Raw genomic sequence first — 42969 nt, 5'->3', positions numbered from 1 at the left:
CAGACGCAACCGTCCCTCCCCAATTTCGACGTGCTCTCCGTCGCAATTGGGGAGGCTAGGAGGGGACAAAATGCCGCGCCCACCCAGAAGCAATCCAAAAACCAGAACCCATGCTATTGAACTCCGCAAAGAACCTACACCCGCCGAACGCAAACTATGGGCGCTCATCCGCAACGACCAGTTGGGAGTCAACTTTAGAAGGCAGCATGCCATTGGCAAATACATTCCCGATTTTGTCTGCATCGAAAAGAAACTCATCATCGAACTGGATGGAAGTCAACATTTGGAACAGGAAGAGTATGACGAAGAAAGAACGAAATATTTGGAATCACTGGGTTACAAAGTTGTCCGCTTTTGGAACAACGAAGTGACGAATAATATTGATGGCGTTATACTCGCCATTATCCACGCGATGGAAGATGAAGCCAGTACAGAATAACTTCCACCTTGATTTTCCTGTGAATCCACAAGAAGAGTTTGCGGGGGTGGTAGCACGGGGCGAGTCGTTGCGGGGCGGATGGGTGCTCCGCAATCCACGCGGCAGATGGAGGGGCTGTTTGAGAGTCTGCTGGCGGAGGCGTTTTGAATGAAGACCGTCCACGAATTTTTCACGAATACTCGAATGGGTGGCGCGATATTCGTGCATTCGTGGTTTTATTCGAGGATGGTTGTCTTTGCACGGACGCATGGGTCATATGAGAGTTTACTGGTGCAACTTTTTGACAGCAGACGATAGTAAAGCCGCCGTCCATCTCCCCAAACATTAATAAAACTCAAATCCCCCATACCCTCTCCAAATGCTATAATCCCTTCCCTGAAAGGGATACTATGCTTAAGAACTTCGTAAAACTATTCAGTGGCGACCCCACGAAGAAGACGGCTGATAAATTTGGCGATCTTGTGGCTCAGGTGAATGCGCTCGAGGCGCAATTCGAGGCATTGAGCGATGAGGCGTTGCGTGCAAAAACGGATGAATTCAAGGCGCGGGTTGCGAAGGCAACCGAGGGATTGAATCCCCCATCCATCGGGGGGCAGGGGGAAGACGAAGATGAGGATTACCGCAAATTCGAACAGGATGCGCTGGATGAACTGATGCCCGAGGCATTCGCCACGGTGCGCGAAGCCTCCAAGCGGACCATTGGCCTGCGTCATTACGATGTGCAGGTCATCGGTGGTGGAATTTTGCACGGCGGCTCCATTGCTGAAATGAAAACGGGTGAAGGCAAGACGCTTGTGGCGACCCTGCCCGTGTACCTCAATGCATTGACGGGACGCGGCGTACACATCATCACGGTCAATGATTATCTGGCGCGGCGCGATGCGCGCTGGATGGCCCCGATCTATAACATGCTCGGTTTGAGCGTGGGTGTTTTGCAAATGGCCGCGGTCACCGAGAACGGCAAGAAAGCCTTCATCGTGGATTTCGAACGCGAGTCTCCGCATGAGGATCAGGAACATCTCCGCATGGTGGATCGTGTCGAAGCCTATCGGGCAGATGTCACTTTTGGGACGAACTCCGAATTTGGTTTCGATTATCTGCGCGACAACATGGCGATGCGTGTCGATGCACGTGTGCAGCGCGGTCATTACTTTGCAATTGTCGATGAAGTGGATAATGTGCTCATCGATGAAGCGCGTACGCCGTTGATCATCTCTGGCCCCGCTTCAGGCGACCTCGAATGGTACGGACGCATGGCGCAGGTGGTGAAGCAATTGCGCCCCGAAGATTATGAAGTGGATGAAAAGAACCGCAACGTTTCTTTAACAGAAGTAGGCGTCAGCCATGTGGAATCCATTTTGGGCACCCCGCTTCTCGATCCAGATCGACCCGAAGACCTTACTCCCGAGCAGGCGCGTTTGACGGGATATCTCCAACAGGCATTGCGTGCGCAATATCTATTCCAGCGCAACAAGGATTATCTTGTGCAGGGCGGCAAGGTCGTCATCGTGGATGAATTCACGGGGCGGCAGATGCCCGGGCGCCGTTGGAGCGATGGTTTGCATCAGGCGGTGGAAGCCAAGGAAGGCGTAAAGGTCGAGCCTGAGAACGTCACCTACGCCACCATTACGTTACAAAATTATTTCCGCATGTATGAAAAACTGGCGGGCATGACCGGTACCGCGTTGACGGAAGCCGAGGAATTCAACAAGATCTACAAGATCGAAGTGATGCCCGTGCCTACCAACCTTGAATATCAATCCCTGCGTTCCGATGCCACCCTGGTGGAGCAGAAGGCGAAGGATGATGAAGGCTATCAATATTCCTTTTATACCGCCAAGGGCGGCGATTCCGATGGCCGGGTTTTCTACCGCAGAAAAGATTATCCCGATGTGATCTATCGCACCGTCGAAGCCAAACTGCGCGCCATTGCGACGGAGATCATCCGCTATCATGCGCTCGGACGCCCGATGCTGGTGGGGACCACTTCGGTTGAATCTTCGGATCGACTCTCGAATCGACTCAAGGCCGAGCCTGTTCGCCGTTTACTGCAGGTGACTCTTGTCCGCGAGATTTATCTGCGCGCGAATAATTTGGAAGAGGATGGCCGACTCATCGAAGCCCTTGTCCCCTTCAATGAACCGATCGATAAGATCACACCCGATGCGCTGCGTAAATTTATCGCGCCGCATGGAACCAACAACATCAGCCTCGACGATGCCAATAACCTGAAGACTTTGCTCGATATCCTGCGGCTGCCCGAAGAGGTTGCTCCGCGTTTGAAGACCATCGTTCAGGGCGGCGTTTCTCATCAGGTTTTGAATGCGCGCAAGCATACCGAAGAATCACAGATCATCGCGGGCGCGGGTGCCTTCGGTGCAGTGACCATCGCCACCAACATGGCAGGCCGTGGTGTGGATATCAAACTCGGCGGTGACCTCGCGGAAGAAGTGATCTCCGCGGTGAACCGTGTTCTGCGAAAAGCAGGACATCTTGACCCGTTTGACATGACTCTCGAAGAGCGCCGTCAGGCTTTGCTCAAGGTGGATGTCTCGAATTACGGTATTTACGAAGCGGAAGTGAAACTCTTCCTGCAATATTTTGTTGATATGGAAAGCGTCAAGAAACTGGGTGGTTTGCATGTCATCGGCTCGGAACGCCACGAAGCGCGCCGCATCGACAACCAGTTGCGCGGTCGTGCCGCCCGTCAGGGTGACCCCGGTTCTTCGCGTTTTTATCTCTCGCTTCAAGATGATTTGATGCGCCTGTTCGGCGGCGACCAGGTCAGCGGGTTAATGACACGACTCAAAGTGGATGAAGCCCTTCCATTGGAAGTCCGCCTCGTCAGCAACATTATCGAAGGTTCGCAGACCCGTGTGGAAGGCGCAAACTTCGATGTCCGCAAGCATTTGCTGGAATATGACGATGTGCTCAATGAACAGCGTTCGCAGATCTACAGCCAGCGTGACCGCATCTTCATGAAGGAAGACCTGAGCGAAGATGTCGCGGACATGCTTCAAAACGAAGTGGCCAAGCGTGTGGATATCGGCCTTGCAGATGAAGAAGGCCCGTGGAAACTGCTCGCCTGGTTGGAACAGGTCCAGCCTCCGTTTGACTCGCAGGATGGTTTGTTCCCATCCTATGGCTTCAAACTGATCCTCGATCAAATCAAGGATGACAATATTCAGCAGTCCACGCTGGACATTATCTCCCGCGCCATTCAAGCTGAGAGCGAACATCACCTGCGTGCGATCGAATCGCTGGTGGAAAAAACGCATGAAGCATTTGAAACACAGACCTCCGAGCGCGATGATGCGATTGATGCCTATTTTGAAGGCCTGCGCGACCGTGAAGATGCTCCCCGCGCCCCGAAGATCGTGGAAGAACTCAGTGCCCTGGTCCATTTGCCGCTGAAACTTAATAATGAAACGATGCGTGCCTTGGGTGAGGATGCCGATTCGGTGAAGGAAGATATTCAGGAAATGGTCGCGAATCAGTTGACCGGACTCAACGCCCTGCGTCTGATCGGTGCGATCCAAAACCGCGTGGGTGAGCAACTGCCGTGGCCGAATCCGCTGCCTTCGGATTGGGATGAACTCGAAGATGTGATCATTCGGACCGCGCGCGAAGGCCTCGATCACAAGCGTGAACGTTTGAACAGCCAGATCGCGCGCGATATTGAGGTGCTGCTCCAGCGCGAATCCACAGATACGGATGCGGGAAAGTTGCGTCTGTTATTGACCCTTGCACAGGGTACACGTTCTGCATTTGATCAGAAGACACACAAACAGGTCAGACAGTTGTTCCTGCGTTTCTCGTATGTTTTCCTTGCTGCGCAATTGTTGGGCGACCGTGAAGCGGTGGATATTGTTGAAGATATCATGGCGCATCTTGAAACAGCGGAAGAGATGCTGCGTGCCACGTGGGGTCAGAGCGAATTCAATCGTTTGAAGCAGAATGCCTCACGCCTCGCCGATTTCGGGCCCGCAGCGCGGATCGCTTTCGGGGAGAGTCGGCTCAATGAAGCGGCAGCAGGTATCAGTGAGTCAGACCGCGAGTCCCTCATCGATGCAATTGGAAAATACGTTCTTAATGAAGTCCATCGCCAGTTATTACTGAGTGCGTTCAGTGAGTTGTGGGTGGAATATCTCACAAAGGTCGAGGCCTTGCGCATTTCCATCGGTCTCGAGGCTTACGGACAGCGTGACCCGCTGGTACAATATAAAGGTCGTGCTTCGGAAATGTTCCAGCAGTTGCTTGAAGATGTGCGCGGATTGGTGATCGGTCGTGCATTTGCGGCAAGACCGCGGCGCGTGGAGATCAATCCCATCGAAACTGCGGAAAACGAAGTGACTGCGCCGGGTGCCGTTCAGGCCGAGGTGCAGGTTACCGGTAATAAGAAGAAACGGAAACGTCATTAGGTTTTTGAGGCGAATTGTTATCCCACGAAACCGTTCCGCTGAATCAATATTTTTCCCTTCCAAAGGTGGAGCTGCATCGTCATCTTGAAGGGTCTCTGCGTTTGACGACCATGCTTGACATTGCGCGTCAGCATGGTGTGACGGTTCCTGCGAGCATGTTCAACTTAAGCGGCCTTGTGCAGGTGCAGGACAAGGACCCGATGACGTTTACGAATTTTCTCGAAAAATTCAAGACGTTGCGGCTTTTCTATAAATCTCCCGATGTAATTCATCGAGTCACACGCGAAGCTGTGGAGGATGCGGCGAAGGACAATATCCGCTACCTTGAGCTTCGTTTTACGCCCGTGGCGCTCAGCCGCGCGGAGGGTTTTCCCCTGCACGATGTGATGGATTGGGTGTTGACCAGCGCGCAGGAAACTGCGCGGAAGAATAACATCAAGGTCGGTTTGATCGCTTCGGTGAACCGCCACGAAAGCCCGGAGCTTGCCGAGCAGGTGATCTGGCTGGCGACGGAACATATAAAGGACGGATTGGTGGGCATTGACCTGGCTGGAAATGAGGCCGAGTTCAAGTCTGCGCCGTTCCGTGAAATTTTCAAGGAAGCGAAACAATCGGGCCTGCATGTGACCATTCATGCCGGGGAGTGGGGACCTGCTGAAAATGTGCGCGACGCGATCCTGAATTTTGATGCGGAGCGGGTCGGCCACGGTGTGCGCGTGATGGAAGATGAGAGTATTGCGGCGCTCGCAAAGGAACGCGGCGTTACTTTTGAAGTGTGTGTGACCAGCAATTATCAGTCCGGTGTGGTGAAGTCTCTGCCCGAACATCCATTGCCGCGTATGATAGCGGCTGGCTTGAATGTGACCGTCAATACCGATGACCCAAGCGTTTCGCGGATCACGCTTTCACATGAATATCAGCATGTGTGCGAAGATATGAAGGTTTCCTTCGAGATACTGAAGCAAAGCGTGCTCAATGCGGCTCAGGCTTCATTTATGAAGGATGATGAAAAGCCGAAGCTGATCGCAGCGTTGAAAAAAGAAATGAAGATGTAGATTTTCCCTCGCCGCCCCCCCCGAGAGTTTGAAAATTTATTGTCGTGACGTCCAGTGGAGCGAGGGAAAACCCTGTAAATCCCACCACATAGCAAAAAGGATATCAAAGGCGCTCCTTTGAGTTCTTCCAGGTTGTGGTGTGAGCTTGGTAACGGCTTGAGTCGTTACCACAAAAAACTCATGCCAAAGGAGTATCCTATGCAAGATCTATTTAAGTCCCGCGACGTATTGAAAGTGGGAAAGAAGGAATACGTCATTTTCCGCCTCGATGCTTTGGAGAAGGCCGGGCTGGTAAAACTCAGCAAACTGCCTTATTCCATTCGTATCGTGCTCGAAGCCGCCCTCCGTCAATGTAACGACAAGGAGATCACACAGGACGATGTGAAGAACATCGCCGCGTGGACCCCGAAAGGCGCACGCCCCGGCATTCCGTTTTTACCCGGTCGTGTGGTCATGCAGGATTTTACTGGTGTGCCTGCCGTTGTTGACCTCGCTGCGATGCGCGCCGCAGTCGCCCGTTTGGGCGGCGACCCGAAGAAGATCAATCCGCTTGTGCCCGTTGACCTCGTCATTGACCACTCGGTGCAGATCGATTTCTTTGCCACAGCCGATGCGCTCAACCGCAATACCGAAATGGAATTTCTCCGCAACAAGGAACGCTATGAATTCCTCAAGTGGGGACAGAAGGCGTTCACCAACTTCCGCGTTGTGCCTCCGATGACCGGTATTGTGCATCAGGTCAATTTGGAAAACCTCGCCGAAGTTGTAATGACCAAGGTGGATGGTAATGATCTGCTTGCCTTCCCCGATACGCTCGTCGGCACCGACTCGCACACCACCATGATCAATGGTCTCGGCGTGGTGGGTTGGGGCGTGGGCGGCATTGAAGCCGAAGCCGTGATGCTCGGTCAGCCGATGGACATGCTGCTCCCCGATGTCATCGGTTTCAAACTTACCGGCAAACTTAATGAAGGTGTCACTGCCACTGACCTCGTGCTCACCGTCACACAAATGCTGCGCAAGAAAGGCGTCGTTGATAAATTCGTCGAGTTCTATGGCGAAGGCCTCAACAACATGTCGCTCACCGATCGCGCCACCATTGCAAACATGGCTCCTGAATACGGCGCAACGATGGGCTACTTCCCTGTGGATGAAGAAACGCTTCGCTACATGCGTTTGACTGGCCGCTCCGAAGAAACAGTTGCCCGCACCGAAGCCTACCTGCGCGCGCAGGGACTCTTCCACGATGCGACCAGCCCCGAACCTGAATTTACCGATACCCTTGAATTGGATTTGGGAACTGTCGTCCCTTCATTGGCTGGACCCAAGCGACCACAAGACCGCGTCGCGCTGACCGATATGAAGGATACATTCCAAAAGGCATTGACCGCCCCGATCAAGGATCGCGGCTACGAACTCTCCGGCGAAGCATTGACCCGTGAAGCCACCTTCGGCACCAACGGCGGTTCACAACAGATGAAGCATGGCGCGGTTGTGATCGCTGCCATCACCTCCTGCACGAACACCAGCAATCCATCCGTGCTCGTCGCGGCGGGACTTGTGGCAAAGAAAGCCGTTGAAAAAGGCTTGAACGTCAAGCCGTATGTGAAGACCTCCCTCGCCCCCGGCTCACGCGTAGTGACTGAATATCTCAACAAGGCTGGTCTGATCGATCCGCTTTCCAAACTTGGTTTCAACGTCATTGCGTATGGCTGTACCACTTGTATCGGTAATTCCGGTCCATTGCCCGGTGAAGTAGCCAAAGCCGTTACAGGCGGTGATCTGGTTGCGGCGGCGGTCATCTCTGGCAACCGCAACTTCGAAGGCCGCGTGCATCCGCTGGTGAAAGCCAACTTCCTTGCGTCACCTCCGCTGGTCGTTGCCTATGCCCTCGCAGGCACAGTGGATATTGATTTGAACAACGAACCTCTCGGCACCGACCAAAACGGTCAGCCTGTATATCTCAAGGATCTCTGGCCCACTCAAAAGGAAGTCAGCGACACGATCGCTTCCAGCGTGAAGGCTGAGATGTTCAAGGATAAATACGCCGATGTGTTCAGCGGCTCTGAGATGTGGCAGGAGATCAAGGTCTCCGGCGGCGACTTGTACGAATGGGATGCAAATTCCACCTATATTCATCACCCACCTTACTTCCAGACCGTCTCATTGAATGTCGACTCGATCCAGGGAATCAAATCGGCGCGTGTGCTTGGCATGTTCGGCGATTCCATTACCACCGACCATATTTCGCCTGCGGGCAACATCGCTACAGACAGCCCTGCCGGTAAATTCCTACAGGAAAAAGATGTGGCTCCCACTTATTTCAATTCCTACGGCGCACGCCGCGGCAATGACCAGGTGATGGCGCGCGGCACGTTTGCAAATATCCGCTTGAAGAATCAATTGGTCGCGCCAAAAGAAGGCAACTGGACCAAACACCACACATCCGGTGAGGTCATGTCCATTTTCGATGCGGCGATGAAATATCAAGCCGAAGGTGTGCCGAGCATTGTCCTCGCGGGCAAGGAATACGGCACCGGCTCCAGCCGTGACTGGGCCGCGAAAGGACCGATGCTGCAGGGTGTGAAGGCCGTCATCGCTGAATCCTTCGAACGCATCCACCGCTCGAATTTGGTCGGCATGGGCGTGCTTCCGCTGAGATTCGCTGAAGGTCAAAACGCCGAGTCTCTCGGTCTCGATGGAAGCGAAGTGTTCGACATCGAAGGCCTCGATAACGACATCCAGCCCAAGAGCGAACTCACCGTCAAGGCGAAGAAATCCGATGGCAAGGTGATCGAATTCAAAGCCACCGCGCTGTTGAACACCGATGTGGAAGTGAATTACTACCGCAACGGCGGCATCCTGCACACGGTGCTGAGGAATTTGGTGAGGTAGAAACATGCAAGGAGGCTGTCGCCATAAGCGACAGCCTCCTTTTTATTTAATCAATGAGCAGAAGCCGTATTAGTTTGTCTTTTGCAAACTGGCTTCCTTTAGCCTCTGACACAAGGTGCGCATTAATGCCATCCCGATCTCGGGGCGTTCGCGCAGGATGCCTTCAAACTGTTTTCGATCCACGCACAAGGCCCGCACTTGACCGGATGCGACCAGGGTGGCAATGCGCGGTTCGCGGCTGATGATAGACATTTCCCCAACGTAATCTCCCACTGACCTTTTTGCAATCTGGCGGGCTTCCTTTTGATCTTCTGAAGCGATCAATACATTCACTTCTCCTGAAACGACAATGAACATTTCATCGCCGAACTCCCCTTGATGTGCAAGGACATCCCCGTCGGCAAAGACGGCCTCGGTTGTGATTACCGCCACCTGTTTCAAGTCGGCAGGAGAAAGGTCGGCGAAGATGGGTACGCGCCGCAGGAAGAGAATGCGTTCCATAAGCGGGATTGTGGCAAGTGTATCCATGGATCGATCTCCTGAAAATACTTTATCGGCAATATCGCGAACAATTGAATCGGGGTCTGATTTAGAAAGGTATTTAAGAGCAGAAATAATTTTCTCGTCCCCAGATCCGGCAGCGACCAAAACAGCGCAGGCGCGCAGCCACGAGTAGGGATCATGAAGTAATTCTAAAAGCCATTGATCGGGAAGAGACACAGAAGACGACTCTCCAGATTCCCATAACGCCAACAGCGGGCGGATAATTTCCACCTCGCCAATTGATTCAAGGACTTCGAGCGCGTTCGCCCTTTGAGCGGATTCACGACTGCGCAGGTTTTCAATGGCAATGCCGACAGCCTGACGGCCCTTTAGCAAACCGACCGCCCGTAGGGAATTAAGTCCGCTGCGATGGGCTTTATCGTGCAATGACTCGATCAATAACTGATTACGGCCATCACCTGAAAGGGTTCGCCCAAATTTTTGGGCGAGTCCCAATGCCAGTTGATGATAATGCAACGCGGACCTGGCTGTGTTCAGGGCATGTGTGCGGATTTGCTGACTGGCTTTCTGTGCGGGCAGAAATTCAAGCGCCATCAAGGCACTGTCTTCATAACTGGGGTTGGTTAAGGCGGCGAGCAATGAATCCAACGCGGGGAGACCAATGTTCCCAAGAGCTTCTGCGAGCGCCTTGCGGACATGGCTATCGTCATCGTTGAGATGATGGATGATGGGCTCCAGCGCGCGCTGTGGGTCGATGCTCACCAATAAACGAGGCGCGGTCTTTCGTATCACAGGGTTTGCATCATCAAGGGCGGATAACCCCAACTCAAATGCTGATTCATCCCTGCATTCGGCCAATGCATTCAATGCATGCGTGCGGGAGATGAGGTCTGTGCTTGCAGCCATTTCGTGCAGGATGTTTTTTGCTTTAGGGTGCCCGCCGAAACCCAATAAGGTTTGAGCAGAGCGGGCGCGAACGAGCGGGTCTTGATCGACAAGCAGGGGTTCGATATGTGCAGAAACCCCGCGTGGATAGCGAGCCAATTGCCGAAGGGAGTCAACTGCCTGTAGTCGCACATCAGGCTCGGGGTCGGAAAGACTCGCGGCAATATCTAGAAGGGCCGAGGAGGCCCGAGCGTGGGTCAGTCCTCGCAATGCAGCAGAACGGATCAATGCGTCGTCATCTGCAAGCGCAGTGACCAGATTATTTGTTACTTCAGGAATAGACAAGCTGCCTAGTATCTCAATTGAAACGAGGCGGGTTGTTTTATCCAGATCATTCATGCCCTTAATGGCGGCGGAGACAGTCGCGGCGTCGGTATGAAATCCTCCAAAGGGTTCCTCTTCGCTTACAAACATTTGCGGCTGACCTGCACGTAATGCTTCGACTAAAGCATTTGCATAAGCCCTGCTGGCGCGCCAAAGGATATAAACCAGAAGCGCGGCGGCGGCGAGTCCAATTAAATACAGTTGCTGCGGATTCAAAGCCTGCTCACCTACAACCAGAATCAAACCTGCAATAAAAGTGCCTGCCTGCTCTGGCACGCCGCTGATAAATGTGCGCACCTGATCGCGCTGTTCAAATGGGACTACATTGAACAACGCCTGCCAGGCTGTGCCCGCGATGCCCTGCATCCACATCATTTGCATAAAGCGGACGGACACTAAAATTGTGAATGGTGCAGATAAAGAAAGTATGCCGAAACCAACAAAATAAATGATCGGAAAAAGCAGGAGCATGGGCATGATGCCAAAGCGGGCGAACAGCCGATTGGCAAAAAACAGGGAAGCGATCAAGGCAACAATGGTGGTGATACTTTGAAACAAGCCGAGAAATCCAGCGAGTTGATCTGCGTCTGGAAATTGAGTTGTTGCGCCGCGCGAAAATGGCAAAGCCAGGGAAAAATAGCAGACCGAAAACAAAATGGCGCTGTACGAGACCCACTGCATGATCGAGGATTGGCGTACAAATTTATAGCCGCGCTGCATTTCAACAAAGATACTGGGTTGTTTTGTTCGCGATGAAGACCCAATGGCAATTACTGATCTTCCAATAATTGCGCGGCTAAGGAGAAATGCGATAAACAAAGTGCCTGCCCAGACCAGCAACAGGTTTTCTGAATGCAGCCAGCGCGCCAACGGCTGAGTCAATAAGCCGCCGAGAACCGTACCCAAAATGCCGCCCGCGCTAAAAAGAGGGAACAACCGTTTGGACTGACGCGTATCGCAGGCCGCGCTCGCCAACCCCCAGGTGAACAAACCTTGCAAGCCGTTGACCACATTCATCCCCAGCCACATCGCAGCAAAGAACCATTTGACATTGAGCAGGAGGATCACCCGCTCCGCGATCAGCGCAAAGCCAATGATCAGGGGCAGGGCAATAAATAATTTCTGTTTCGAAAAACGCCCCATGATGACCGTGATCGCCATGGATGTGACAAAGGTGAACAGGCCTAATATCACATACATATTCGGCAGGAATTCAACGCCGAAGCGCGCAAAAAACAAAGCTTCGGTGGCAATCCCTCCGATGGTTCCGCCTGCTGCGGTGATCAGCATCAGTCCCACTAGGAGTGCAGATATGCGCTCTTCGCCAGATTTGATCTTAAAGGTTTCCAGAATATGATTCATGAGGGCGTCACTAATTCCCATAATTTTAGTCTCAATTTGGTATTTATGCTTTCGCAAATTGGATTAAAATTGTCCGATATATTTCCAAATCATTTTGAATTCAATTCACATGTCCCATTAAGCAGACTGGATAAATAATGAGCGAACTTCGATCAAGCCTTGTAACATTTCTTTTTACCGACATCGAGGGGTTTATGAATCCTTATCATAATCAGTTTGAAATTATGTTCGTTTCCCCATATACAGATGGTCAAATACTGAAAGGTTAACATAATGATTGGCACAACCATTCTCAATCGCTACAATATCGAAACGGAACTGGGCAGAGGAGGAATGGGTGTCGTGTTTACAGCACACGATACACTACTCAATCGCGTTGTCGCTATCAAGTTTCTGAATGCCTCTGGAGTGGGCACTGAGGGCAAAGCGCGACTGTTACAGGAGGCACGTGCTGCGGCGCGATTGAACCATCCAAACATTGTTTCGGTTTATGATGCGGCAGAGACAAACGGTTTGCCTTTTATCGTAATGGAACTTGTAAAGGGGGTTACGCTCCGAAACTCGGAAAAACTCGATTTGCTTGATGTGCTTCACATGACCCAACAGATCTGCCTTGCGTTGGAGCACGCTCACGCAAACGGGATCATTCATCGTGACCTGAAACTCGAGAATATTGTCATCACCAACACGCAAAACTTGAAACTAATGGATTTCGGTTTGGCACACTCTATAGATGACGCCCACATAACCGAAGAAGGTACGCTTACGGGCACTCTGGCATATCTCGCCCCCGAGCTTATCCAAGGCCAGCCTGCTAGTGTGAAGTCTGATTTATACGCTTTTGGTATCATTCTTTATGAACTGCTTGTTGGTCGTGCGCCATTTCAAGGAACAGTTAGCGCAGTTCTTGCACAACACATGCAAGGGAAAGTTATACCGCCAAGTGAACACAATGCTGGTATTCCCATCTGGGTGGATGATCTTGTTCTTCGTTTGCTGAGCAAACATCCCGAAGACAGACCCGTATCGGCAAGGGATGTTCTGCTGATTCTGGAACAAAAATCATCTTCGCCAGCAACAACTTCTTTATTTTCTATCTCCTCCAAATCAAAAAACAACCTTCCTATACAACTAACAGCCTTTATTGGACGTGAAAAGGAAATCGAGGAAGTTATAGAATCGATAAAAAATCATCGTTTAGTCACGCTTACAGGTTCAGGCGGCACAGGCAAAACGAGACTCTCTCTGCAAGTTGCTGAAAATCTTCTCGATCAATTTGAATATTTCTGGTTCGTTGAGCTCGCGCCAATCTCCGACCCTGCCAACATTCCGCAAGCCATTCTGTCTGCTATGGGTATCAGCGAACAGCAAGGCAAGAGCGCACAGGAATTAATCAACGAATATCTTCAAGATAAAAATACATTGATCGTTCTGGATAACTGCGAACATCTGATTGAAGCCAGCGCAAAGATTTCGTATGCATTGCTCAACCATGCGCCCGCGCTCAAGATTCTCGCTTCGAGCCGCGAGGCATTGGGCGTCAAAGGTGAAATGGCTTGGCATGTCCCCTCCTTATCCGTGCCTGATATCAATCATCTACCTGAGTTTGATGAACTCTCTCAATACGAATCGATTCGACTCTTCGTTGAACGCGCAACACTTGCCAAACCGAATTTCACTGCGACAAAAGAAAACGCGGCTTTCATCGCCCAGGTCTGTTCCCGTTTAGATGGCATTCCCCTGGCGATTGAATTAGCCGCTTCGCGCGTCAAAGCCTTGAGTGTGGATCAAATTGCCGCGCGCCTCGATGATCGCTTCCGTTTGTTGACAGGCGGCTCGCGCACTTCCCTGCCGCGTCAACAAACATTACGCGCCACCATTGACTGGAGTTATAACCTGCTCACCGAGGAGGAGAAGACCCTGCTTCGCGGTCTCACTGTCTTCTCAGGCGGCTGGACTCTCGAAGCCGCCGAATCAGTTTGCATTCAAGAGGGAAGTGAATTCGATATCCTGAATTTGTTATCCCGACTCGTGGATAAATCCCTCGTCAACTTGAAAGACTCGCGTTATCGTATCCTTGAAACCGTGCGGCAATATGCTTTAGAGAAATTAGCTGAGAGTGGTGAGGTGGATGCAGTCCGCGACCGTCATCTTGATTACTATCTCAAATTGACAGAGAGAGCAGAACCAAAATTACGTTCCGCACAACAGTTGATTTGGTTGAATCGCCTGGAGGCAGAACACGATAACTTGAGAACAGCATTGGAGTGGTCGCTTGGCAGGGATGATGCTGAAATTTCCTTGCGATTTACTGGCGCAGGCTGGTTTTTCTGGGGAATGCGCGGTTATTCTAAGGATGGGTCAAGGTGGCTTAAGGCTGCCCTCGAGAAACCCGGAGCAGAAAAGCGCGGCGCGGCGCGGGCGAAAGCGTTAACAGGACTGGCTTACATGGCTCGTTATCAAAGCGATCTCCTTGCGTCGCAGGGTGCCGCGCAAGAGGCTGTGGACATTTGGCGCGAGGTCGGAGATAAATGGTGGCTGGCTTTCACGCTCGGGCGGGTGGGTGGGAATTTACTTATCCAAGGCGACCTGATTGGGGCAAGGAGGATTCAGGAGGAAGCTGTCAAGCTGGCGCGCGAGGCTGAGGATAAGTGGGCGCTCGGTGATGTGCTCGGAAATTTGGGTAGAGTACTTAAGAATAGCGGCGACTATCAGACGGCGCGCTCCGTTCAGGAAGAAGGTTTGGCGGTTTACCGAAGCGTTGGCGACAAGTCGTGTATCGCGGAGGCATTGGAAGCATTGGGCACTCTGGCTCACATTCAGGGTGACGATGAACAAGCGGTCGTACTTTATAAAGAGAGCCTTGAGATATATCGAGAACTGCATTATGTGGGCGGTTTACTGTCATTGCTCTTCGAATCGGGTTGCATTATACAAAGTCAGGGGGATAACGAACAAGCGGCGACACTTTTCACCGAAGCCCTGGTTTTGGCTCAGGAAGCAGATGACAAAAATATACTTGCACAGGCTCTGGCAGGCTTGGGAGGTGTGGCTGGAGCCAAAGGCAGGCCCGAGCAAGCCGCCTTGCTGTTGGGCGCAAGCGAGGCAATTTTCAATGCGCTTGGTGTAGAAATATTTTCGTTATCCCACCATCGCCTCGTTGACTATAAGGGCTGGGTGGCGAATGTCCGCTCACAATTGGACGAGGCTACATTCAAGGCGGTCTGGATAGAAGGTCGCGCCATGACTCTCGAACAGTCAATTGAATACGCTTTGGAGGTAGATTATGAATGAACTCCCATCTGGAACCGTCACTTTTTTATTCACCGATATCGAAGGCTCGACCAAGCATTGGGAGCAACATCCCGAAGCGATGAAGTCCGCGCTCGCAAAGCATGATTCGATTTTGAGGGAAGCCATCGAATCAAATCATGGACATGTCATCAAGACCACGGGCGATGGAATCCATGCTGTGTTTGGGACTGCAATTGATGGGGTCAATGCCGCCATTGATGCGCAACGCGAACTAGCAAGGATGAAGGATGAAGGCGGAAGGATGAATGAAGACCTGGATTCGCTCTTCATAATTCATCCTTCATCCTTATCACTAAAAGTCCGCATGGGGTTGCACACAGGCGAAGCTGAATTACGCGATGGCGATTATTACGGGGGGACTCTAAACCGCGCCGCGCGCATCATGTCCGCGGGGCATGGCGGGCAAATTTTAATTTCAGAAACCACTGCGCAAGTAGCGCGCGAACATTTTGCAAGCGATGTATCTTTACTTGATCTGGGTGAGCATCATCTCAAAGGGCTTACACGCGCGGAGAGAATCTTTCAACTCGTTGTGCCTGACCTGCAAAAAGATTTTCCTGCGTTGATGTCGATTGCCACGGCAACGAACAACCTCCCCACTCAACTTACCTCTTTCATCGGGCGTGAAAAAGAAATTCGTGAAGCAAAAGAAAAACTTTCATCAGCAAAATTATTGACTCTCATCGGACCTGGCGGAACGGGAAAGACTCGTTTATCCATTCAACTCGGCATGGAAGTGCTCCCTAATTTTACAGATGGTGTTTGGTTCATCGAACTCGCTCCGCTTGCCGACCCTGCGCTCATTTTGCAAACCATCGCATCCGTGTTGAATGTCCGCGCGCAAATGGGGGGTTCGTTGAAGGATATTGTGATCGATTATTTGCGGGCGAAAAATCTTTTGCTCATTTTTGATAACTGTGAACACCTTGTCGAAGCCAGTGCACAACTTGCGGATGAATTCCTGCACCACGCACTCAATCTCAAGATCATCGCCAGCAGTCGCGAGGCGCTTGGCATTGGCGGAGAAACCGTCTATCGCGTGCCGTCGCTCTCGTTGCCGAATCAGGCACAGGCGTCGCGTGAAGCGTTGGCGGGCTTCGAGTCGATTCAACTTTTTGTGGATCGGGCACGGGCGGCGAATCCAAAATTTGATCTGACCGAAAAGAACGCCTCTGCCGTCGCCCAGATCTGCCGCCGTCTCGATGGCATTCCCCTCGCTTTGGAATTAGCCGCGGCGCGTGTTACCGTTTTCTCAGCGGAGCAAATTGCCACACGACTTGATGATAGATTTAAATTATTGACAGGTGGCTCGCGCACCGCATTGCCGCGCCAACAAACCCTGCGTGCCTTGATAGATTGGAGTTATGACCTACTCAGCGAAGACGAGCGTGCGTTACTGCGACGACTCTCCGTCTTCGCGGGCGGATGGGTTTTTGAAGCCGCCGAATCAATTTGCCCTGACCTTGATGTATTAGACTTACTTACACAACTTGTCAATAAATCTTTGGTGACGATGGATGATGAAGGCGACGAGCCGCGCTATCGTTTGCTGGAAACCGTGCGCCAATATGCGCGCGATAAATTAATGGAAGCGGGCGAAGCGGAACAAATGCGAAATCGTCATCTCGATTATTTTGTTCAACTGACAGAGAGCGCCGAACAGGCGCTTATTGGATACGCGGCATTGAGCTGGATTAACAGGCTTGAAACAGAATCTGATAACCTGCGCGCTGCATTCGAATGGGGCATGGAAACGAATGTGGTTACTGTTTTGACAATGGCTCACGCGTTGCAATATTTTTGGTACAGGCGCGGGTACGAAACCGAAGGGCGCAGGTGGGCGGGACAAGCGCTTGAGAAAATTCAGAATTTACCAGCCGTGGAAGGCGATCTTTCGACAAGCGCGGGAGCGCGCCAGCGAATGCTGGTTACAGCAAAAGCCTGGCAGGCGATATCATTTCTGGCAACGAGTCAGGGTGATTTTTTGGTTGCAAATGCAGCCTCCCAAAAATGCCAGGAGTTGGCGCGTCAGCTTGGGGATAAACGCCTGCTGGCAACTGAGCTTGCATTTTTAGTGGCTACAAAGATGATGTCTGGCGATACCACTTATGAAGATTCGGTGATAGAGGAAATTGTCAACATTGCGCGCGAATCTAACGATCCCTTTGCGCTAAGCGTATCTCATGGCGTGGTCGGCTTAAATATGTTGTGGAAGAGTCAAGATGCCAGGATTGCCAACGAGCATGTTTCGAAAGGACTCGCTTTACTAAAAAATACCCCACATCATTTTTGGCAGACGATGATGCTTTTTGGGTTGGGAATGGAGGCAAGATTTCAGGGCAGATTCGATGAGGCTCGCGAACGTTTCGTCCCCTTGCTTGCAGCTTTTCACGAAATGGGAGATCAGCACCGCGCGAACATGATCCATAGTGAGTGCGCCCACATGCAACGGCTGGAGGGACATCACGACAAAGCCGAATCCATGTATCGCGAGACCATCCTGGAGTGGCAGCGGCTCGGTCACCGCGCCGCGGTTGCCAATCAGCTGGAATGTTTTGCGTTCATTGCCAAAGTCAACGAACAGCCTGAACGCGCCATCAAATTGCTCGGCGCGGCGGAAAGGTTACGTGAAATCATCCAGATAGATATGTCGCCGATGGAGCGCGTGGAATATGAGCGCGAAGCCGGGGAGCTGCGCGCCAGGATGAGTGAAAAAGAATTTAACATACAGTGGTTAGAGGGTCGCGCAATGACGATGGAGCAGGCCATCGCCTACGCGCTGGAGATATTTGTATGATCGGCACAACCCTGCTCAATCGGTACAAAATCGAATCCGAACTTGGCAAAGGCGGCATGGGCATCGTGTACAAAGCCCAGGATACATTGCTTAATCGTGTTGTAGCTATTAAATTCCTAAACACGTCTGGCGTGGGCACGGAGGGAAAGTTGCGCTTGTTACGGGAAGCGCGCGCCGTGGCGCAGTTGAACCACCCAAACATTGTGTCAATTTATGATGCAGGCGAAGCGGATGATACAGCCTTCATCGTGATGGAACTGGTCAACGGACATACCTTACGAAGGATGGAAAAAACAAATTTGCTTGATACGCTGCATATGGCTCAGCAGATTTGCCTTGCGCTGGATCATGCTCATTCAAACGGCATTATTCACCGCGACTTGAAACTGGAAAACATAGTCATCACCAACTCACAAACCCTGAAATTAATGGACTTCGGTCTGGCGCACACCGCGGATGATAACCGCCTTTCTGAAGAAGGTACGCTTACAGGAACTCTGGCATATCTTGCGCCTGAACTCATTCAAGGTCAGCCTGCCACTGTGCAGTCTGATCTATATGCATTCGGTGTAATCCTGTATGAATTGCTAATTGGGCGTGCACCATTTGAAGGCACGATCAGTTCCATGCTGGCACAACACATGCACGGAAAGGTAACACCGCCCAGTGAAGTCGACTCGCAAATCCCTGCCTGGGCGGACGAGCTTGTTCTTCGATTGCTGAGCAAACACCCCGAGGAAAGACCCGCATCGGCAAAAGACCTACTTCTGATTCTGGAACAAGAATCATCTTCGCCTCCGACGACAACTTTATTTTCAATTTTCTCCAAAACAAAAAATAACCTACCAACGCAATTAACTAGTTTTATCGGGCGTGAGAAAGAGATTGCCGAGATCAAAGTGTCGCTCGTTTCATCCCGTCTCGTTACGCTGACAGGTTCGGGCGGCACAGGCAAGACGCGGCTTTCCATCGAAGTCGGCGCGCAATTGCTTTCAACCTTTTCCAACGGCGTGTGGCTGATCGAACTCGCGCCGCTCAGTGACGAGTCGCAGATCGTCCCCGCGCTGGCGCAGGCGTTTGGTTTGCAGGAACTGCCTTTCAATCCGCTGAAAAATCTGGTTATGGATTACTTGCGCGATAAAAAGCTGCTGCTCATTCTCGACAACTGCGAGCATCTCATCGCAGCTTGCGCGCGCCTTGCCGATGAACTCCTGCATCAATGCGCGGGACTTAAAATACTTGCCAGCAGTCGTGAGGCATTGGGCATTGCAGGTGAAGTAGCATATCGCACTCCTTCGCTTGCGGATTCCGAATCGACCAGCCTCTTCGTGGATCGCGCTCGCGCCGCCAATTCGAAATTTTCTCTGACCGATTCAAACGCTTCCTCCGTCGCCCAAATCTGCTCCCGTCTCAACGGCATTCCACTGGCGATAGAACTCGCCGCCGCGAGGACAAAGTTACTCTCGGCAGACCAAATCGCCTCCCGCCTCGACGACCTCTTCCGTCTGCTCGTAGGCGGAAGCCGTACCGCGTTGCCGCGTCAACAGACTCTGCGAGCGTTGATCGATTGGAGTTATGATTTACTCTCAGAGGAGGAAAAGAATCTGCTACGAATCGCATCGGTCTTCGTCGGCGGCTGGACGTTGGAGGCGCTCGAAGCCGTGTCCGAAGACTCGCATGCACTGGAACATCTCGAAGGATTAGTCAATAAATCGTTAGTGGTGACGGAAGAACACAAAGGCGAGATGCGCTATTTCCTGTTAGAGACGATCAGGCAATACGCGAGAGAAAAGTTATTCGAAGCGAAGCAATCATCGGCGGCGCGTGATCGGCACTTCATCCATTTCAACAAATTAGCTGACGGCTTATGGAATGTTTATCTCTTCCAGGGTGAAAGCGAAATTAAAAAGCTTAAAGCCATGCAGATTGAGACGGATAACCTGCGCGCTGCATTTGAATGGGGTATGCAGAATAATTTGGGAGACATGTTGAATCTTGCGGCGAACATAGCCATGAGCCTGAGTGTATCAGGCGGTCAACTGGAAGGAATTGCCATACTAAAAGTGGCACTGGAGAAGTTTCGCGGGCTGCCACCTGCAGAAAATGACCTCAAGCATAAGCAGGAAGAATTATTGATGCGCGCTTGCTTTAGTTTGGGGACAATTACCGTTGGCTCGGGCGAGATTATGTTGTCGCGCAGCGCCTTGCAGGAAGCGATTGCGATTGCACGCAAGCTCGGCGACAAGTTTATGTTGGGCTATGGCCTTGAAATGTTCTCCAACGCATCCATCTTTATTAAAGCCGAAGATTCGCTCCCTGCCGCGTTGGAAGGGCTGGAAATCTTTAAGGAATTAAACAACATTAGCGGGCTCGCCATAGCTTATGGTAATTTATCTCGTTGGGCGGGAATCAACGGTAATTTTGAAGAAAGCCGAAAGTATTTAGAGTTGCTTCAAGGAATAGCCAAAGATATCCCCTTGTCATTTCAATCAGGAATTCTATTTTTAGGCTTGGGTTACAACACACGTAACCTTGGGCAACTCGAGACGGCTAAAAAACATTTTGAAGCTGGGCTCAAGATGTTCGAGTACATAGGACACAAAGGTTTTGAGGCTGTGATGACTACTGAGATCGCACATGTTGAACGTGTCATGGGTAATTACGCAAAAGCCAAAAACACTTATAAAAAAACAATTAAAGAATTTCAAGATGTGGGCAATCGTCCAGCCGTGGCGCATCAACTGGAATGTTTTGCGATGATCGCAATTGTGGAGGAAGAACCGCAACGCGCCGCAAAATTATTTGCCGCAGCAGAGGCAATCCGTGAGGTAACGGGTCACAAAAGATCAGACGAAGAAGAAGCGGAAGAAGCGCAATTCATGAGTCGACTCCGCGCCATGCTGACCGAAGCGGAGTTCAATGCGCTCTGGGCAGATGGCAAATCCACGACGACGGAACAGGCGATCCAGTTGGCGTTAAGTAAATAAAGATCATAACCATTCACGTTACAAAAGGAGTTTTTATGGGCAACCCAAAATTCACACTACGAGAATTGCAGCCATCTGACAGCCTTGCGCTGACCAACCTATTGACCGAATTTGACGGCGACATGACCACGCGCTTTCAGGACGATCCATACACAGCCATCATTTCTGGAACGGAATATCGCACGAAAGGAGTGGTTGTAGAAACCGAAGGCATTGATGGATTTGTCGGGATGGGAACGGTTCGGTTCGGCAGGGTTCAATTCAACGGCAGTGTTTTGCCATTCGCCTTTCTGGATGGACTCAAAGTCCGCAAGGAGTTTCGCGGCAATGGGCTTGGTTTTCAAATTGCAAGTTGGCGGATTCAACAGGTAAGGAACGAGTTCGGAGATGATTGCGTGATCGGGACAGGCATGGCGCATGACAATCACGCTTCACATGCCGTTGCCAGCAAATGGTGCAGGGAATTTGCCGAATCTGCTTTTGACGCTCGTTTAGTTCCCATGCTGACCCGCAAGCCCAAGCCACTGGCAGGGATTACCGTTCGTGAAATTGAATCGCGCGAATATGAGGAATTTGCTGCCAAGCAGAACGCCTTTTATAAAAACCACAACCTGTATGCGCCCAGCGATCCCACTTCCATCGTACATACGCTTGGCGTTTCCGCTGGTGGAAAAAAGCCTTACCGCTTCTTTGTTGCTGTAGACTCTCAGGACAATTTACTGGCGGGGGCACAAACCTGGGCGCGCGGTATCCTGAAATCAGACACCATCAACAATCCACCGCCGCCACTTCGCATTTTGAATAAGGTAGTCCATCTTCTTCCTCCAGACTTCACTGTTCGCGATGTCGCGGTCAACGGATTTTGGCATGAAGCGGGTCAACTAAAGGTCGCTCAATATTTATGGGAAATGCTTCGCTGGGAATACAGAGATCAGGGTACAACGCTTGTCGTGAGTTTCGACTCGCGTGACCCTGTCATGAATATTGTCACCCTCAAGCCATGGCACCAGCCGCGCTTCAAAATAACCATCGCGATTCACGCTCCTGCAGCGATCAATCGCGACCAATTACTATTTTCCAGTGGGCGTGTTTAATCATAGCAATTCTGTATGGAGTACACCGCGCTGTGGGCGGAGGACAAGTCCATGACGATGGAGCAGGCGATCCAGTTGGCGTTGGGGTAGTCCTACCATTCTTGTTTTCAAAAGGAGAAATAATATGCTTGTCCGTTGGCTTGTGTTTATCCATGTTTTATCGGCACTCACGTTCTTTCTTGCCCATGGCGCTGCTGCAGCAATGGTCTTCAAAGTCCGCTCTGAAACAGATTTTGTTCGCATCCGCGCCATGCTCGACTTGGCTGTCTCAACCTTCAAAGCTTATATGCTTTCATTCCTGATCATGGGGCTTACCGGGCTGACCATGCCCTTCCTCATCCATATTTGGAACAAAGCATGGATCTGGCTATCCATTGTTTTGATTTTGTTCGTTGTGGTTTGGATGGGTCTGGTCAACGAAAAACAGATCAAACAATTGCGCCGATTAGTAGGGTTGCCCTACATGCAGGGGAGTAAGAAATATCCTGCTGAACCGCCTGCCAGTCCTGAAGAAGTGGCTGCCTTGCTCAAGAAGATCAATCCGTATCAATGGGCGCTGGTTGGGTATGGCATTCCTGCCGTTGTACTTTGGTTGATGGTCTTCAAACCGTTTTGATCGCCATGACGATGGAACAGGCGATCCAATTGGCATTGGGTGAATAAAAAGGAGAACTGCATTTATGGATATCATCATCCGCAGGTTGGAGCCTTCTGATTACGAAGCCATGCAAAAAGTATTTGCTGGCCCCAAAGTGACCTGGGGTACGCTTCAACAGCCATACCCATCCGTTGAGAGTTGGCGCAAGCGTTTGACGGAAATACCGGAGTCTCAATTCTGGCTGGCGGCGATGGTCGGCGATGAAATGGCGGGGCAGCTGGAGATCCAGACCACTCCGAACCATCCGCGCCGCAAACATGTGGGGCAGCTTGGTATGGCGGTGCGCGATGACTTTCAGGGGAAGGGTGTTGGGACGGCGCTCATGCGGGCTGCTGTGGATATGGCGGATCACTGGCTCGATCTGCTGCGCCTCGAGCTGGGAGTCTTTGTCGATAACGAACCCGCTGTCCGCTTGTATCAGAGATTCGGTTTCGTCATCGAAGGCACGCTGACGCGCTATGCCTTCCGCGCGGGAACATACGCGGATGTGTATGCCATGGCGCGGTTCAGGCAGGAATGAACATCGGTATTACAGGTTTTATGCAAAGCCTGTCGGGTGACTGGAATCGCTTTTACGCGGGTATAATTTTCATGCACGCTCTTTATTGTTATGCAGGAGTACCATGAATAAAAATATCTTTATCAGTTATTCGCGCCGCGAGATCGGATTTGTGGACAGCCTTGTGGATAAACTTGAGGATGACGGCCATCAGGTCTGGCTGGATTATCGCAGTTTGATCCCCGGCACGCCCTGGCGGGACCAAATACACAAGGGGATCGATGAAGCGGATGTGATCCTGCTGGTGGTATCTAAAGCCTCCCTCTCCTCACAGAATGTGGAAGTGGAATGGAAGGGCGTGATCCAACAGAAGAAGCGGATCATCCTGCTGGTGTTCGAGGCGGTCGATCTTCCAGATGAACTTGAGAAATATGAATGGGTGGATTTTCGCGGCAACTTCAATACAGGCTTGCGGGAACTGTCCTCTCAAATAGACAAGCCCATCGCAGAAGAACACCCCGTGCCTCAAACTGGATTCAAAATTCCCGGCATCGTCTGGCTTGCCATTTTGTTGAGTGTGGGGGTTGCCTTCTTTTCCCTGCCGACCCTGTGGACTCTGCTCATCCCGTGGGTGTTGATCCCCTTGCCCTATCGAATTTTCAAACGCGACTATCACTTCTCGCAGGTTCAGGCGGCGCTGTTGTTCCTGCCGATTGCTTTTATCATCAGTATATTAATTGCCGATTTCACTGCTGAAGAGTTCAATGTGATCATGACCGGCACCGTTTTGGGCATACCGCTGGCGCTGATCCTGCTGTTCGTGCTGCGTTCTCCAGGGATGCAGCGCTGGGGCAAGGAGCAGGCCACCCTGCCTCGTTTCGCCAACCCATACAAGCCCAATAATCCGCACCCGACTCCCACCTCTTTTTACATTGACCATGCACCGCAGGATGCGAAGATCGCCGAAATGCTGACGGGTATGCTGGATCGATACGGCCATCCAAATGCGGAAAGATTGCAGGATGCCAAAGCGGTCTTTGTGATACTCTCACGCTTCAAAAAAGACAGTGACGCGGACCCTGAAAAACAGGTTGTGTTTCCGGTCATCGTTCAGACCACGGAGGACATCTCGCCCGAACTCTCCAAGGTGCAGTGGATCGACATGCGCAGCGGCGTGAGAAGGTTGGATGCGATCGCGCAGCTGCTGCCCGAACCCGAAAAATTGCTGAAGGCGCTGGGCAACCGCCCCAGAGGCAGCATGTTGGTGCTGCCCGCCCCGGTGGCAGCCATGCAGTTCTTTCTGACCCTGCTGGGTGTCTTTGCCCTGGGATGTTTTTTCAAGCTGCTCATTGAGTTGTTTAGTTTCGATGTGTTCAGCCTGCCTAATGGAGGTTCCTTCATTACCCTGCTGGTCTTTTTCGTCATTGACCTCGTGTTGACCGGCCTGTTGCTGGTCAACATGGTGCGGACCCTGGTCCAAAGGGTGGGCAGGCTGGCAAATTTTAGGGCGTTTACACGGGCGCTTGGCGGGGTGGGGTTTCTGGCTTTCCTGCAAACGTTTTTGGGATTCCAGTTCGATAGCCGCATCGTCGATGTGCTTGGGATGGATGCGCCCACCATCGGGTTCATCACGATATTTCCTGCTTTGACCTTTCTGGTCGGCGGGATCATCATGGCGGTGTTTCTTGTGATCCGATACCGGGATGTGCGTTTTTGGTTTCCTTCGTTGAAATGATGAGAAGTATGTATAATGAAGTACAGTAAATTTTAGGAAAGTGGGCGGGTCTTTCAGACCGCCCTCTTTTTGTCTGTTATGAATACGATCCTGTACTTGTCTGACATAGTACCAATGGACCAGTGATTCCTTTACCCTTTTGTAAGTGAATTATAAGGCAAACGGGGGTTTAAGACGCTAAAATTGAAATATCCTGAAAATAAACCCGCCTCAAGGCGGGTGGTAACGTTTTTGTTGATAACAAAGGAAGTGCAATATGAAAAACCCCTCCATAAAATACATAGTAATGGCGGTGCTGCTGGTAATTTTTATCGTGGCATCCTTGGTGATGAACCAGGGCACCGGCAACCCCGCAGTTTCATCTGAACCTCAAACTGATGAAACCTCCTCTTATGTTCCGAAATCGGAACCGCTGAAACTCGATGCGCCTTCCCAGCCTGTTCCGCAACAGGTTGTGATTCAGTTTGCGCCCGAGGCCACCGAGGCCGAACGCGCGGCCTACATTGAATCGATCGGCGGCACGGTGGTGCAGTCGATCACTTCATTGGATACCATCGTGGTCAACGTTTCAGAGGAAGTGGCGCAGGCTCCCCTGCCCGCATCGGATGCGGTGACGGCCAGTGAAGCGGATTACTATGTCTCGGCTTTGGATGATGTTGCGCCTGTGAATGACCCGCACTATGCAGATCAGTGGGCGTTACCGGCCATCGCCGCGCCGGAGGCCTGGGCTTCCATGTCTGTGGATGCGGCTGCGGTGACGATCGCGGTGATCGACAGCGGTATCTGCGTTTCGCACCCCGACCTGGCAGGCCGCATCGTAAGCGGCTGGGACTTCGTTGAAAGCGACACCATGCCGCAGGATGATTTCGGTCACGGTTGTTCCGTCAGCGGTGTGATCGCCGCGAATATGAACGACGGCATCGGCATTGCCGGTGTTGCGCCTAATGCAAATATTATGCCGCTGCGCGTATTGAACGGCAGCGGTTTTGGTTCCTATTCTGATGTGGCCGCGGCGGTGGTGTATGCCGTGGACAATGGCGCGCAGGTGATCAACCTGAGCCTCGGCGGTTCGAGCCCATCCAGCACTTTGGAGAATGCCATCAACTATGCGGCTGCCAACGGCGTGATCGTCGTGGCCGCTGCCGGTAATAATGGAACAGAGGGAGCCTTGTATCCCGCCGCGTATCCTTCCGTGATCGCGGTCGGTTCCATTGACCCGAATTTACTGCACAGCACGTTCAGCAATTACGGTTCACAGGTGGATGTGTGGGCGCCTGGCCGTGACATCATGAGCACCAATCGCAGCGGCGACTATAGCCTGGTGAGCGGTACTTCGTTTGCCGCGCCGTATGTGGCCGGTGCCGAAGCCGTGTATATGGCATTGAGCCGCACGCCTGTTTTCGCTGGCGGCCTGCTTACTTTTGCAACCCAGGTCGAGGTCCCGGTGGACCCGACTGCCACCAGTGTAGTCCCCACCGATGTCCCCGTCGTCGAGATCAGCGATGCGGCGGTGTTGGATCAACTCAGGCAGTTGTACGATGTACCTTCAGGGGTTGATGCTTCCATTCGAACCATCGAACAGGCCGGGGGAGTCATGTTCGGTTTATTCATCGTGCCCGCTCCAGATGGCGTGGATGCCGGTCCGTCGGCTCATTATTTCACAGCCACACAGAATGGCGATGCGCTGACGATCTCACAGGAATATACCCCGCAGTTCTCCGAGGCCTTGGATGCGCTGGGCGCATCCGGCGCGGTGAGCCAGGGATTGGTGACCGCCTTCAACAGCGTGGCTGCGCAGGGTGATGGCACGGCGCAATTGGGCCTGCCGTGGACCAGCGGCGTGAATGCGACCCTGGTTGCCGGCCCGCATGGTGACGGTTTCCAGCCGACCCCCACGGGCGTTTCGAGCGCGCTCGATTTTGCCCCCGCCGATAACAAAGTGCTCGCCTCCCGCGAAGGGTATGCGCAGCAGATCGTCTGCCCTGGGGAGACCCTGAGCAGTTGGGTGATCATTACCCACCCCGATGGCTGGCGTACCAGCTACTATCAATTGGTCAATATTCAAGTGGACCCCGACGGTCAGCAGGTGGGACGCGGCGCGTATCTTGGCGATATTGCCCCGAACGGCGCTGCGGCGTTCTTATGCGGCGGTTCCACGTTTACTACGCCGCTGGTTCACTTCTCGGTGTTACGCGATGGCAAGCAGGTTAAGATCAATGGCTTTGACATCGGCGGTTGGACGGTTGGCGCAAGTTCACTGACTCGTGTCAGCGATTCGGCTGTGGTGAATGTGGGCGGCTCTGTTTTGAATAACGGAACCTTCGGCACGGATTTGACTTGTGACGCGACTTCCGTTCCTGCAGGCTACATCAAATGCGCCGATGAAGGCGGGACCTGTAGTTTCCCCGGCCTCGAAACGGTTTATTTCGGCTCCAACAACGGTTGTTTCGCCACCGAAACCGCCACCACCAGTATCTCCTGTGATGACCCGGCCTTCGGCATGCCTGCCGGTGATTCCCGTTCCTGTTATGTCGATACGAAATCCATCACGCTGGCACCGGCCTGCCCGCAATCGGGCGGTGTGATCCTGTATTGGACCAAGGATTATGCCTGTACCGGTGCCGGGGCAGATGCGGGTTACCGCCTGCAAGCGGCCAGCGGTTCACAGGATTACGGTGTGGATACCGCCTTCAATGACAAGGCTTCTGCTTTGCGCGTTCCTGCGGGCTGGTCTGTCATGTTGTACGGCGGCGGCGGAAATACCGGCGAAATGCTTTGTGTGAACAAGGATGTAAGTGACCTTTCCTTGTTGGGTACCTTCCCATTAACCAGCAGTGTGATCGACAACGGCGTTTCATCCATGCAGGTGTTCACGAACAGCACCAACTGTAATGGTGATTTGCTTGCCAACCCGCCAAAGGCTCTTTTGCCCGCCAACGGTTCAAGTAAACCCAATGGGTTTAGCCCCATTCTCCAATGGGCTGCTGCGCTTAATGCGATCGAGTATCAAGCCGAGTGGTGGGATACCGATACCCCCAATACAAAGAACGCCTGCTTGGTCAGCGCACTTTAATTGTGATACTGCACGTCACCTGCTGCGGGAGACTATGCCTGGCATGTAAAAGGACGCGATGGTGTGGGTGAGACCGGCTGGAGCCCGGCGTTTACGTTCACGGTTCGCACGAGCGCTGACGCGGTCTTCCTTGATACACTTGCCATCACCGATGATTTAGGCCCATCGGGACTCGGCGAGAACACCCCAGCCCCTGCTGAGGATGTTGCGGCAAATGCCTATAAGGATACTTTTCTTCCGGGTGACCCCATTCAATTGTATATTTACTATACCAACGAATACCCGACCAATAAGCAAATTGATTTCGAATGGCTGGTTACAGACCCAGCCGGGCGTGTTGTGCCGGAGATGTCTGAAACCGCTGTGGATACTTCCAATAATGCCAATAACAGTTTTTATTGGCATCGCGCCTATGCCATTCCAGATGACAGCATTCGCGGCACGTATACTTTTACTGGAAAGATTACCTTCGAAGGCATGACGACCACCCAATCGCAGACATTTACTGTGACCGGCTCCACGGCGGTTGAAGTGCATGATGCCTTCTCCACCACCAGCCTTGGCGTCGCCTCGGTGGATGGTGGGCCCGGTGTCCCCGAAGCTTCCACGCCTTCGGATGTGATCAGCAAGACCACTCCCACCTATAACGCGGGCGATAACATCCGCCTGTATATCGATGCCTACAACGATGTTTCGGCCAACACAGCCGCCACTTTCAATTGGGAAGTGCTCGATCCGGAAGGACGTCATGTTCCGCAGCTTGAATGGGGCGGTATCTTGAGCACGGCTGTGGGGCATACCTGGTGGTCCCTGCCTGCCACCATTCCGTCAAATATGGGCACGGGAGATTACATCTTCACAGGTTCCATTACCTATGGCGGTAATACCACCAGCCAAACCCAGACCTTCCACGTCAACGGCGTGGCGGCTCCTGCCAACGATAACTGGGCCAACCGCATCACGATCGGCGCCGTTCCTTATTCCAACACACAGGATACCTGGACCGCCACTTCTGAAGTTGATGACCCCGGTTCATCCTGCGGCGGCACCAACTCGAACAGCGTCTGGTATCGCTACACCCCGGCCAGCAACGGTTTGCTGGAAGTCGATGCGAGCGGCAGCAACTTCCCGGTCGAGATCGGCATCTGGACTGGTGGCAGCCTTGCAGGCCTTACTCAGGTCGCTTGTAACAACGAGCAGGATCTGGCCTCCGGCAAAGTGATGGTGGAAAACATCCCGGTCACCTCCGGAACCACCTACTACATTGAACTGACCGATGTCGGCACCCCGGGCGGCGGCAAGTTGAACCTGAACGTTAATTTCGTCAGCTCAACCTCCCTCACCAACGACACCATCTTCAATGCCGCCACCATTACCAACAACATCACCATCAACAATGCGGGCGCAAATACCTCGCAGGATGTCCGCGCGGCTTCGGCAAGCGCCGAAGACCTTCCGCTGGATGCCTGTAGCCGCAGTGCCGGACGGAATACCGTCTGGTACAAGTACACGACCACCCTGCCGGGCGAACTTTTGCTCGATACAAGCGGCAGCGATTACGACACGATGATCTCGGTTTGGAGCGGTACCCCCGGCGGCAGTCTCACAGCCATCGGTTGTAACGATGATATCGGCGGTAACCCGTGGGATGTCGACTCAAGCCTGACCGTATATCTGGATGCCTCCATAACCTACTATATTCAGATTGCCCAGTTCAACGGCGTGGATCAAAATACCAACAGCTTGTCCACCGATGGTGTGGGCAGCAAGCCTCCAGTCTCCGCGGAATTCAACGGCGGCACGCTGGATCTGTTCTCGAAGTTCAACCCCGCGCCCTTGCTGGACCTGCCCGTGGATGGTTTATATACATCTGATACCACACCGGATCTGAGCGTGAAGAGTTCACCCGTCCCCGGCGGCGCAGTCACGTATCACTTCCAGGTGGATGACAGCTCCGATTTTTCATCCACCCTGGTGGAAGCTCCCAATGTCGCCACCACCAGTTACACCCTGACAGCCGGTGAGGCGCTTCAATCAGGCGTCTACTATTGGCGCGCCAGCGCAAAAGATGGCAGCGCGAATTACTCTGCCTGGAGCGCTCCCCGCGCCCTATACATCACGTCCTTGATCAGCCCGGTCAATAACTTTGTGACCAGCAACACCAAACCGACCTTTACCTGGGGAGCCACCCCGGGTGCGTTGGAATACAACCTGCAAGTCGATGAAACACCCGATTTCAGCAGTGCTTTGGAAATAGATCGGTACCAGACCAGCGGCACATCCTTCGCGCCCACCACAGCGTTGGTGCCCGGCGACCATTACTGGCGTCTGCGCGTGCGAACCGGTGGTGCCTGGACGAATGTTCCCTTCACTCCCGCATGGAAGTTCACGATCCTGCAGGCGCTCGTTGCGCCCGTGTTGGATACCCCGGCCAATGCCGCTTCCATGATCGATCGAACCCCCTCCTTCGCGTGGTTCAGCGTCCCTGCCGGCAACACCTACAACATCCAGATCGATACCGATGCCACGTTTGGCACCCCGGATGTGAATTTCAACACCCTCACAGGGAATCCGATCAGCTATCAACAACCCACCGACCTTTCCGATGGAACGTATTCCTGGCGTGTGAGAGCGATCAATCTTCTCGGTGAGTTGGGCCCCTGGAGTTTGACGCGCACGTTTACGATCGATAACGTTCCTTCGGATGCGCCGCTTTTGAACCTGCCGGTTAATAATGGCTTTACTTCCCTCGCCAAGCCGACCTTTAGTGTGTTTGCTGTCACTGGGCCGTTGCCTACCGCTTCTAGTGGATACGGAACCATTTACCAACCCGGCCAAGATCCCGTACGTATTTCAATCTGGTATCACAACCACCAGCTATACGTTGAGTGATGCGCAGAAACTTCCCTATGGAGTTTACTACTGGCGTATGCGTGCGAAGGATGCGGCTGGAAATAATTCCTCCTGGAGCGAGATCCGCACCATTAATGTCACACCCATGACCGCTCCAGCAAATAACGCTGCTGTCACCACAGCCACCCCGGCCTTTACCTGGGTGGCCGTCACGGGCGCGCTTGAATATCACCTTCAGGTCGCAAAGACAACCGCATTCACTACCATTGAAATGGAACGCTACCAGACCAGCGGCACCTCCTACACCAGCCCGGCGCTGGACTATGGTTCGCACTACTGGCGGTTGCAGATCCGCACTGCCACCGGCTGGGAACCGTGGGCGCCTACGTCGAAGTTCACGGTCACACCGGCGCTGACAGCTGCTCCTGTCCTCACCAGCCCGGCCGCCTCTGCATTACTTTCGGATAACACCCCGACCATGACCTGGAACAAGGTGATGGATGACGACCGTTATCAGGTCCAGATCGATAACCTCAGCACCTTCGCCTCACCGGAAATGGATGTCACCACCGGCTTCAACATTTTGAACCATACACCCATTGCTACTTTGCCCGATGGCATCTACTACTGGCGTGTGCGCAACACCAACTACCTCGATGTGGGCGGCACATGGAGCGCCTCGCGTTCCTTCACGATCGATACCACTGCACCCCTTGCGCCGAACCTGACCGCTCCGGCGAATGCAGCTTCGAACATCGGCACCCCGGCCTTCTCCTGGGTGGCTCCAGCCACGGCTACCAAGTATCAATTCGAATACGACAACAATGCAGACCTGCTCAGCCCCACCTACACCTCGATCGAGTTGGCCACCACCAGCCACACCCCGCCGGTCATGGCACTGGGCACCTTCTACTGGCACGTCCGTGCAAAGGATGCGGCCGGTAACTGGAGCCCATGGAGCACGGCGCGTACCATCACGATCAATCCGCCGCTGCCGATTGCGCCCACCTTGCTCACCCCTGCAGCTTCGGCTGTTACCAATGACAACACCACCCTGCTTACCTGGAACGCGCTCGGAGGCGGAACTCCGTACACATACACGTACGAGGTTCAATTATCGACCACCTCGGCCTTTACAATCGTTGAGCAGTCTTCGTCCACAGGCGCTGTCACCAATTACACGACCACAGCCCTGTCGGAAGGAATCCATTACTGGCGCGTCCGCGGCTTGAATGTCAACAGTGTTGCAGGCCCGTGGACCGCTGCGCGCTCCTTCACGGTGGATACGGTCGCGCCTCTCGCCCCGAACCTGACCGCCCCGGCCGATGCAGCTGCAGTGACCACTTCACCCGCATTCACGTGGGCCGCTGCCGCCACGGCGAGCAAGTATCAGTTCGAATACGATACCGTATCAAGCTTCGACTCCACGAGCGGGCATGCTTTATATATTTCCGCCGAGTTGACGACCACCAGCCATACTCCGCCCTCCATGCTGACCCCGCCGCTGCCAAAGGTTTACTACTGGCACGTCCGCGCGAAGGATGCGGCTGGCAACTGGGGCTCATGGAGCCTGACCCGTTCCCTGAACATTAACCCGGCCACGCCGGTGGCACCCGCATTGACTGCTCCTATAGCTTCGGCAGTCACCAATGACACCACGCCAGATTTCACATGGGGCACGGTTGTCAACGGATCCACCTATGAGATCCAGTTTGCGTTGGCCTCCACATTTGCATCACCGCTGCCGCAATCTGCCGCGGGTCTTGCAGTGACGAATTACACGCCTGTTGTTGCGTTTGCAGATGGCATTACTTACTGGCGCGTGCGCGCGGTGAATGTCGCGGCTGTCGCCGGGGCATGGAGCGCAGCCCGCTCCTTCACGGTGGATACGACTCCGCCCGTTGCACCGAACCTGACCGCCCCGGCCGATGCAGCTGCAACGGTTACCTCACCCGCCTTCACATGGGCGGCTGCCGCCACGGCGAGCAAGTATCAGTTCGAGTACGATACTGTGTCGAGCTTCGACTCCACAAGCGGACATGCTTTATATATTTCCGCTGACCTGACGACCACCAGCCATACCCCACCCTCCATGCTGACCCCGCCGCTGCCAAAGACCTACTACTGGCATGTGCGCGCGAAGGATGCGGCTGGCAACTGGAGTCCATGGAGCCTGACCCGTTCTTTGATTATTAACCCGTCCACCCCGGTTGCACCAGTATTGACTGCTCCTGCGGCTTCGGCGGTAACCAATGACACCACACCAGATTTCACATGGGGTACGGTTGTCAACGGATCCACCTATGAGATCCAGTTCGCGTTGGCTTCCACCTTTGCGTCGCCGTTGGCACAATCTGCCACGGGTCTTGCAGGACGAATTACACGCCTGTGACCCCGTTTGCAGATGGTATTACTTACTGGCGCGTGCGCGCAGTGAATGTCGCGGCTGTCGCCGGGGCATGGAGCGCAGCCCGCTCCTTCACGGTGGATACAACTCCGCCAGCTGCACCGAACCTGAGCGCCCCGTCTGATACCGCGATCGTGGTCGGTACTCCCGTCTTCTCATGGGCGGCTCCTGCCACGGCGAGCAAGTATCAATTCGAATATGACCTTGAGGCTGACTTCGCTTCCCCAAGCGTTGCCGATTACACCTCTGCCGAATTGACGACCACCAGCCACACCCCGCCTACGATGCCGGTACCGAACACCTACTACTGGCATGTGCGCGCGAAGGATGTGGCTGGCAACTGGAGTCCGTGGAGCGCCGCCCGCACGGTGACGGTCAACCCGGCTACCCCGCTCGCGCCAGCATTGACGGCTCCTGCGGCTTCGGCAGTGCTTGGCGATAGTACGCCAGACTTCACCTGGGGTTCGGTTGCCAACGGGTCTACCTATGAGATCCAGTTCGCATTGGCTTCTACCTTTGCGTCGCCGTTGGCACAATCTGCCACGGGTCTTGCAGGAACGAATTTCACGCCCGCTGCCCCGTTTGCAGATGGCATTACTTACTGGCGCGTACGCGCAGTGAATGTCGCGGCTGTCGCCGGGGCATGGAGCGCATCTCGCTCCTTTACTGTGGATACGACTCCGCCCGCCGCTCCAACCCTGAGCGCCCCGGCGGATGCGGCGATCGTAGTCGGTACTCCCGCCTTCTCGTGGGCAGCGCCTGCCACGGCGAGCAAGTATCAGTTCGAATATGACCTTGAGGCTGACTTCGCTTCACCAAGCGTTGCCGATTACACCTCTGGAGAATTGACGACCACCAGTCACACTCCGCCTGCGATGCCGGTACCCAACACCTACTACTGGCACGTCCGCGCGAAGGATGTGGCTGGCAACTGGAGCCCGTGGAGCACCGCCCGCACGGTGACGGTCAACCCTGCTACCCCGCTTGCACCTGCATTGACGGCTCCTGCAGCTTCGGCAGTGCTTGGCGATAATACGCCAGACTTCACATGGGGTACGGTTGCCAACGGGTCTACCTATGAGATCCAGTTCGCATTGGCTTCTACCTTTGCGTCGCCGTTGGCACAATCTGCCGCGGGTCTTGCTGGAACAAACTACACGCCCGCTGCCCCGTTTGCAGATGGCATTACTTACTGGCGCGTCCGCGCAGTGAATGTCGCGGCTGTTGCCGGGGCATGGAGCGCATCGCGTTCCTTCACGGTGGATACGACTCCGCCCGCTGCACCGAACTTGAGCGCGCCAGCCGATGCCTTGGTTGTCACCACCACACCTGCCTTCTCATGGGCAGCTCCCGCCACGGCAAGCAAGTATCAATTTGAGTACGACACCAATTCGAACTTCAATTCCACCAGCGGACATGCCTTCTATATCTCCGCTGACTTGACAACCACCAGTCACACCCCGCCAGCCATGGCTCTTGGCAACTTCTTCTGGCACGTCCGCGCGAAGGATGCGGCTGGCAATTGGAGCCCGTGGAGTCTCACGCGCACTCTGACAGTCAATGCGGCGACTCCGGTGGCTCCCACGTTGACCGCCCCTGCGGCTTCAGCGGTGACGAATGACACCACTCCGCTCTTCACCTGGAATGCGGTTGCAGGCACGAGCATCACCTATGAGATCCAGTTTGCGACCGCCTCCACCTTTGCGTCGCCGTTGGCACAATCTGCCACGGGTCTTGCGGTGACGAACTACACGCCCGCGTCCGGGTTTACACCAGACGGCATCTACTACTGGCGTGCGCGTGCTTTGAACATCAACCTCACCCCCGGTGCATGGAGCGCTTCCCGTTCCTTCACCGTGGATACGATCGTACCTGCCACCCCCGCCTTGAGCACCCCGGCGGATGGCGCAGGTGTGATCGGTACCCCGGCCTTTACGTGGACGGCAGCCACCGGCGCAAGCAAGTATCAGTTCCAATATGATGACAATGCGGATATGCTCTCCCCGGTCTACACTTCTGCCGAATTGACCACCACCAGCCACACCCCGCCGACCATCACGCCTCCGTCGCTGCCTTACACCTATTACTGGCAGGTGCGCGCCAAAGATGCCGCCGGAAACTGGAGCCCATGGGCAACGGCACGTTCGGTGCAGATCAACCCGGCCACGCCGCTTGCACCCGTACTGACCGCTCCTGTTGCGGGTCTGGCTACGAACGACACCACTCCAACCTTTACCTGGGGTACGGTGGCGAATGGCAATACCTACCAGATCCAGATCGCAAATGCTTCAACATTTGCTCTTGCCAACATCTTACAGGATGTAACCGGCGCCGTGGGTATTACAAACTACACCGCCACTACACTTGGCGAAGGTATTTATTACTGGCGCGTCCGTGCGATCAATACCGGGCTTGTCGCCGGAGCATGGTCCGCTTCACGTACCTTCACAGTGGATACCATTGCGCCGCTTGCGCCGAACCTGAGTGCGCCCGCCAATGCCGCATCTGTGACAGGCACTCCGGCCTTCTCGTGGACAAGTGTTACCGGCGCAAGCAAGTATCAGTTCGAGTATGACAACAATGCGGACTTCTTAAGCCCGACCTATACCTCCATCGAACTGACCACCACCAGCCACACGCCGCCGACCATTTCCCTTGGCTCTTACTCCTGGCACGTTCGCGTGAAGGATGCCGCCGGGAACTGGAGTCCGTGGAGCGCAGCCCGCACGGTCACAGTAACGCCGGTTGCGCCGACGGGTACGGTTACCCTGTCTGGCCCGACCAACAGCGCCATTGTTCTTGACCCGACTCCGACTTTCACCTGGAATACGGTCACCGGTACAGCCACCTATCAGATTCAGGTCGACAAGAACTCGACCTTCAGCAGCCCGGATGTCGACACGAACGTTGTGCCAACCACTTACACCCCGGCGGGTAACCTTCCTGATGGTACCTACTACTGGCGCGTTCGCAAGGTCGATATTTATGGCGGCGTGGCTCCGTGGAGCACGGTCTGGCGTTTCAGCGTCAACCAGCCCATTCCGCTGGCGATCAAGATGTCGCTGTCTGCGCTCTCGAATGAGTTCAACACCGGCACCCCGACCTTTATATGGGATGCCGTGGAATTCGGCGCCCAATACCAGATCCAGGTGGATGATGGCAATGAATTCAGCAGCCCGTCCTTCGACAACACTGCCGAGACCACCAGCCGCACACTGTCTGATGCCATGACGAACGGTGACTACTTCTGGCGGGTCCGTGCCATCAATGAATATGGCACGCCCGGTCCGTGGAGCGAAGCCTGGCCGTTCCGCATCAACATCCCGGCTCAAGCGCCTGCCCTGTTGCTGCCTGCCGATGCAGACGAGCAAAACACCGGCACCCCGGCCTTCAGTTGGAAGAGCGTCACTGCCGCCGAGGAATATCAATTCCAGTTGGATGACAGTGCCAGCTTCGATGATCCTGAGATCGAACAGACTCTGTCTGCCACCAGCTACACCCCGTCCAAGCCGTTGAGCGATGGCGAGTACTACTGGCGCGTCCGCTCGGTGAACGACCTTGGCTCAGCAGGCGAATGGAGCGATGCGCGCACTGTTGTGGTCAGCATCCCGCCGCTGGCTCCGTTGCCGCTCACTCCCGCAGACGATGAAACCCTCGACGCAGCAACCAGCCCAACGTTTAGTTGGGAAGCGGTGAGCAACGGCGATACCTATCAAGTCCAGGTGGATGACACCGAAGACTTCAGCACTCCTGCCTTCGACGACACTGCGGAAACCACCACCCGTGAACTGCCCGAACCGCTGACAGATGGTACGTACTTCTGGCGTGTCCGCGCAATGAACGTCTACGGCGTTGAAGGCGCGTGGAGCGAGGTTCAGACCTTCACGGTCACCTCCACACCCGCCGCACCGACCCTGCTCACGCCCGAAACGGATTCGGAGAACGCTCAAGTCACAGCTACAACCACTTTCAGCTGGGAAGCCGTGGTCAACGGCGTGACGTATCAGCTTCAAGTGGATAACAACGAAGACTTCAGCAGTCCCGAAGTCGAAGACGTTGCCGCCTCCACCACCCGCGAACTGACCGCACTTGGAAACGGCCTGTACTATTGGCGCGTCCGTGCCATCAATATGAACGGCATCCCCGGCGAGTGGAGCCTCGTGTGGAGCTTTACAGTAAACATACCGTAAGATAAAGCAATTAAAAAGTCCCCGTGCCGAAAATGCACGGGGACTTTTACTTTCAAGTTGCTTGAATTTTATTCACCCAGTTTTGTCACGATGTAATCGTCGAACGTTACATTCGTGCCTGAGTCCTGGTCATCGGTGGCGGCGAAGAGGCCGATCGAACCCTGAGTGTAGGTAGAGTCGGAAACGCTGTCGATCTGCTGGCCATTCACGTATAGGGCCAGTGTGCCATTCCCGCAATCCAGTCCGAGGCGGACAGAACCCCCTGCGGCGGAGATCACATCGGAAGTGCCTTCCTTGAGGAAAACATCATCCTGTGCAACAGCAGATTTGATGAAGGCATAATAGCCATCCGGGGAGATGCCTACATAATAAAATGATTCAGTGGAGCCCAATTCGTTGCAAACAATGCCGTAAAGGGCTTCGGGATCGGTGCTTTCATTTTTCACGCTGACTTCGATGTGAACGTTTTCGAAAGTCTCAAGGCTCTGGGTAGACCAGGTGACGTAGAAGGGCGTGTATACGATCATCTGCAACCCGTCATTGGCGTACTCGACCGAGCTTGAACTGTCTGTGCCAGTGCCCCAGCCGCTGCTGTCGCTTGAAAAATCATCGCTGGGCATGGGGTTGAGGAGTGAACTTACATTCGGGGCGGCGTAGGCCAGTGCAGTTAGCGCCAGGATAATAATAAAGCCAAGTACTCTTTAAATTAGATTTCATTTCATTCTCCTTTGATTATGTGGGCGGTATTTTAGCATCCCACCCGCATAATCAAAGGGTACTTTGTTCCTATGGAGCTGCGATGATTTCACCGCGTTCCACATCCACACGCATGGTGTCGCCATCGGTGGTCACGGTAATCCACCCGTTGCGGTCTGTTCGCAGCAGAGAGTAGCCATCCAGGGCTTCCAACACTTCTTGCGAGGGCAGTCCGTCCGGTCGCCTGCGGAAACGCTCAGCACCACCACCATGGCTTAAGGGTCTCAATGAGCCCAGGTGGGTTGGAGGGCGCGTACCCGGAATCGGCCAGCAGTAGCACATCCACTTTTGTTTCGAGTGCATCGCCAAAGTTGATCGTACCCATATTATCTTCCCCAGCGCCAATGGGAAGCAGGGCACGGAAGTTCTTATATTCGATGAGAATCACGCTTCCCTTCGGACCTGCGGCCTGGATCTCGATAAATGCGCCGCCACCCAGCTCAAGCCTTTGTCCTGATCCCGCCCGGGTGATGGGAATCTCGTGATCCGCGAAGAATTTATCCAACTCCTGGCGGCGAATGAAGCCTGCATATTGCCGCCCACAAAACATTATCGGGCGGATATCTTTCCATGATGCGCGGCAATGCCTTGATCTGATTCCTCCTGTGTGGATGCGATGACAAGCCAGTCGAGTTTGCGCGAGAAGAACGGCAAACGCCTGCCAAGTTCATCTGAAAGTTCGGAGACACTTGCTCCACCGTTGATGAGCACGTTCCTGCCTTCGGGTGTTTGGATCAGCACGGCATCCGCAGAGCCGACTTCCAGGAAGGTGATGTGGAATTCTCCATCGCCTGCGGTTTCGGCGGAGCGCCAAAAGACAAGTGTGCAGGAAAATAACAGCATGATGATGCCTGTCAGGATGAAGGAACGAAGCACCTCTTTACGGGTGCTGAACCACCTTTAATGGCCGACCAGCCAAAGGTCACAGCGAGAAGCGCAAAAATAAAAAGAGGTGACCAGCCAGATGGACGAGTCTCCAAGATAAATGGATGCATGCGGGACCTTGTCGAACCATTCCACCATGCGGATGGTATATGGAGAAGGGCCATGCGATCCACGCGAGCAACTGGCCGAGCGGGTAAAATGATGAGGCTGACGAAAACAGCCAGCCCGCTACCGACCATTACTGCGGGCTGTACAGGCAGGATGAAGGGATTCGCGATGAACGAGATAAGGGAGATGCGTTTAAAGTGATAAGCCATGATTGGAATGGTGGTTAGTTGTGCTGCAAAGGTCAGTACGAAGTAGTCGTTGATGAGGCGGGTGAGCATGCTTGTGTCGCTTTTTGAGAATTTTGAAATGATGTTGCTGGTGAAATTCGAAAATGGTTCTGCGTAAAGGATGAGTCCCAGTGTGGCGAAGAATGAAAGTTGAAAGCCCACATCCCAAAGCACAAGCGGGTTGAAGAAAGCCATGAAGAATGCAACAGCCGCCAATGCGTTCAACCCCGTGTTGCGCCTGCCAAGTTGTCGTGCTGCCAGTGAAATGGTTCCCATGAGCGTGGCGCGTATCACGGCGGCGTCTGCGCCGACAAGGAAGGCGTAGAAAGAGATCCCGATGATTGCAGCCACCGCGCCAAGCCTTTCACCGAGAATGGGCTTGAAAAGAAAGAAGAACATTCCCGCGATGATGGCAATATTGAATCCGGGAGATGGCAATGATGTGTCGGTGCCGGGTTCTTGAATGCATCCTGTAATTCACGGGTGAGGCTGGGTCCACGCCGAAGAGGATCCCCGCCAGCAGGGAAGCCTCGGGGTCGTGATAGAGGCGGTAGGTGTTATTAAGCAAGGCCTGTTTAAGTTTGTATATTTCGGTAAAGAATAGATTCTTCGTTTTCCAGGGCAGGCGGGTGACTTCCGCGACAGGCATGTAGGAATAAATGTACTGGCGGGCAAGGTATTCGCGATAGGAAAAATCGTCATCTTCGGGAGGGGTTTTGAGCCTGCCGCGCACACGGATGAGTTCACTGTATTCATAGGTCTGGTTGGCGGGTACGCGTACCAGCAATTCACCCTGTGTCGGCAGGTCACCGCTGCCTGAATCCACGGCTTCCACTTTGAGATGCAGGTTTGTGTAGGTGTCGCGGTAATCCGGTGGCTCCACCAGCCTGCCTGTGACCAGTATTTCATATTCGCGGTCGTTGTAAAAAGCGACTTGGGATGCGTCAATGCTGGGTTGGCGGAATTGATACCAGACTGCCCCAAAGAAGAAAAAGAATGTGTAGACTATATGAATGAATTCTATCGAACGATACGATCTTAATGCTGTCTTGGAGGAAAACCGCGTAGGGGAGAAAGAGACTGGCCGTGAGTATGATGGCAATCCCGCGCCGCCCCATATGATCAAGCTAAAGGAGAACAGGCTCGAAACAAGGATGCCTGTAATAAAGTTATGGAAATCCACAGCAAGGGCATGCTGGAATTGTACATTAGATTTTTGGATTAAGAGATTGGGATGTGGTTTGTAACCACAGATAAACACCGGAAAAAAGGATTTTTCCCATGAAACATGAATGGAGTGTGGGCCCGGCAGGATTCGAACCTGCGACCAAGCGATTATGAGTCGCCTGCGCTAACCGCTGCGCCACGGGCCCGTTAAAGGGTCAGGTGCTCCAGTGTCAAGTGTCACGCACTTGACACCTGAAACGTGACACTGAAGCACCGACAAAAAGCGGGAGATGGGATCTGAACCCACGAATATCAGCTTGGAAGGCTGATGCCTTACCACTTGGCGACCCGCATGCGAGCGTGATTTACTTTGAGGTGGGAAGTCAGTCAAGCCACTTTGACGACTGCCATCTTTCCCGTAAGATAAGCCCCGAAATAGAACATTCATTCACAACAAAGATCATTAACCGCGAAAAGCGCGAAGAACGCAGTCTTTCCTTCCCATTTTCTGCGGCTAAAAAAGGATTTGATATGGAACTCGGTATTGTCAGAAAAATAGATATTGACACTGAAATGCAGCAATCGTATCTCGATTATGCGATGAGCGTGATTGTGGCCCGCGCGCTGCCCGATGCGCGTGACGGACTCAAGCTTCGTGCAGCGCCGTATTCTGTATGCGATGTACGACATGGGTATCCGTGCTGATACGGCCTTCAAGAAATCCGCCCGTATCGTCGGTGAAGTGCTTGGTAAATATCATCCGCACGGTGATTCTGCGGTGTACGAAGCCATGGCACGCATGGCGCAGGATTTTTCCATGCGTACGTTGCTTGTGGATGGTCAGGGTAACTTCGGCTCTGTAGATGGTGATCCGCCTGCCGCGATGCGTTATACCGAGGCGCGCCTGACCTCTGCCGCGCTTGATATTCTTTTTGATCTCAACAAAGACACAGTAAATTTCATCCCGAACTTCGACGACACGCTCGAAGAGCCGCATGTGCTGCCAGCCGCGATTCCGAATCTTTTGGTGAACGGCGCAACGGGTATTGCCGTGGGTATGGCCACGTCCATTCCGCCGCACAACCTCAGCGAGATCGTGGATGCGATCATATATATGATCGAACGCTGGGAAAAACTTGATGACATCGATGTTGAGCAGTTGATGGAATTCGTACAGGGTCCTGATTTCCCCACGGGCGGCATTATCATTCAGGAAAAAGGCGAAGAGGAATCAATCTGCGTATGGCTCGGGGCGCGGACGAAATCACGGTAAGGCCAAGGCGCATCGAAGAGATGGAACGCAGCAAGAGCCGCATCATCGTCACCGAACTGCCGTACATGGTCAACAAGTCCAGCTTGATCGAGCGCATTGCCGAATTGGCGCGCGATGGTCATCTCGGAAGGCTTTCCGATCTGCGCGACGAATCGACCGTCAGGGCATGCGCATCGTCCTCGAAATGACGAAGAACGCCGAGCCGGAAGCTGTGCTGCGCGACCGTACAAGCGCACTCCGATGCAGACCACTTTCAGCATCAACCTGCTTGCGTTGGCTGACGGCGCGAACCGCGCACCTCACTCTCAAACAGGCGCTCCGTGTTTATGTCGAGCACCGAATCAGCAGTCATAAAAGACGCGCTGAATTTGACCTGAAAAAGCCAAGCCCGCGCGCATATCCTCGAAGGATATTTGATCGCATTAAAGAATCTGACGAATTAATTGGATTATCCGCAGCGCACCAGACGTTGAAACTGCCCGCCAAAAACTGATGAAGCGCTACAAGCGACAGAGTTACAGGCCAACGCCATTCTCGATATGCAATTGCGCCGCCTGGCCGCGCCTGAACGCAAGAAATCGAAACCGAATACAAGTGAAGTGACCGCATCATCGGCGAAATTGACTACGCTTGTTAAGTCGCCGAAATTGATGCGCGGTGTGGTGGCCGATGAATTGCTGAAAGTGAAATCCGCATATGGTGATCGCCGTCGCACACAGATCGTCAGCTTGAAGAAGGGCAAGTCTGCGAAGATGCTCACCGCCACCGACCTGATGCCTGATCAAACGGTTTGGGTCGGCGTCACCGCGGATGGGATCATCGCACGCACGCATGACGACAAGCAACCGAAGCACTCGGGCAACGATGCGCCGCGCTGGCTGGTAAAGCCTCAACAACAGACACGCTTTACCTCGTGGCTGAAATGGAAAGGCCGCAGCAATTGCTTGGCATGTCATTTCCCGAATCTGAAAAATTGATGACGGTGTGCCGTATCAAAAAG

At 53.6% G+C, this 42969-nt stretch carries 27 protein-coding genes, 2 tRNA genes and 1 pseudogene; 21 read left to right on the top strand and 9 right to left on the bottom strand.

Annotated features, from left to right (window positions below):
* The first annotated feature begins 70 nt into the window (after positions 1–70).
* The 5 genes and pseudogenes from IPI86_RS08590 to acnA all read left to right on the top strand — a co-directional run bounded on the left by IPI86_RS08590 (position 71) and on the right by acnA (position 8810).
* The gene (locus tag IPI86_RS08590) at positions 71–439 is read left to right on the top strand and encodes an endonuclease domain-containing protein (protein ID WP_345297586.1); all 369 of its coding nucleotides are present in this window, start codon (positions 71–73) and stop codon (positions 437–439) included.
* Positions 440–828: 389 nt separating this feature from the next.
* Positions 829–2193, top strand: a pseudogene (locus tag IPI86_RS08585) (preprotein translocase subunit SecA); the annotation flags it as partial.
* A complete protein-coding gene (locus IPI86_RS08580; RefSeq protein WP_345297587.1) occupies positions 2170–4860 on the top strand; it encodes a hypothetical protein in 2691 nt (896 codons plus the stop codon). The pseudogene IPI86_RS08585 and the gene IPI86_RS08580, both read left to right, overlap by 24 nt.
* Positions 4861–4874: 14 nt before the next feature.
* Entirely contained in the window at positions 4875–5915 is a 1041-nt protein-coding gene (gene add, locus IPI86_RS08575; RefSeq protein WP_345297585.1) for an adenosine deaminase, read from the top strand.
* A 198-nt stretch (positions 5916–6113) separates the two neighbouring features.
* On the top strand, positions 6114–8810 hold the full coding sequence (acnA, locus tag IPI86_RS08570; protein WP_345297584.1) for an aconitate hydratase AcnA: 2697 nt from the start codon (positions 6114–6116) through the stop codon (positions 8808–8810).
* Between the two features lie 69 nt (positions 8811–8879).
* Here the strand turns inward: acnA and IPI86_RS08565 are convergent, their stop codons facing one another.
* Positions 8880–11945: a HEAT repeat domain-containing protein gene (locus IPI86_RS08565; protein ID WP_345297583.1), complete on the bottom strand. Its 3066-nt coding sequence runs from the start codon at positions 11943–11945 to the stop codon at positions 8880–8882.
* A 273-nt stretch (positions 11946–12218) separates the two neighbouring features.
* Between IPI86_RS08565 and IPI86_RS08560 the strand changes: the two genes are divergently transcribed.
* The 11 genes from IPI86_RS08560 to IPI86_RS08510 all read left to right on the top strand — a co-directional run bounded on the left by IPI86_RS08560 (position 12219) and on the right by IPI86_RS08510 (position 37553).
* Positions 12219–15239, top strand: a complete 3021-nt coding sequence (locus tag IPI86_RS08560; protein WP_345297582.1) for a protein kinase — start codon at positions 12219–12221, stop codon at positions 15237–15239.
* Positions 15232–18057: an adenylate/guanylate cyclase domain-containing protein gene (locus IPI86_RS08555; protein WP_345297581.1), complete on the top strand. Its 2826-nt coding sequence runs from the start codon at positions 15232–15234 to the stop codon at positions 18055–18057. Before IPI86_RS08560 ends, IPI86_RS08555 begins: the two co-directional genes overlap by 8 nt.
* Positions 18054–21044 carry a protein kinase gene (locus tag IPI86_RS08550; RefSeq protein ID WP_345297580.1) on the top strand — a complete coding sequence of 997 codons (2991 nt, stop codon included), beginning with the start codon at positions 18054–18056 and terminating at the stop codon, positions 21042–21044. Before IPI86_RS08555 ends, IPI86_RS08550 begins: the two co-directional genes overlap by 4 nt.
* 35 nt (positions 21045–21079) lie before the next feature.
* Entirely contained in the window at positions 21080–22138 is a 1059-nt protein-coding gene (locus IPI86_RS08545) for a GNAT family N-acetyltransferase (protein ID WP_345297579.1), read from the top strand.
* A gap of 124 nt (positions 22139–22262) precedes the next feature.
* A complete protein-coding gene (locus IPI86_RS08540; RefSeq protein ID WP_345297578.1) occupies positions 22263–22754 on the top strand; it encodes a hypothetical protein in 492 nt (163 codons plus the stop codon).
* A 64-nt stretch (positions 22755–22818) separates the two neighbouring features.
* Complete coding sequence (locus IPI86_RS08535) at positions 22819–23316, top strand: GNAT family N-acetyltransferase (protein ID WP_345297577.1); 498 nt, start codon at positions 22819–22821, stop codon at positions 23314–23316.
* Between the two features lie 103 nt (positions 23317–23419).
* Entirely contained in the window at positions 23420–25030 is a 1611-nt protein-coding gene (locus IPI86_RS08530; protein ID WP_345297576.1) for a toll/interleukin-1 receptor domain-containing protein, read from the top strand.
* 256 nt (positions 25031–25286) lie between these two features.
* The gene (locus IPI86_RS08525) at positions 25287–28103 is read left to right on the top strand and encodes a S8 family serine peptidase (RefSeq protein ID WP_345297575.1); all 2817 of its coding nucleotides are present in this window, start codon (positions 25287–25289) and stop codon (positions 28101–28103) included.
* 63 nt (positions 28104–28166) lie between these two features.
* A complete protein-coding gene (locus IPI86_RS08520; protein WP_345297574.1) occupies positions 28167–30995 on the top strand; it encodes a hypothetical protein in 2829 nt (942 codons plus the stop codon).
* Positions 30910–33348 (top strand): hypothetical protein, encoded by a 2439-nt coding sequence (locus tag IPI86_RS08515; RefSeq protein WP_345297573.1) that lies wholly within the window; start codon positions 30910–30912, stop codon positions 33346–33348. The genes IPI86_RS08520 and IPI86_RS08515 overlap by 86 nt, the downstream gene beginning before the upstream one ends.
* Positions 33345–37553 (top strand): hypothetical protein, encoded by a 4209-nt coding sequence (locus tag IPI86_RS08510; protein ID WP_345297572.1) that lies wholly within the window; start codon positions 33345–33347, stop codon positions 37551–37553. Before IPI86_RS08515 ends, IPI86_RS08510 begins: the two co-directional genes overlap by 4 nt.
* Before the next feature lie 68 nt (positions 37554–37621).
* On the opposite strand, the gene IPI86_RS08505 is transcribed toward IPI86_RS08510, so the two are convergent.
* The 8 genes from IPI86_RS08505 to IPI86_RS08470 form a co-directional block, all read right to left on the bottom strand.
* Positions 37622–38173: a hypothetical protein gene (locus IPI86_RS08505; RefSeq protein WP_345297571.1), complete on the bottom strand. Its 552-nt coding sequence runs from the start codon at positions 38171–38173 to the stop codon at positions 37622–37624.
* 166 nt (positions 38174–38339) lie between these two features.
* The gene (locus IPI86_RS08500; RefSeq protein ID WP_345297570.1) at positions 38340–38465 is read right to left on the bottom strand and encodes a hypothetical protein; all 126 of its coding nucleotides are present in this window, start codon (positions 38463–38465) and stop codon (positions 38340–38342) included.
* Between the two features lie 40 nt (positions 38466–38505).
* A complete protein-coding gene (locus IPI86_RS08495; RefSeq protein ID WP_345297569.1) occupies positions 38506–38859 on the bottom strand; it encodes a hypothetical protein in 354 nt (117 codons plus the stop codon).
* Positions 38859–39185 (bottom strand): hypothetical protein, encoded by a 327-nt coding sequence (locus tag IPI86_RS08490; RefSeq protein ID WP_345297568.1) that lies wholly within the window; start codon positions 39183–39185, stop codon positions 38859–38861. The genes IPI86_RS08495 and IPI86_RS08490 overlap by 1 nt, the downstream gene beginning before the upstream one ends.
* A complete protein-coding gene (locus IPI86_RS08485; RefSeq protein WP_345297567.1) occupies positions 39164–39928 on the bottom strand; it encodes a ComEC/Rec2 family competence protein in 765 nt (254 codons plus the stop codon). The genes IPI86_RS08490 and IPI86_RS08485 overlap by 22 nt, the downstream gene beginning before the upstream one ends.
* Positions 39894–40712, bottom strand: a complete 819-nt coding sequence (locus tag IPI86_RS08480; protein ID WP_345297566.1) for a ComEC/Rec2 family competence protein — start codon at positions 40710–40712, stop codon at positions 39894–39896. Before IPI86_RS08480 ends, IPI86_RS08485 begins: the two co-directional genes overlap by 35 nt.
* A 117-nt stretch (positions 40713–40829) precedes the next feature.
* A tRNA-Ile gene (locus IPI86_RS08475) sits at positions 40830–40902 on the bottom strand.
* A gap of 76 nt (positions 40903–40978) precedes the next feature.
* Positions 40979–41048: transfer RNA gene (locus IPI86_RS08470), tRNA-Gly, on the bottom strand.
* An 8-nt stretch (positions 41049–41056) separates the two neighbouring features.
* On the opposite strand from IPI86_RS08470, the gene IPI86_RS08465 reads away from it, so the two are divergent.
* The 5 genes from IPI86_RS08465 to IPI86_RS08445 are packed head-to-tail and all read left to right on the top strand — an operon-like array spanning position 41057 to position 42946.
* Positions 41057–41401, top strand: coding sequence for a hypothetical protein (locus tag IPI86_RS08465; protein ID WP_345297565.1), 345 nt, complete (start codon positions 41057–41059; stop codon positions 41399–41401).
* The gene (locus IPI86_RS08460; protein ID WP_345297564.1) at positions 41352–41969 is read left to right on the top strand and encodes a DNA gyrase subunit A; all 618 of its coding nucleotides are present in this window, start codon (positions 41352–41354) and stop codon (positions 41967–41969) included. The genes IPI86_RS08465 and IPI86_RS08460 overlap by 50 nt, the downstream gene beginning before the upstream one ends.
* Positions 41939–42157: a DNA gyrase subunit A gene (locus IPI86_RS08455; protein WP_345297563.1), complete on the top strand. Its 219-nt coding sequence runs from the start codon at positions 41939–41941 to the stop codon at positions 42155–42157. Before IPI86_RS08460 ends, IPI86_RS08455 begins: the two co-directional genes overlap by 31 nt.
* On the top strand, positions 42136–42462 hold the full coding sequence (locus tag IPI86_RS08450) for a hypothetical protein (RefSeq protein WP_345297562.1): 327 nt from the start codon (positions 42136–42138) through the stop codon (positions 42460–42462). The genes IPI86_RS08455 and IPI86_RS08450 overlap by 22 nt, the downstream gene beginning before the upstream one ends.
* A gap of 46 nt (positions 42463–42508) precedes the next feature.
* Positions 42509–42946, top strand: a complete 438-nt coding sequence (locus tag IPI86_RS08445; protein WP_345297561.1) for a hypothetical protein — start codon at positions 42509–42511, stop codon at positions 42944–42946.
* Positions 42947–42969 lie beyond the last annotated feature (23 nt).

Origin of the sequence: Candidatus Villigracilis affinis, from assembly GCF_016705895.1 — a bacterium.
In the GTDB taxonomy this organism is placed as follows: domain Bacteria; phylum Chloroflexota; class Anaerolineae; order Anaerolineales; family Villigracilaceae; genus Villigracilis; species Villigracilis affinis.
This window is presented reverse-complemented; position numbering and strand designations above follow the sequence as displayed.

Coding starts and splice junctions, on each gene's coding strand:
- IPI86_RS08590 (WP_345297586.1), top strand. CDS start 71: ATGCCGCGCCCACCCAGAAGCAATCCAAAAACCAGAACCCATGCTATT.
- IPI86_RS08580 (WP_345297587.1), top strand. CDS start 2,170: ATGCCCGTGCCTACCAACCTTGAATATCAATCCCTGCGTTCCGATGCC.
- acnA (WP_345297584.1), top strand. CDS start 6,114: ATGCAAGATCTATTTAAGTCCCGCGACGTATTGAAAGTGGGAAAGAAG.
- IPI86_RS08565 (WP_345297583.1), bottom strand. CDS start 11,945: ATGAATCATATTCTGGAAACCTTTAAGATCAAATCTGGCGAAGAGCGC.
- IPI86_RS08560 (WP_345297582.1), top strand. CDS start 12,219: ATGATTGGCACAACCATTCTCAATCGCTACAATATCGAAACGGAACTG.
- IPI86_RS08555 (WP_345297581.1), top strand. CDS start 15,232: ATGAATGAACTCCCATCTGGAACCGTCACTTTTTTATTCACCGATATC.
- IPI86_RS08550 (WP_345297580.1), top strand. CDS start 18,054: ATGATCGGCACAACCCTGCTCAATCGGTACAAAATCGAATCCGAACTT.
- IPI86_RS08545 (WP_345297579.1), top strand. CDS start 21,080: ATGGGCAACCCAAAATTCACACTACGAGAATTGCAGCCATCTGACAGC.
- IPI86_RS08540 (WP_345297578.1), top strand. CDS start 22,263: ATGCTTGTCCGTTGGCTTGTGTTTATCCATGTTTTATCGGCACTCACG.
- IPI86_RS08535 (WP_345297577.1), top strand. CDS start 22,819: ATGGATATCATCATCCGCAGGTTGGAGCCTTCTGATTACGAAGCCATG.
- IPI86_RS08530 (WP_345297576.1), top strand. CDS start 23,420: ATGAATAAAAATATCTTTATCAGTTATTCGCGCCGCGAGATCGGATTT.
- IPI86_RS08525 (WP_345297575.1), top strand. CDS start 25,287: ATGAAAAACCCCTCCATAAAATACATAGTAATGGCGGTGCTGCTGGTA.
- IPI86_RS08505 (WP_345297571.1), bottom strand. CDS start 38,173: ATGCCCAGCGATGATTTTTCAAGCGACAGCAGCGGCTGGGGCACTGGC.
- IPI86_RS08495 (WP_345297569.1), bottom strand. CDS start 38,859: ATGTTTTGTGGGCGGCAATATGCAGGCTTCATTCGCCGCCAGGAGTTG.
- IPI86_RS08485 (WP_345297567.1), bottom strand. CDS start 39,928: ATGTTCTTCTTTCTTTTCAAGCCCATTCTCGGTGAAAGGCTTGGCGCG.
- IPI86_RS08455 (WP_345297563.1), top strand. CDS start 41,939: ATGGCTCGGGGCGCGGACGAAATCACGGTAAGGCCAAGGCGCATCGAA.
- IPI86_RS08450 (WP_345297562.1), top strand. CDS start 42,136: ATGCGCATCGTCCTCGAAATGACGAAGAACGCCGAGCCGGAAGCTGTG.
- IPI86_RS08445 (WP_345297561.1), top strand. CDS start 42,509: ATGCAATTGCGCCGCCTGGCCGCGCCTGAACGCAAGAAATCGAAACCG.